This is a genomic window from Sphingobacterium sp. BN32, assembly GCF_030503615.1.
In the GTDB taxonomy this organism is placed as follows: Bacteria; Bacteroidota; Bacteroidia; order Sphingobacteriales; family Sphingobacteriaceae; genus Sphingobacterium.
Map to the genome: position 1 here is coordinate 3,921,661 of NZ_CP129963.1, position 57,671 is coordinate 3,979,331.

Here is a 57,671-nt window from a genome sequence, read left to right on the forward strand (position 1 = left end):
GTATAGCATCCATAAAGCATTATCCACGGCTACCAGTGCGTTGTAAATGAAATTGACATGCAGGTTGTCTCGCTTTGTTATTTTTTTGCCTTCCTCTAGCAGGTAGGGCACGAGCTGTTCAGTCGCCTCCAATGGACAGGGAAACGACTTATTCTCGAGCCATTGCAATGCAGCCTTACTGACGTCGAGCATCCATGAATTGCCGGTGGATTCATCAGTTGCTGCAAAAGTATCCGCATCGCCATATAATACGCTCTGAGTACCCAAGCCAATACCATAGTTGCCCGAAGGGCCCTTAACATAGGCTATGGCTTGCCATAACTCGGTTAGGAATGCCCCTTTAAATCCGAATGGGAATCGAAGCTTTTCTTTTTCTACGGCGGCGCGAGTATGGATAACCTTTAATTGATTCATCATGGTTTTCTTCAGATTATTTGATGCCTTTAGGCTGTTTGCTTGGGTTGCTGCTAACAGCAAGCTACAATTCCCAATAAACTGTCTTCTGTTCATAAAGTATTCGCTTTTCGTGTTCCGTTTACGTTCACGGTAACAGTTTGTACTTGAAGAAGCTTATTTAAATAAAAATTGTAAGTCTTCAGGTTTGCTGATGGTTAATTGAATACTAAGCTAAATGTATAAATTGTAAAAACCAAGAATAAGGAGGCAAAAGGATTAAAATTTTGGGGGGAGGTATAAAAAACCGAGGGAAAAATTGTATATTTGCGTGTGGAAAGGAGTAAAATTACAATCATGAAAGCAAAAACAACATTTCCCGTCAGTAGAGGAGCGAAAGTTGTTAGCCGCTCCAGGTTAGAACAAACCGAATTTTCACCATCATGGGTGGTGCAACACGTCAATGATGCGCCCGGATATAAGCTAGAACTAATTGACCGCATCCGTATCGGCGTCACCAAATTAGAGTGGAAAGAATTGATCAGCAGCATCGGCGAGAACGAGAAAGAATTTGAGCATGTATTACCAAGCTCGATAAGCAGTATGCAGAAGAAGCCTCGGTATGATAAAGAGACTTCGGAGCGCATTTACGAAATTTCCAGGCTTTTTGGCCTGGGTTATCAAGTCTTTGACAGCCCTGATTTGTTCAGAGAATGGCTCTGGACGCCATCTAAAGCCTTAGGCGGCAAAAAGCCATTCGACTTATTAGATAGCAGTTTTGGTTTTGAGTTGGTCGAGAATGAGATCATCAGGATTCAGCACAACGTATATAGCTAATGGTTGTTTTTCGGGTTGCCAATTTAAAGTTCAAAGATTCTACATTGAGTGGTATTGGTGCTGAAAAAGTTGGAGGTCGTTGGAATCAGGTCGGAACGCGGGCAGTCTACTGCTCAGAGAATATTTCGTTAGCCATATTGGAATACTATGTGCATTCGGAGAACATCGCATTACTCCCCAAACAAATATTAGTAGCGAAGATCGAATTCCCTGATGATTTTATCGTTGAAGAACTATCGGAGTTGCCGGCGCGTTGGAATCAATATCCGTATTCATCCAAGACTGCCGGGGTGTTCACGAAGTTGGCAAATAACAGGGATTTCTTTGCGTTGAAGGTCCCCTCGACTGTTGTTCCGATGGAATATAATTATATTCTAAATCCGCTTTATAAGGAGTTTGGCAAGGTTGAGATCGTCGAATTCATCAATCTGGATGTTGATAGCCGGCTGAAAGAAGATAAAAGATAATTTCTATTCCGGGAAATGATTATCACATTCATATTCCCGGAATAGAAATATTTATTTACTGATACTTTGTGTGCCTAGATACTTTACGTCTACCCGACGATTTTTGGCTCTGCCTTCTGGATTATCCTGTCCGTTCGCTAGGGTGTTTTCCGCAATAGGATCCTTCTCTCCTCTTCCGAGTGCTATAATATCATTTTCGATACCATTATTTTTAAGCCAATCCTTAACTGCATTAGCTCTATCTAGAGAAAGTTTTTCGTTGTATGCGTCGTTGCCTTTCGAATCGGTATGACCTGTAATCTGCACTTTCTCATTTCCACTTTTTCTAATTTGGTCTGCCAATTTCGATAGTTCTGCATCTGCTTCTGGTTTAAGCGTAGCCTTATCAAATTCGAAGATCTTATCTGCAGACAGCTGTATATCAATATTTAAATTACTTTGATTAGCGGTCAAACTGCTGCCGGTACTTTCGAGCGGCGCATTTGCAGTAGCTACCTCTTGTCTGGTCGCCGTGAATGTGTCGACTTCGGGAGTTAATCCATCAGTCGAATTTTTAGTACTACTCGACGTCTTATCAGCATGACTCTTCTCGTTGGTTCCCGTGGAATTACAAGCAAGCATCTTTTGACAAACACTTCAGTCTAACACTCAACATGTTAAGACTAAAACTGTTATAAAAATTTTTGGGGTAGTACAACCAAATTTCCTTTGAAGTGTTCATCTGCTACACAATAGGTATTTACGAATAATGTATTGACATGTTTAGAGACGGAGCACGCAAGAGTTTATGGCAATCGGAAGTAAAAAAGTATGAAGGATTCTTAGCAAGAGGTCACAGATACGACGTGGTAATCGTCGGCGCTGGAATAACAGGTATTTCAACGGCTTACCGGCTTCAAAATCAAGGGTTAAAATGCGTCATTTTGGAAGCGAGTAATATTGGTTTTGGTACTACCGGGGGCACCACGGCTCACCTAAATGACTTTTTCGACACGACTTTTGAGGAAACAATAAACAAGTTTGGATTAGAGAATGCACGGCTACTTGCTGAGGCGGGAAAAGAAGCTATGCAAATTTTTACGTCGAACGTCATGAAGAATACCATTGACTGTGATTTTGAGCATAAAGATGCAGTGCTGTTTGCAACAAGTGAAGAACAGGTTGAGGAATTAGAGAAAATCTTCGAAGGCGCTCAAAAGGTTGGTTATCAAATGGCATATACAGATAGTATCGAATACCCCATGGGGTTCCAAAAGGCATTGTTGATTCCTCGACAAGCACAATTTCATCCACTTAAATATATCAAAGCCTTAGCCGAGGCTTTTACAAATGCCGGGGGAACCATTATTGATAACTGTATCTACGAATCCCATGACGAGAGCGACCAGGAAGTTCTCGTTCATACGAGTCAGGGGACCGTTCGCGGTGGACATGCTGTGTTTGCAACCCATACTCCCCCTGGAGTTAACCTTTTACACTTTACCACTGCACCATATCGCAGCTATGCAATTGCCTTTACTCTAAACAGTGAAGACTATCCGAACACCTTAGGCTATGACCTTTGCAATCCCTATCATTATTATAGGACTCATATTATCCAGGGAAAGAAAATGATTATTGCGGGAGGAGAGGACCACAAAACAGGACATAGCGAAGATGAGGGTGCATGCTTTGCGCGCTTGGAGAATCACTGTCGAAACTACTTCGATATTAATCAAATTCAGTACGCGTGGTCGAGTCAGTACTTCGAGCCTGCAGATGGACTCCCCTCGATTGGCGTTTTACCATCGAGCCAGGGTCGTCTTTTCGTGGCCACAGGTTTCAGAGGCAACGGGATGACGTTTGGAACCTTGTCTTCGACCATCCTTACCGATTTGATTTTGCAACGCCCTAATCGTTTTGCTAAACTTTTCGATCCGAAGCGATTTAAACCGACTGCCGGCTTCAAGAGTTTCTTGAAGGAAAATGCTACTGTGCTGAAGGATATGATCGGTGATAAGATTAATATGGAGAGAATTAATTCGCTATTGGATATAGAACCCGGAAAGGCGAAAGTTGTTCGATACGGAGGACAGGCTTACGCTGTTTATTCGGAAAGCAATGGCCAACGGCACGTTTTAAAAAGCACATGTCCACACGCCAAGTGTGAAGTACGATGGAATAACGCAGAATTATCTTGGGATTGTCCCTGTCACGGCTCTCGGTTTAACGTGAATGGCAAAATGCTAAATGGTCCTTCAACCCAAGGACTGGAGCGCTTAGAATAGCGAAGGGTACAACTGCAGTGCGACCTTTAGTGCTGGCTAAGCGTCTTGGTCATCAAAGCTTGCAAACATGGGGGAAGGATATCAGTTCCGGTGAGACTGCTTCCTCAATAACGAAACCCTCTGCAACTTGGAGATAGGAGATTGGTTTGGTTTCTTCGTTATCGGCTATACGAGCGCAGCTTGACAGGGATAGGAAGCAGAAAACGAAGAGACAGGGTATCATTAATCGCACTCTCGATTTGAAAGCGGCAAACAATTGTGCATCAGCACATTCACTGACTAAGGTCATTATGAAAAGTTTAAGTTCTTTCTATATCTTGTCTACACAAGACAATCAAATATGGCAAAACTATCCTTATAAACAAGAAGCTAACAGGACATTAAAAATCTAGCGGTCAGATGCTAGAGAATTAGAGGTGGGGAATAGCATGAGTCGGGAAACTGGAAACGTTTTCCAATTTTGTTGAGGGAGTGATTGGTTTAAGAAGAAAGAAAATGCTGGTTGAGTTACGGCGAAACATACTGTTTCCGCGTAACTAAACCAGCATACCGATATTTTATTGTACTCGCATATTTAACTTATTGATCATATTTGCCATCCACACATCTTGAGCCTTGAAGGTCGACAGCTCATCATTATCTCCTGCTTCATCGAGACTTTCGATAATTTCTTCCGCATATTTGAGGTGCAACAACTCAGCGAGATGCATGATGCTGTCCTCATCGAATTCTAATTCATACCAGAAAACTACCTCTTCCAGAAATACGCCATCCCAATTTAAAACAATTGGATCTTCGATTTCCTCTTCCAATCCATAGGCAATAAAAACCCTTCCGCTCGGTATCATACGCGATAATATCAGAACTTCTTAGCTTGAGGATCGGCTTAAAGCGATCAACACGATACGTCTTCTGCTCCTCCGCAGATAAGTCTAAAATCCTTAATGGCTTCGAATATTCGTAACCTAATGCTTCCTCAAATACATCATCAGAAACATTCTCGTCATAGATATCTGTCACAATCTTAGGAAGCCCCAATTTATGAATCAGTTCCCTTAATTCTACTTCAGTTAGTTGATAAGCAGCTATATTTTTTGTTTTATGGATTTATGTTAATAACGACTAATACCTTGAAGTCGTATAACGTAAAAGTACTTTTGAACATACTTTTATCTTTGGCTTCAAATTAACGAATAAACAATTTGTGGCTAAATATTTTACCAAGTGGAATTATATAATTAAACAAGTGGAGCGTTGAAATAGCGGTAACTTCTAATACCATGCTACTTTCACAAGTCCAATTGGATTTGTGAAATGAATTTTACATAACTTTACCGTTTTAATCAGCACCATGATCTACTTCCATATTCCTTTTTGCAAGCAAGCGTGTTACTACTGCGATTTCCACTTTAGCACTTCTATGCAATACAAAGACGAAATGCTGCAGGCTATGCACAAGGAATTGAGCATGCGTTCTAACTATCTCGAAAACAAAACCATCCATTCCATTTACTTCGGCGGAGGCACCCCTTCCACACTTACGGCCGAGGAAATCGACCGCCTGATTGGAAAAGTTGCCGAGCATTACGAAATAGCACCCGATGCGGAAATCACCTTGGAAGCAAATCCTGACGACCTGGATAAAAACAAAGTCAATGCCTTAAGACAAACCGCCGTTAATCGCTTCTCGATCGGAATCCAATCCTTTTATGAGGAAGATTTGCGATGGATGAATAGGGCGCATAATGCTGAAGAGGCGAAATCTGCAATTATGCGCGTGCAAGACGCGGGCTTTGAAAATATAACCTGTGACCTGATCTATGGATACCCCCTATTGACCGATCTGAAGTGGAAAGCTAACATGCAGCAGCTCATTGATTTTCAGATACCGCACATCTCCTCTTATGCGATGACCGTAGAAAAGAAAACAGCGCTGGATCATTTGATAAAGAAAGGGAAAACTGCCCCAATCAACGAAGGTCAAAGTGCGGAGCAGATGCTTATGCTGATTTCCCACTTAACCGACAACGGTTATGAGCAGTATGAAATATCCAATTTCGCAAAGCCCGGAAAACATGCTATCCACAACAGTAATTATTGGAGGGGAAAACACTATTTAGGCATCGGCCCCTCTGCGCACTCCTTTAACGGCGTATCGCGCTCGTGGAATATCGCCAATAATGCACTGTACACCAAACAGCTTTTCCAAAACGAATTGGCATTAGAAACCGAAGAACTAAGCCTAGACGATCAGTTTAACGAGTATGTCATGACATCCCTCCGAACAAAATGGGGAGTAGACTACGAATACCTCAAAAGCAACTTTGATAGCGACTACCTATCCTACCTGAAAAAAGAAGCCGACATCTATCTGAAACAGGAAGATTTACTGCTGAAAGACGATCAATATCTTGTGTTAACCGCCTCAGGAAAGCTAATTGCAGATCAAATCGCCTCTGATTTGTTCATCGTTTCTTAACGTTGCAATTTAATATTTTGCTTTATGTCAACAATAACACGAATTCATTAGCAAATAAAATCCATTAACTAGCATTTGTTAGCAAATCCCTAATTTTTAAAAACCCGCCTGATTACCAGCATTATAATTCATATTTTTGCGCCAAAATAATCTATTATAATCGATATGGTACAATCTTCTACTTTTGAGAACCAAATCAAAAGTTACAAAGTCAAGCAGAACGCTTGCGTAAAGCTTATTCAAGTAGTAAGCGACCTATGGTTCAATCAATCCATTGAACTGGTTCTATTCCGCAATCAACTGATTGATCGTCGCGTAAGTTTCATCCTTAATTTACATCAAAGGACGAAAGAGTTAGCAGAGAAAGAAATTAGTATTGAGGAAACTCTTCAAATTGCTGAGATTATCCAAACGCTAGAATTAACTCCTTCACGCATTGACATTGGTAAATTAGCGTTGGAAGTACGCAAGCAGAACGTTCAACTCGAAGATTTAGAAGCTTTCCTTTCCAAGGAACTCGCGCCTGCACATCAGCATCAAACCTTCGAACCAAGGGACGTTGTTCTCTATGGATTTGGTCGAATTGGTCGCTTATTAGCAAGAGAATTGATCAGCAAAGCAGCTGCAGGTCGTCAATTACGTTTACGAGCAATTGTGACCAGAGATCAGTTGGATGAAAAAACACTCGAAAAAAGAGCGAGCTTATTACGTCAAGATTCTATCCACGGTGACTTCGAAGGCGAAGTAGATATCGATGTAGAAAAAGGTGCATTGATTATCAATGGCGTACCTGTTTACATCATCTCTGCCAAGAATCCTGAAGACATCGATTATACACAGTACGACATCAATAACGCCTTAGTAATCGATAATACAGGGGCTTTTAGAGATCAACAAGAGCTTAGTCGCCATTTAACTTCTAAGGGTGCAACACAAGTCTTATTGACTGCGCCGGGCAAAGGTGTTCCAAATATCGTTTACGGCGTAAATGAATATGACGCCGACAATAAAAAGGATAATACATTCTCTGCTGCTTCTTGTACCACCAATGCTATTTCACCAGTTTTAGCGGTATTAGAGAAACGTATCGGAATTGTGAAAGGCCATATCGAAACCATCCACTCCTACACCAACGACCAAAACTTAGTTGATAACTTCCATAAGAAGTCTAGAAGAGGACGTGCAGCGGCATTAAACATGGTAATCACGGAGACTGGCGCAGGAAGCGCAGTCGCGAAAGTATTACCTGTATTGGCTGGAAAGCTAACCTCCAATGCGATTCGCGTGCCTGTTCCTAATGGTTCCCTAGCGATCTTAAATCTAGAACTGAAGTCCATCACTACGGTTGAAGAGGTGAACGGCCTTTTAAAGAAAGCAGCGTTAGAAGGTGATCTAGTCGAACAAATTCAATACGCAAACAACGCAGAACTTGTATCATCTGATATCGTGGGCACTACGGCCGCTTCTGTGGTTGATGCTCCTGCAACAATCGTATCAGCAGATGGCAAAAACGTCGTAATTTACGTATGGTATGATAATGAATACGGCTATACACATCAAGTAATGCGCCTAGCCAGACATATCGCTGGAGTAAGAAGATATACTTATTATTAAGATTCTCTTGTACGGTCGCAAAAGTGCATTGTCTAGGAATCGAGCAAGTCATCTGACTCAAGAAAACAGCGAGCAACTCGCCGAGAAGCTTAAAAGTATATTTGGCACAAACTAAAAACCCATAGCGATTGCTATATAAATCGATGAATCGAACAATGGGGCTGTAGCAATACGGCTCCATTGATTTTTAGCCTCCTGTGGTAGATATCTTAACCAATCAGCCGCTCCGTTTCCAAATATTTCATAATGATCTGCGTAGCCCCAGCACGCGTATGCACATAATTCTTAGCTGATTCTCCCGCCATGTTCAACTTTGCAGGATCCTTCAAAGCCGCAAATATGTTGGAAAGCTCCTCCTTGCTGCTGACCGGAAAACCAGCACCCAGTTCCAGCAAATCCATCGCTTCCTTAAACTTCTCATACTTCGGACCGAATATCACCGGAATACCGTAAGTAGCAGCCTCCAACGTATTATGTATTCCCGCTCCAAAACCACCACCAATATAGGCGATATCGCCATAATAATAAAGCGATGACAGCATACCAATATTGTCAATAATCAATACCTGCTCTCGAGCAATTTCTTCAGCAGAATAACGCCCGAATTGCGAGAAACGTAAGGCCGAAGGAAAGAGCTTTAAAAGCTGTTCAATATGTTCATCATGAATTTCATGAGGCGCAATAATCGCTTTCCAATCCTGATATTCGGACAACAAGTCTTGGATCAGCGCTTCATCAGCTGGCCAGGTACTTCCCCCGACCAATACCCGCTTATTACCCACAAATTCTTTAACCGGCTCGATTGCCTTGTGCGTCCTCGGAAGCTCTACCACCCGATCAAACCGCGTATCTCCGGCTAGACCCGCTTTGGTGATCCCAATCCACTTCAACATATGCACACTCTCCATATTCTGAGTAAAGAAAAAGGATACCTTTTTCAAAATCTTACGATAAAACCCTCCACGTCGCTTAAAAAACAATTGTTCCTCCCGAAAGATCGCCGAGATCATCAGTAAACGAACTCCACGCTTTTCCAGCACATCGAAGTAGTGATACCAGTATTCGTACTTCGTGAAGATCGCTAATTTCGGTCGGATCGCGTCCAGAAACTTGCGCGCATTACCCGCTGTATCCTCCGGCAAATAGAACACATAATCGGCCAAGGCCGTGTTCTTCCGGATTTCGTAGCCCGATGGCGAAAAAAATGTTACAATTATTTTTTCAGTAGGATAACGTTGCTTAATCTGCTCCATAACAGATCGCCCCTGCTCAAATTCGCCCAGGGAAGCAAAGTGAAACCAGATGTGTTCCTGACTGGAATCAACCGTTTGACTGATCTGCTTCAACAAGCCCTTACGACCCGCAACCCATAGCTTCGCTTTTGCATAAAAAGGCGCAATCAGACGAAGTAATGTGCCGTAGAGGAATATGCCCAGATCGTAAAGTAAACGCATAATATTAAAAGTAATGTTTATCTTCGTCAAAGATATTAAACCTTTTCAAATTCACTATTGTGCAAAAGGAGAAGCCCAAACGAATATTGATTACTGGAGCGGCGGGATTCCTAGGCTCTCACCTCTGTGACCACTTTATCAAAGAGGAATTCCACGTAATTGGTATGGATAATTTGATAACCGGGGATATCAAAAACATCGAACATCTATTCCACCTCCCCAACTTTGAATTCTATCATCACGATGTAAGCAAATTCGTGCACGTACCGGGCGAGCTGCACTACATCTTACACTTTGCATCACCAGCAAGTCCCATCGACTACCTGAAGATACCCATACAAACCCTCAAAGTAGGATCCCTAGGTACGCACAACCTGCTGGGACTGGCAAAGAGCAAGAAAGCACGCATATTAGTCGCCTCCACATCGGAGGTATATGGCGACCCTTCGGTATCTCCGCAATCGGAAGAATACTGGGGAAATGTAAACCCCGTCGGACCCCGAGGGGTCTACGATGAAGCAAAACGCTTTCAGGAAGCCATGACCATGGCTTATCACAATGCGCACTCCTTAGAAACAAGAATAGCAAGGATATTCAACACCTTCGGACCACGCATGCGTCTCCACGACGGTAGAGCATTGCCAACCTTCATTTCGCAAGCTTTGCAAGGCAAAGATTTGACCGTCTTTGGAAACGGCATGCAAACGCGTTCTTTTTGCTACGTCACAGATCAAATTGAGGGCATCTGCAAGCTCCTCCTTAGCGATTACCCGCTACCGGTAAACATTGGAAATCCAGATGAGATGACACTCTTGGACATGGCCAAGGAGATCATCGACCTCACAAATAGCTCTTCAAAGATTGTTTTTGAAGAACTACCGATCGACGATCCTAAGCAGCGGAGACCCGACATTCGAAAAGCCAAAGAATTGCTCAACTGGGAACCCAAAGTGGGCAGACGAGAAGGGCTGGAGAAAACAATAGCCTATTACAAGACATTATTTAACGATCAACAGTATAAACTTAGCACATAATAAAGCATATGAGTAAAATATTAGTAACCGGAGGAACGGGATTCATTGGATCGCACACCGTAGTAGAATTGCACAACGCAGGCTATACCCCTGTTTTAATCGACAATCTGTCCAATTCGAATATCAGGATCTTAGATCAGATCGAGAAAATTATTGGCGTGAAACCCGAGTTTCACCAATTTGACCTATGCGATACGGCTAAAGTAAACGAATTTGTCGCTTCAAATCCGGATATCAAAGGTATCATTCATTTTGCCGCATCTAAAGCGGTAGGCGAGTCGGTACAAGATCCGTTGAAGTATTATCATAACAACTTCTACTCATTAATCAACTTGTTAGAAGCTTATCGTCAAAAACCGATCAACTTCGTATTTTCATCCAGCTGTACCGTCTATGGCGAGCCGGATGTATTACCGGTAAACGAAGCTGCACCGGTGAAACGCGCAACCTCTCCGTACGGAAACACCAAACAAATCGCCGAAGAAATTCTACAAGAGTCTGCAAGCGCATATGACAATTACCAAGTAATCGCTCTTCGCTACTTCAACCCGGTTGGAGCACATGAATCAGCACTGATCGGCGAATTGCCAATCGGAGTTCCACAGAACTTATTGCCGTTCATTACGCAGACAGCCATCGGAAAACGCGAAAAACTAACCGTATTTGGTGATGACTATGAAACGCCGGACGGTTCTGCAGTACGCGATTATATCCACGTGGTCGACCTAGCAAAAGCACACGTAGCAGCCATCAAATTATTGGAAAAAGGAAATCCAAACGGCAACTACGATGTATTTAATGTGGGTACAGGAAATGGCTATTCGGTATTAGAAGCTATCGCAGCTTTCGAAAAAGCCTCAGGCCAAAAACTAAACTACGTAATCGGTCCGCGTCGTGAAGGTGATATCATCAAAGTATGGGGCGATGTAACCAAATCAACCAATGAATTAGGCTGGAAAGCGGAGTTGGGAATCGAAGAAATGATGGCCTCAGCATGGGCATGGGAGAAATATCTATCGGAAAACACATTGTAGTAGTTAGTGCTTAGTAGTTAGTAATTAGTACTTAGTAGTTAGACCTATAGCGGGTTACATAAGGATATAAAAAAGGCTAGAACATTCGTTCTAGCCTTTTTGTTTACTCTTTTCTGGGCAATGGCAATTTCGATTTTTCATGGGGACTGCTTCGGCATAAACCCCTTGTAAAGCCCTTTCAAACCCAATGCATAACCCTTTTAAACCCGCCTGGAAAGGGCTATGTATTGGGTTTGATCTGGGTTAGAAAATTGATTGACTGCTTGGAGCTAGGATGTTCTCCATGCAAAGGGGCTTCCTATACGGAGAGCCCCTTTAAAAAATCTACTAATTAAGCTTATTACTTCTGATCGAAGTTTTTAACTTCTTGATATATTTTGGGGTTGAATTTGAATTGTGGAGTCATCCAATACAACAAGATAATCCTTGAATAGCGGTTGTTGAACGGCGCAAAAATCAGGGTTGCCGCCAATGCCACAATAACATATAACCAAGGACTCTCCATATTTCCTGTAATGAGGTATGTTGCTACGCAGGATGCGACCAGCTCGGCTACGCTCATGGCATAGCTAATGTACATCGCTACATAGAAATAGCCCGGCTCCTTTTCAAATTTCAAGTCGCAGGCAGGGCATTTCACATTCATTTTCGCCGATTTAAAGCTCAATAAGGAACCCTTAAACATATTACCGGTTCTGCATCGTGGGCATTTGCCGTCGATTGCACTTTTTATTTCTGAGGGGATTTGATAGTTAGTCTCCATTTTTGCATTTACTTCCATTGTGATTTCCTAAATTCTTCGGGGGTCATCCCAGCTACCTTCTTAAAAAATTTGGTGAAATAGGAGTTGTCGCTAAACTGTAACTCATAAGCCACCTGTGATATCGTCCAGTCAGGCAAAATTAGTAAGCGTTTTGCCTCTAAATGTATTCTATTGCGAATGACCTCGCCAGCTTGCAAGCCTAAATATTCTTTGCAGACACCGTTGAGGTGATTGGGTGTGACAAATAATAACTCAGCGTATTCCTTCGGCAGGTGCAAGTCCTTATAGCGCATATCGACCAGCGCAATAAAGTTCTTGATCAGCACCATTTGATAGTCCATCGTTTTCGTCGGAAAACTCGGCATGTAATCCTGCTCCAATTTCAATAAAATATAGAGCAATAAAGACTTCTTTAGATCGTCTTCTGCAGGTCCATTCTTCAAACCGACCAGCTGTTCAAATAAAGGTACAACCTGCCTTAAAGTTTCCTCCGTTAATGAAAAAACCGAGTTGTTCAGCGTCGAGAATATCGACAAGTTTTCGATATAGTCGGGACGAAGCAACAGCGATTTAAAATAGTCTATATCGAAGTTGATGATATAGCCCTGCATATTGCCGTCGAACATCCAGGAATGTACCTGCCCCGGTCCCATGCAATAGACCTGTCCTATAGAAACGGGATACGTTTTAAAGTCAATTTCATGCGAACCCGATCCTTCCAGGAAAAGTACCAGATGGTAAAAATTATGCCTATGTGGAAATACGAGGTTCCTATTGTTCAGCAAATATACGTCTAAGCGATCCGCAAGAAGGTGTTTATCCTCCTTGTAGGAAACCGTACATTGCTCTATAACAGGTATCTTTGCCATACGACACAAAGTTAGGCAATTACTACCATCAAGTGTGGTAATAAAACATTTCTTAATGGTGTTTTTTACTTATTCGATAAAATTGTCTAGCAAATAATACCATAAAAATCCCGATAGCTAATTGATACCGACCACTCATTAGCTAAGAAATGTCTATCATATTCGCGTAATAATAAACCGTCTATTACGGCTTTGAGTTATATTATTTTACTTTCGCGTTCAAATAGTCAGTAAGATGAGAATAAGACATTCCGTTTGGTTTCTCCTGTTAGGAGCCATACTAATCAGTGGTTGTGAGATGTTCGATGTGCACCCTTATGACGGCGATATCAAAGGCAAACGCGACATCAACCCCCGCAATATACAACGCATTGAAGAAGAGACGCAGGATAAAGATACCATTCGCTACGCGTTAATCAGCGATTCTCAACGTTGGTATGATGAGCTTGATGATTTTGTAGATTTTGCGAACAAGCGGAATGATTTAGATTTTATAATCCATGCGGGCGATCTAACTGACTTTGGCGTTACTAAGGAGTTTTTATTGCAGCGGGATATTCTTGAGGGTCTGCATAGACCCTATGTGGCGCTGATTGGTAATCACGATGTTCTTGCCAATGGTGATGATATCTTTCGTATTGTTTTCGGCCCCTTGAACTTCAGCTTTATCACTGGGCGAACGAAGTTCGTATGTTTAAATACAAACGCCCTAGAGTCTGATTACTCCAATCCGATCCCTGATTTTTCATTTATCCAAGCCGAACGCGATGCTGATCGGGACAAATTTGACAAAACCGTTTTTGTCATGCATGCGAAGCCTACTTCCGAGCAGTTTAACAACAATGTAAAGGATGTTTTCCAATACAGCATCAAGCTATACCCAAACCTGCTTTATGCAAATCATGGGCATGACCACCGTTATCAGAATGAGGACATCTTTCATGACGGCATCACTTATTATGGAACGCCGAATATAGGAAAACGCCAATTCTTACTTTTCACGATTACCAAGAACAGCTACAGCCATGAAATCATCTCTTTTTAACGGTAAATTCTTCGCTCCGATTTTCATTTTACTGTTCTGGTCAAGTTTCGCATCAGCCTCAGTAAAAGATACCGTTATCCACGACTCAACAGGTCGAGCCATTAAGAAAACACGTCAATTAAAAAAAACAGCCTTTACTTTGGTTCCTTCGACTTATATCACGCAGTTTGCTGGGTCAATTGGTTTGATATCTGTCGGTGCCGGCTGGGATTACGGACGTAGAGATCAATGGGCTACCGAGTTTATGGCAGGTATTGTTCCTCGTTATGATACTGATCGCGCAAAAGTTACTCTTACCCTTCGACAAACCTATACGCCTTGGAGCATCCCGATTAACAAGCATTTCAACTACCAGCCTTTACGTACCGGCCTGTACATCAACACCATGATCGGGAACCAATTCTGGTTCAATGCACCCGATCGTTACCCCGGCGACTATTACACCTTCTCGACAAAATTGCGCTTCAACGCATTTATAGGGCAGGAAATTACCTATAAGATCCCGTCGGACAACTTCTACTTTGAAGGCATCAAATTCTATTACGACCTGCATACCAATGATCTGATGCTGATCAGCAGGATACAAAATCGATATTTAAAAGGGCAGGACTACCTGGGTTTAGCACTCGGATTAAAACTTCAGATTAGAAGGCGTTAAAAATATTCTGTATTTTTAAAAATGTCATTATACAAAGATCAAACCCTGAAGGAAGCTGTCCTTAATCTTCCGCAGAAAGAGAAGGACAAATTGTTGATCCGACTGATCAACAAGGACAAGATGCTGGTCAAACAGCTTCATTATGAACTTTTGGAGGATGAGATGGATCTGGAAGACCGCATCAATGATCTGAAAAATCGGCTAGATCGACATTTTGAGCTAGCGCAAGCGTCTATCAAGAACCTGCCGATGTATAGTAATTACAAACAACTGCACGCTTATTTACGTCAAGCCTCGGGTCTGGTGAATGAGCATGAGAAAATTACAAAGGATAAATTTAGTGTGGTCGAGTGCAGGCTGATTATCCTGGAAGATGCGTTCGACCTTTTCCCCCGCCTCTTCGAACCCTCGGCATTAGCGCCCGCAATGAAGTTACATAAATACATACAGGGACGTATCAAAAATGCGATGACTTCCTTTGACAAACTGCATGAGGATCTGCAATTTGACCTACAAGATCAAATGACCCGCGTAATAGACTTTGCCCAGGAGCACCGCCTATAGCGTCGGTAGCAAAACATAAATTTTTGTAACTTTGCAAAAATATTCTCACACGTGAACATCCAAGACCTCTTAGAAAAATACAGTCAATCCGAACAAGTTCATTCCATCAAGGAAAATTTACAAGCTCGAAATCCTAAGATTCAGCTAAAAGGGCTTATCGGTTCTTCCGATGCCATGCTTGCTGCAGCCTTATATGCGGAAGAAAAAAGGATGAACGTCTTTGTTCTCCCCAATCATGAGGATGCTTCCTTCTTTTTGAGCGACCTGGAAAGTCTGTTTGATAAGCAGATCTTGTTTTTCCCCGCTTCCTACAAGAAAGCTTTCGATATCAGCATTATCGATAGTGCGCATGTTTTGCAACGTGCCGAGACGCTAAGCTCCTTGAACCATAACTCGGAATTACCGCGAATTGTGGTTACTTATCCGGAAGCGATTTCAGAGAAAGTGATCAACAGGCAGGACTTGGAAAAGAACACGCTGGAGATTACGCAGAATATAAAACTCAGCATTGATTTCATCAATGAGTTCCTTTATGAATACGATTTCGAACGAGTAGATTTCGTTTATGAACCTGGGCAGTTTGCCATTCGCGGTGGAATCGTGGATATCTTCTCCTTCTCCAATGACCTCCCCTATCGTATCGAGTTCTTTGGTGATGAGATTGAAAGTATCCGGACCTTTGATATCGAATCTCAACTTTCGGTCAGCAAAATACATACGGTTACTATCGTCCCGAATGTTCAGGCTAAGTTTCTCTCGGCCAACCATATTTCGTTGTTGGAATACATAGACAAGAACGCCATCCTATGGGTCAAGGATGTGCAGTATAGCTTAGACATCATTAAAGAAGGCTATCATGGTGCTTCCAAATTCTGGAAGGCGCTTTCAGAACAGGATATACAACGCAATCCTGACTGGATAGATCCACGTTTTACCTTTACCGATGAGAAGAATTTTGCAGCCATGCTGTTCGAATTTCCGATCATCGAATTCGGGAAGCAATTTTACTATAAAGCCGATCATACGATCAGCTTCGACATACATCCGCAGCCATCTTTCAATAAAGATTTCAATTTATTGATTCATAATTTTCATGAAAATGAGAAGAATGCGATCAAGAACCTGATCTTCTCCGATTCGACCAAGCAAATCGAACGTATCTATGCCATCCTGGACGATTTGGACAAGACCATTAGCTTTACGCCGGTTTACAAAGCTTTGCGCGAAGGATTCCGTGATGATGAGCAAAAGTTGGCATGTTATACTGATCATCAAATCTTTGATCGCTATTATAAATATAAACGCCGCAAAGGTTATGAGCGTTCGCAAGCGATTACCTTAAAAGAGCTGAGCGAACTGAAACCAGGCGATTACATTACCCATATTGACCATGGAGTCGGCAAATATGCAGGTTTGGAGAAGATTGATGTGAACGGCAAGACGCAAGAGATGATTCGCTTGATCTATGCAGACAATGACTTGCTTTATGTCAATATCAACTCCCTAAACCGCATTTCCAAGTACTCCGGAAAAGAGGGCACCGTTCCGAAGATGAATAAGCTAGGGACAGATGCTTGGGAAAAACTGAAGAAAACAACGAAGAGGAAGGTTAAGGACATTGCCCGCGACCTGATTCAATTATACGCCAAGCGTAAGGCCCAAACCGGGAATGCGTTTAGCCCCGACACCTACTTGCAGCGCGAGCTGGAGGCTTCCTTTATTTATGAAGACACTCCTGACCAGGAAAAGGCTACCAACGATGTGAAGAAGGATATGGAGTCTCCACATCCGATGGATAGATTGGTCTGTGGGGATGTTGGTTTCGGAAAGACGGAGGTGGCAATACGCGCCGCGTTTAAAGCGGTTGCCGATAGTAAGCAGGTTGCTGTATTGGTTCCGACGACCATTCTTGCCCTGCAACATTACAGGACCTTCTCTGAGCGCTTGAAAGGATTGCCGGCTAACATTGACTACATCAACCGTTTTAAGTCTTCAAAACAGATTAAAGACAGCTTAAAACGCCTGGAAGAAGGTAAGATCGATATCATCATCGGTACGCATCGATTGGTAAGCAAAGATGTGAAGTTTAAGGACTTGGGACTGATGATTATTGATGAGGAGCAGAAATTCGGCGTTTCGGTGAAAGAGAAGCTGAAGGTGATGCGCGCCAATGTGGATTCATTGACATTGACGGCTACTCCCATTCCTCGAACCTTGCACTTCTCACTGATGGGTGCTCGCGATTTGAGCATTATCTCCACGCCACCACCAAACAGGCAGCCCGTGCAAACGGAACTGCATGTTTTTAACGATGCTTTGATCAAGGAGGCTGTAAGTTATGAGTTAGATCGTGGCGGACAGGTCTTCTTTATCCACAACCGTGTTGCTGACCTTCCGCAACTAGGTATGCTTATTCGTAAGCTGGTACCCGGAGCAAGAGTAGGTATAGCACATGGACAGCTTGAAGGCGATGAACTGGAGGATGTAATGTTGAAATTCATCAACCATGACTACGATGTGCTGATTGCAACGACCATTATCGAAGCAGGCCTGGACATCCCGAATGCGAATACGATTATCATCAACCAGGCGCATATGTTCGGCTTGAGCGATCTGCACCAGATGCGCGGACGAGTGGGACGCTCCAACAAAAAGGCATTCTGTTATTTATTGAGCCCACCATTATCGACATTAACGAACGAGGCCTACAAACGCCTTTCGGCAATTGAAGAGTTTTCGGAACTGGGATCGGGCTTTAATGTGGCGATGCGCGACTTGGATATCCGTGGTTCCGGTAACCTATTGGGTGCGGAGCAGTCTGGATTTATTGCAGAGATCGGGTTCGAGATGTATAATAAGATATTGGACGAAGCCGTACAGGAGCTGAAAGACGATGAGTTCGGCGACCTCTTTGCAGACGATAAGGATAGAAAGTATGTGACTTTTACACAGATAGATACCGATTTGGAAGTACTGATCCCGGATGAGTATGTGACGAATATCTCCGAACGCTATAATCTATATAATGATATCGCCAAGTTAAAGAATGAGACTGAATTGCAGGCATTTGAACAGGAACTGGTTGATCGTTTCGGACCTATCCCGGCCCCTGTTTTTGAGCTTTTCAATACGTTGCGCTTGCAGTGGCTAGGTAAAGAGATCGGCTTAGAAAAGATTTCTTACAAGAAAGAAACATTGAAAGGATTCTTTGTGAGCAATACCAAGTCCAGCTATTATCAATCTGAGCAGTTTGGAAAGGTATTGGCCTTTGTTCAACGACATGCTAGCATCAGCAACCTCAAAGAGGTTAAAGGGCAGCTCCGCATTGCGATCAGCAATGTGAACAGCATAGAATATGCGATCAGCTTGTTGTCTGAAATGAAGTAATAAAAGTTATTTTCAAATACGATGTTCTATTGATTGGCTAATTTTGCGATCAATAGAACATCGTATCAATGCATTAAAAAGCCCCCTTTAGTCTGCAGTAAGAAATACCGCATTCGCCATAATTACTTTTCCATTTTCCCAGAAATTACGGAACAACACATTATCGGTTAAGTAGATAACCGAACCCTGCCCTACTTTCTGCTCGCCGAATACTAGCCCATTCTTTAGTTTCTTTGCGAGATTGTTTCCTACGAAACCGCTCATCTTTGCTCCTTCGTTGATATAGCCCACATTCCAGCCTTTGCCTGCTTCGAAGTATTGATATAGGTTTGCATCCTGTTTCAACGTGAAGTAATCTTTGACGCCGAACATTAATGGATGTGAGCTATCAAAAGTTACTTTATAGATGGCTCCGGCCGTGTATTCTTTTAGCGATTCGCGCTCGCGATCGCTATATTTCAGCAATGGACTCGCTTTGCTTTTAGCCACAGAGTCCTGCTTCAATGGCTTCAACGCACTCCACTCCTGCGATGCTAACTGTCCTACTGCTGATTCTAGCGCGATTACTTTTCCTCCCGCACTTAACCAGGAAGCGAACCTTGCTGCTTGCTCTTTATCCTTGAGAAAGGGATGTGTACCGTTCGCTAACACGACGACGTCGATTTCGTCCCATTTAACACGTGAAAAATCCAAGGGATTGACAAGGGCAATCGGATAATCTAATTGCTCATCAAAATAATGCCATACCTCGCCAACATTGGTCGCACGAAGCCCATCGCCCGCAAACATCATGATCTTCGGTGCTTTCACAGTTTTCACATCCGAGCTTCCTAAATCCTTGCCTCCTTCTACGATTCCTGAACTTAGGTTATGGACTTTCACTTGCAAACGGTCAGCATTTTCTTTCAGTAGTTGATCCAGCTTCACCGTCTGATTGGCATTCTTCATAATCAGGATAGAGCCTTTCGGAAACTCTTCATTGCCAATCTTGAAAGATTGTTCGGAGGATTTTAAACTGACTCTGTTCTTCAACAAGGCCGCGGTTAGCTGTGCTGCCGAGAAACCATCCCATTTTATGGCGTATCCAAATCCAGTGCTGCTCTCATTGCTGATCTTGGCAAGCTGATAGGGTTTTAAATTGCTAGCTTTCGTATGAGATGCAATCGCCGGGATGCCATAGACGTAAGGCAAGGACCAAGCGGTAATATCATAAGTAACAGAGTCTGTTAATTTAGCTTCCGGTTCAAATAGAACCCGTATCAAGGCAGCCTTCGCTTGATTGCCCGGGATTACGACGTCATTGACAGTTAAGCTATGCGACTGCTCTTTCTTACTGAAGTAATCCAAGCCCTTAACAGATCCTGTTGAACTGTAGTAGTTGATTTTATTCTTATCCAGCAGGTTCAACAAGGCTCTGATTCTTCCATCCCTAGCCTGATCATATTTGAGCACATAGGTATGATAAGAAGACAGTTTTCCAGCAACAGCATCATCACCAAACTTCTTGAATTCCTGAACTACCTTTTCCGCATGTGTCGATACGACGTCCACAACATTGAGTCCGGAGGCATGATGTTGAATGGCACGATCAACTAAAGTTAAAGTATCGCGATCGTCCATATAAACTCCTAAACCTGCGGAACCATTTCCCGCCTTCTCATAGGTCATACCAATAGAACCGGAATACAGGGGATAGGTATCTCCATAGGATGGATAGAACAAATCGAAGCGCTCTTTAGTGAAATAAAGCCATCCTTTTGAATCGAAGTAATTTGCATTATGCTTCCCAATGGTCGTTTGAAACTCACGTTGCCACGGCGTAATTACTTCATGGAAAGGCTCTGCAGCCGGTGGAAAATAATAAGGCGCATTAATTCCTTGTTCATGGAAATCCACGTGGATATGGGGAAGCCATTTGTTGTAAATAACGGCGCGCTGCGTGCTTTCCGCCTGTGTTTGCCATGCCCAATCTCTATTCAAATCAAAGTAATAATGGTTGTATCGACCACCTGGCCAGGGCTCGCGGTGCTCACGAGCATATAAATCAGGATTGTAGTTCTTGCCGACCACGCCATTATGAAAGTTCGCATATCGCTCGGTTCCATCCGGATTTAAACAGGGGTCGATAATGATTAAGGACTTATCCAACCAGGCTTTAGCTTTCGTATTTGCTGGGTTCACTAATTCGTACAGCGTCATCATAGATGCTTCAGCCGACGATGTTTCATTGCCATGCACATTGTTGCTCATCCAGATAATAGCGGGAATATTAGTTTGCCCTGTCCCTTCGACCGCATGTGCCAATCGAAGATTATTGTTTCGGATGTCTTCGAGCTTACTGATGTTGCTCGGGGATGATACGTAATATACACGCATCGGACGCCCTTCTACGGAAGTGCCATATGCTTCTGATTTTACCTGGTTAGGAACCTGCTCAGCAATATGATCGTAATAAGCCAATATTTTCCAATGGGGAGTCACCCGGGTCCCGACTTGATAGCCAAGAAAATCCGCCGGTGATTTTATTTGCGCATAGCTCAAAAAACTGCAAGCACATAGCAAGCAAAGTAAGAGATTTTTCATTCAAATAGGTTAATAAGCAATATTCAGTGAATATTTAGGACTTTAAATTAACGATTTGCGTGCAATTTTTGCTAATTTCCATCTCATTTATTTCAATCTACCGTTCATGGCACATTTAGAAACTGACCTTATACATCAAGGATGTGGCTTCAACGACAGTAAGGCTGTTGTCACGCCCATATATCAAACTTCCACTTACTATGCTGACGAAGACTTGCAGCAGTATATCGTCGCGGCGACAGAAACTAAACACCCGACGTTCTACCATCGTCATGGCAACCCCACAAATTCGCAGGCTGCTGCGATCTTGGCAAGTCTGGAGAAAACAGAAGATGCTTTGCTTTTGGCAACGGGAATGGCTGCGATCAGCACCGCGATCCTTGCAGTAGTAAAAGAAGGAGATCATATCGTTACACAAAACTCGCTTTATTCGGGCGCGATGTTATTCTTTAAAGAATTTCTGAACGACTACGGCATATCCGTTACGCATGTAGATCAAAAGGATAACACTGCGTTTGAGCGAGCGATTCAGCAGAACACCAAGTTGATTTATGTGGAAACACCTTCCAATCCGAATCTGGATGTGACCGACTTGGAATACATCGGACAGTTGGGTAAGAAACATGGAATCACCGCGATGGTAGACAATACTTTCGCTTCGCCCATCAATCAAACGCCTGCAGAGTTTGGCATTGACATCGTTGTGCACAGTGCAACGAAATATCTTGGCGGCCATAGTGATTTAACGGCAGGCGCAATATGCGGAAGCAAGGAATTTATACATAAGGCATGGCGCAGGTCGCTGGTTCTAGGTGCATCGCTTAGTCCATTTGACTCCTGGCTTCTGCTTCGTGGCATGAAGACCCTTGCTATGCGCGTAAAACAGATCAATAGCAATGCGCTTGCAATCGCGGAATGGTTTGAAAAACATCCTGCGATTAAGCATGTGGCTTATATTGGCTTGCAATCGCATCCTCAATATGAATTGGCGGCAAAGCAGATGCGTGGAGGAACAGGCATGCTGTGTATCGAAATTGTCGGCGATGAGGATCAGGCCTATCAACATGCTCAACAGGTACTTAATAAGTTACAAATCTTTGCCAATGCGGCAAGCTTGGGCGGTGTGGAATCTTTAGTAGTCCATCCTGCAAGCATGTGGGGCAGCCACCATGATAAATCGCAAAAGAAGACATCGGGAATTACGCCAGGAATGTTGCGGATATCGGTAGGGATTGAACATATCGATGACCTAATTGGCGATTTTGAAGCAGCGCTGGAAGGGATAAAATAAGTTGAAAAAAGATATTTAAGGGAGTTGGTTTCTACAGCCAACTCCTTTTGTGTTTTCTGAAAGGAATAATATTCTTTGCATTTTATTAAACTTGAATTAACAATTCATTTATCTTTAAAATGTTTCTTTGACCAAGAATTGCCTAGCCAAGAATGAAAGCACATGATTTAGATCTTACTGACTATCAGTTTCAACTTTTTCAAGATGGAGATGAAATCGTATTCAAGTTGGTTTTCGATCGATATCACAAAATTCTATTCCGTTACACCTATGCTACGCTAAACGACGTTTATAAAAGCGAGGAGATTGTCCAAACAGCCTTTATTCAATTGTTTAAGAACAAATCACGGATCAGTAGTCCTGATGCCCTATATCCCTATATTTTTGTTATCACCAAACGATTAGTAGCCAAAGCCTTCAAAGCACAAATCCTCAACCTTACTGATCAATTGGAACAAAACAATGCATTGGAAGTCCCTTGTGAAGAGACGGAACAAGAATTGAAGTCAAGAGATCTTAAGGGCATACTAAATAAATTGATCGATCAATTACCGCAGAAGCAAAGCGAAATCTACCGCTTGAGTAAACTCCAAGGCTATTCTTATGACGAGATTTCTTTGATCACCGGGAGTTCTCGGAACACCGTGAAGAATCAGCTCATTACAGCATCGAAAAAAATAAAAAGCAATCTCGAAAAGCTATATCTGCTTATTTTTTACTTTTTTTTCATGTAGACTAGTCCTCTTTCTTTTCGATTGCCTTTATAGTGTAAAAGCAAGACCAATTGAAAAAAGAGGAACTAAAAGACTTAATCCAAAAACACAAGGACCATCAATTAACTGCAGCTGAGTTGCAGCGGCTTAAGGAATTTTTCCATTCGGAAGAGTTTGACGCTGTTTTTGAACAGGCCAGCGAGGATCTATTTCTTGAAAATAGCAATTCTGTTGTGGACATGGAATCTGAGAAGATTTATCGTCGTATAGCGGAGGAAATCCTTCCTCAAGAAAAGCGCAGCATTAAATCAAGGAACTGGCTTTACATCACTACAGCATCTGTCGCCGCTGCCTTGCTACTATTCTTTTACTTGACTCCATCGATTCTTCCAAACTCAACAGATGATGTTGTCTCAGCGGAAAGAGAACAGATTGACATCCTTCCTGGAGGAGCAAAAGCAAAGCTGGTACTGGAAGATGGGAAGATAGTTGATCTTGCGAATTTACGCTCCGACACGACTTTACAACTTGCGGGCTATAAGATATACAAGAATGCTAAAGGTGAGCTCACTTATACTTTGACGGATGAAAATATCAGTTCTGCGGGTCTTTACAATACGATAGTCACGCCAAAGGGTGGCGAATATAACTTGCAGCTTCCCGACGGCAGCAAGATATTCGTGAATGCCTCCTCGACCATTCGTTACCCACTTCAATTCGATAAAGCCAAAAGAGAAGTCGAGCTTGATGGAGAAGCTTATTTTGAAGTAAGGCAAATGGTTCAAAACAATAATAAGATTCCCTTCATCGTAAAAACCCGGGAACAGACATTGAAGGTCCTCGGAACTTCATTCAACATCAACTCTTACAGCGACCGAATCGAAACGACCTTGGTAGAAGGAAAGGTTCAGTTAAGCTATCCAAACAAAAAAGGTGGCTTGCTAGCTCCTAACCAACAAAGCAGCTATCATTCCAAGCATCAGTCTTTTCACATTAAAGATGTTGATCCGTTTTATACGATCGCCTGGAAAGATGGGAATTTCGCATTCGAAAATACTTCGCTAAGCACGGTTATGAAAGATCTGGAGCGCTGGTATGATGTGGAAGTTGAGTATCGCTGTAATTTTTCGAAAATTAAATTTTCAGGAACAATTTCAAAATACGAGAAAATAGATAAAGTTTTAAAAGCCATAGAGCTGACAGGAAGTGTGAAGTTTAAGATTGAAGAAAGGAGGATAATCGTAATGAGTTAAACTTACTTTTTCACATTTATCGAAAAAACAGGAGCGTTAGGACCGCCCCTGAAAAATTGATAAATAGTTCGACTGATAGTACGCTAATTATTAACTAATCAACCGATTTACAAATGTATAAAAAAAACAAAATTATCTCCTCCATGGGAGATATTGTGCATCGAAAACCTAAATATCTATCGATGAAACTAGCTATTGCCCTTATGTTTGCCTCTGTGTTTCAAGCTAGCGCTTTCACATTCGGCCAAACGGTCACCCTAAAGAAGAAGAACGTTAGGATAACTAATGTTCTTAAAGACATTCAAAAGCAAAGTGGCTACAACATTTTCTACGACAGTTCTTTTTTCCCAAGCAACTTGTTAGTCAGTGTAGATTTTGATAAAAAGCCCTTTGACAAAGCGCTAGAAAGCCTATTAAAGGATTATGCAATTGATTATAATATCGTTGATAAGAATGTGATCTTACGTCGGAAGCCTACCGCTGCAAGAATGGTCAATAATATTTCAAAAGAGGCGGCTTCAGTACAGCAATCACAGATCCGAGGAACGGTTAAGAATGCGGAAGGCGAACCGCTTTCCAATGTTTCTATAACAGAGAAAGGCGGTACTGCTAGCACCATGACGAATGAGCAGGGGAATTTTGAGATTACCGTTTCGAAATCCGATGCCGTCCTTGTGATCAGCAATATTGGCTTCGAAAAACAAGAAATTGCTCTGGCAAATCGCAGTTCGGTACAAGTGACGCTTCAACCTGCTATGACAGAAGTTGACGAGGTCGTGGTTGTAGGCTATGGTGAACAAAAGAAAGTGAACTTGACGGGCGCCGTGAGTCAGATTTCTGGAGAAGAGTTTGAAGATCGGCCAGTGACACAGCTTACCCAAGCACTACAAGGGAATATTCCGAACCTGAATATAGTATTCGGATCCGGACAACCAGGAACTAGTGGCTCTGTAAATATCAGAGGAAATACATCCATCAATGGTGGTGACCCTTTAATCCTAATTGACGGAATCCTAGGAACATTGGATCGTGTCAATGTAAATGACGTAGAGTCTGTCACTGTCCTTAAAGATGCTTCAGCGGCGGCCGTATATGGCGCGAGAGGAGCATTTGGGGTAATCCTAGTCACTACGAAAACAGGAAAAGTAGACGGCAAAGCATCGATTGATTATTCTGCCAATTTTGGATTTACGACTCATGCAACAAATACAGATTTTATCACATCGGGATATTGGAACGCAAAGATCAATGATGATGCAATGTACAATGCCTTAGGTTATAGAACGACCCGTTATACCGATGAAGACTACGAAGAGCTTTTGGCCCGCGTGAATGATAAGACGGAAGATCCTTCAAGACCTTGGGTAGTCGTGAAGAAAGATGCCAGTGGAAATGACATCTATCGTTATTATGCAAATTTTGATTGGTTCAATTACCTTTACGATAATAACCGTCCGAAATCTGATCACAACCTATCGTTAAGCGGGAAGTCTGGAAAAACCAATTATGCACTATCTGGCGCTATCTCCAACGAGCAAGGTATTTTTAATATTCAACCGGATAAATTTAAGCGCTATAACTTAAGAGCGAACCTTTCAACAGAAATCAAACCTTGGTTAACTGTAAGCAATGGCACCCATTTCTTTAAATCATCGTACGATTGGGCCGGGCTTTCAACAAACTTCAATAAGGTTGCAAACAACGTGAGTAACAGTGCGACGTACCATTATCACGCGATGTATGTACCTAGAAACCCTGACGGGACATTGACTGGTTATTCAGGAATCAATAGTTATCCAATCGGTTATGGATTACACAACGCTTTAGAAAGCGGAACGATGAAGGGTTATGATAATGGCACCGAATTTACGAACAAGACCGAAGCCATTATTAATTTTGGAAAAGGCCTGACCCTAACAGGTAACTATTCATACCGCGAATTCAGAGGTGAAAACAGTTATCGCCAGACCAAGCAGTATTACTCGAAATACCCTGGTGTAATGGAATTGTCTTCGTTAGGAGCTTTAAATCAGGATAGATTGACCGAAGCTATGACGAAATATTCATGGCATTTTATCAACGTCTTTGCAAATTATCAAAAGAGCTTCGGCGATCATAACGTCGTTGCAATGGCAGGTTTCAACCAAGAAGACCGCAAGTATAAACGAATTGGTGGAGTGGGACAAGACCTGTTATCCGAGACTTTAAATGATTTGGATCTTGTTATCGGTGAAAAACAATTCAATGCGGGAGCTGATGAATGGGCAGTTCGCGGTGGATTCTATCGTTTGAACTACGATTATAAAGGCAAATATTTATTCGAAACCAGTGGTCGTTATGATGGCACCTCTCGTTTCCCTAAATCAAGTCGCTTTGGATTTTTCCCATCCTTCTCTGCTGGGTGGAGAGTTAGTGAAGAAGCATTCTTCCAGCCGATCAAGAATTCCATCAACAACTTGAAAGTTCGCTATTCATACGGTTCGCTAGGAAACCAGGAAGTCGACACCTACGCATATATCGCTTCTATGGGAACAGCGCAGATCAACTATTTAGTGGATGGTCAAAAATTAAACGTGACTTACAATCCTGCGCCAGTTGCACCAACCTTAACTTGGGAAAAAATCAGCACGAGCAATATAGGATTAGATTTCTCACTACTAAACAACCGCTTAAGCGTGGAATCGGACTATTATGTTCGTAATACGATAGGCATGTTAAGTATCGGAGAAACACTTCCTGAAGTATTTGGGGCTGGCGAACCAAAGGTTAATGCGGCCGATTTAAAAACAAAAGGCTTTGACCTCTCGCTAATGTGGCGCGATCAGTTGAACTTAGGCAGCAAGCCCTTCAATTACTCGGTTAGAGCAATTCTATCAGATTATACATCCGAAATCACCAAGTTTAGTAATCCAGCCGGCTTATTGAATACGTACTACGAGGGTCAGCAATTAGGTGAAATATGGGGTTATCGCTACGATGGATTCTTCAAAACAACCGAAGAGGCACAAGAATATGCGAAAATTGTTAACCAAGACCAGATCAACAGACGAAGAGTACAGGCACCTACCGAGGATTTACGGAGGTTACAAGCTGGTGATATCAAGATCAAAGATCTAAATGGCGATGGAATTATCAATGCCGGGAAAAGTACGCTTGCTGATCCGGGAGATAGAGAAATAATCGGTAATAGCCAACCGCGCTATTCTTATGGATTAACGCTTAGTGCAAACTGGAATGGGATCGATGCTTCTATATTTTTCCAAGGAATCGGTAAAAGACACTGGTATCCAAACTTGGAAGCACAAGCGTTCTGGTCGGTATATGCAAGACCATATGATTCGTTTATTCCTAGCGACTTCCCGGACAAAATCTGGTCGCCAGAAAACCCGAATGCGTACTTCCCATTCCTCCGTGGATACACGGCACAAAACTCCGAACTATCGGTTAATAACGACATGTATCTACAAGATCTATCCTACTTAAAGATTAGAAACTTAACCGTCGGATACACTTTCCCAACAAGTCTAACAAATAGGATTCACGTCAATAAATTCAGACTGTTCATGAGCGGTGAAAACTTGGTTACCTGGACGAAGTTAAAAACGGACTATATCGATCCTGAGCAAGTGATGACAGATAATACAGGTAGAAGCTATCCGATGGGTAAAGTTGTGTCTTTCGGTGCCCAATTATCCTTTTAACTATTAATAGATTTTGACCAGTATGAAAACCAGAAAAATATTACCTATTATAACATTATTCGGATTGCTGACGGCATGTAATGATGATTACTTAGAGCGTTATCCGTTATCCGAATTAGCACCTGAGAACTATTTCTTAACCGCTGCGGAGCTGCAGAACTATACCAATGCTTTCTACTCGGAACTTCCAGATGCGTTAGCCATTCACTATAACAATCCGACGCAAGCGGATGATGAAGCGCGCAATACGTTAGCCGCTGAGATACAAGGAACACGAGAAACCCCATCGAGCGGTGCGGGCTGGGATTGGGCGGAACTACGTCAGATCAACTTCTTCCTCGAAAATTCGCATAAATGTACCGACGAAGCTGCGCGTCTGAAATACGAAGGCGTAGCACGTTTCTTCCGTGCCTATTTTTACTATGAAAAAGTCGTTCGCTTTGGCGATGTGCCTTGGTATGATAGCGTACTTGAGTTAGACGATGAGGGACTTTTTAAGGCGAGAGATTCTAGAAAAGTAATCTTCGAAAAAATGTTAGAAGACATCGACTTTGCGATCGCACACTGTCAAACTGAAAAAAGCACCACATTAATCACCAAATGGACAGCCTTGGCTTTTAAATCGAGAATTTGTCTTTTTGAAGGAACATTCCGTAAATACCATGGATTAGGCGATTCAGACGCGATATTGGCAGCAGCAGCAGCAGCAGCAGAGGAACTCATGAACACAGGACCTTATACCATCTACAAAAGCACAACAGATAAAGCATATCATGAACTGTTTATAGCTGAGAATGCTATTCCTAGTGAGATGATTCTTGCAAGACAGTATGATGCATCCGTACCATTTGTACATTCTGCGAACTTCTATATTCTTTCAGCCTCTTACGGAAGACCTGGCATGCAAAAGTCTCTTGTCAACAGCTACTTAATGAAAGACGGCTCGCGCTTCACCGATCAAGCGAACTATCAAACGATGCAGTTCTATGATGAAATGCAGAACAGAGATCCTCGTTTAGCACAGACCATTCGCACACCTGGCTACAAAAGAATTGGAAGCAATAGCAGCACTGTTCCCGACTTTGCGACCTCGGTTACAGGATATCAGTACAGTAAGTATATATTGGCGCCTGCTTTCGATGCTGGACAATCAACCAACGATATGCCGATCTTTCGCTATGCGGAAGTGCTCTTAAATTTTGCAGAAGCCAAGGCGGAATTAGGGACTTTGACGCAAGCAGATATCGATAAGAGTATCAGGTTATTGCGCGATCGCGTGGGCATGCCGAATTTAAACCTTCAAGCTGCCAACGCTAATCCTGACCCTTATCTATTATCGGAGTATCCCAATGTTACGAAAAGCAGTTTCACTGGCGCAATCCTTGAGGTTCGCCGCGAAAGACGTATCGAACTCGTAAAAGAAGGTCAACGATATAATGACTTAATGCGCTGGAAAGAAGGCGCTCGTTTATCGAAGCGTTTTTATGGACAATACTTTCCAGGGGCAGGTGAGTATGATTTAGATAAGAATGGAACAATAGATTTAGTGATTTACGAAGGTACTGCACCAACGAGAAAACCAGGCGTTCAATACCAAAAACTGGGTGAATTAGTGCTTGAGAACGGCAATAAAGGTGGACGTATCGTCAATCTCCCAGATATTGTTAAGAAATGGGATGAAGGAAAAGATTATCTATATCCTATTCCAACGCAAGAACTCGAGTTAAACCCACAATTAAAACAAAACCCAGGATGGGCGTCATCAGGAACTTAATTCTAACACTATGAAAAACATCGTAAAATATTTAGCGATTATGGCTATTGCTTGTGTTTCCACACAAGCAATAGCACAAAAAAAGATCAAGATCTTATCTTATAATGTGCTATACGGATTACAAAAAGACTCTACAGCCAACATCGATCGCTACGTCGAACTAGTGAAAGAGCTAGACCCGGATATCGTTGCTACGCAAGAGATGAATGGTTGGAAACAAAAAACATTGGAAGAGTTAGCAAAACGCTACAACCATCCCTATGCTTTACAATCAAAAGAAGAGGGATTTCCGACTGCGCTGACATCAAAAAAGCCGATGGTGAACTTCAAAAAAGTGACCGAGAATATGTGGCACAGCTATATCTACGCAAAGATAGAAGGTATACATATCTTCGTCATTCACTTCTCGCCGTTTAGCTATAAGAAGCGCTTGGAAGAGGTGGAGAACATTATTGCACAAACCAAAGAGCTCAATCCAAAAGAACCTATTCTAATTACGGGTGATTTCAACTCTCTATCTGGATCGGATAGCAAGAACTATGACGCGTCGGTACTAGCATCTATGAAAGAACAGGAAATAAAGCGCGAACAAGTTCGCAACCTGAATAATGGAGCGATCGATTATTCCGTTCTTAAGAAGTTAGAAGATGCTGGATTCTATGATTCCTACAAAGTATTGAACAAAACTTTTGAAAGCTCCGTTCCTACCTTCAAAAGTGGCGAAGCACAGATCAAGAAATCTAACCCAGGAATTGGAAAGCGAATAGACTTTCTGTGGGCCAATGAGACAGCAAAAAAAATGCTAACGAAGAGTATTGTGCTCAAAAACGAGAAAACTCATATCATCTCCGACCATTACCCTGTATACGTCGAACTTGAGCTTCCTTAAAAGACAAATATCAATAAGCTCCCTTGGAATAAAACATTGCAAAGGGAGCTTATTCAAAATCTCCTTTCAGAGACTATTCTCGTCAATTAAAAGCAGTCCTTTTCACTACTGCTATACAAAATGACCAAAACTTTCTTGCACCAACTTCGCCAATTCCTCGACCGGAATTGAAGGCTGATATTCACCGCTCACAGACCAAGACCTTTCTGCTGGATTAAACCTAAGTTCATAGGAAATTTGATTATCCTCTGTAATATTAAAGCCGTGGCTCTGGAGGTCATATGTTGCCTGGAAAGTGATCGTCCGATCAGAAAGCTGCTTTTCAAATACTCTAGTTAAATCCATCTATGGTTTTATTTATATTAAACTTCTTATACAGTAAATTATCGACTCTATCCATATCATTTACAAACAATATGCCTTACTGCTACAAGCAACGCCATAAAGTTGAAATTGTATAAAACGACCGCACCTACAAATCCCCATTTACCAAAATATCGTATACAGAGCCGCCGTAATCCCCAAGACCAGCAGAGCGCCTACCGCAAAACCAGTCTTTGTCTTGAACATCGTTGTATCAACTTCCAATCCATTCGGAACCACACCGCGCTTATTCTCATAAATACTGATAAAGTACATCCCTATTACACAGAATAAGAACACAAAACCAACGCGATCAATAAACGGTATCTCATAAACACCATTCACCGGAACGGCGAAACCCGAAGATCCCAAGAAAGAAAGATCCATAAACTGAGGCAGGAACTTCAATACGATCGACATTAAGAACCCACCGATTGTCGCGAACAGCGCAGCATTGGATGTTGTTTTCTTCCAAAAGAATCCGAGTAAGAACATCGCAAATATACCCGGCGAAACAAAGCCCGTATATTCCTGAATATATTGGAATCCGCCTTTCTTATCAATTCCCAAATGCGGAGCGATAATAATTGCCAAGATCATGGAAACGATGATAGTGATCTTCCCAACATTCACCAACCTCCGCTCCGAGGCATTCTTATCAAATATCTTTTGGTAGATATCTAGGGAGAAAATTGTGGCAACGGAGTTTGCTTTGCCGGCAAGCGATGCCACCACTGCTGCCGTTAAAGCGGCAAACGACAAGCCTTTAAGACCCGTAGGCAATAAACTCAACAAGACCGGATAGGCTCTATCCGGATTTAACTCCCCACTCGCCATCATTTCCTGTTGGAACAAACCATCATTGTACAGCACAAATGCTGCAATTCCGGGTAATACCACAATAATCGGCATCAATAATTTCAACACGGCTGCAAATAGAAGTCCGTTCCTTGCCGTGCCTAGATCAGCCCCTAAGGCACGCTGCGTGATGTATTGGTTACAGCCCCAATAGCTTAGGTTGATAACCCACATACCACCAATCAGCACGCTTAAACCCGGAAGATCAATGTAATTCGGATTATCAGGTTTTAGGATCATATGAAAGTGATCGGAAGCCTTTTCATGCACGATATTGAATCCTTGCAAAATCCCTTCGCCACCAAAGTGGTCCGACACGAGATTTAACGCAAGGTAAGTCGTTGCAAGCCCACCCAGGATAAGGAAAAACACTTGTATAACATCTGTATACCCGATTACCTTCATCCCTCCCAGCGTGATAACGATCGCAAAAACCGCCAACCCGATCATACAGAGTTGAAAATCTAATCCCGATATACTCGATACCGCCAATGCACCTAGAAAGAGGATGGAAGTAAGATTGACGACAATATATAGCAATAACCAAAATACCGCCATAATCATGGAGACCGTACCGTTATACCGCACGTTCAGGAACTGCGGCATCGTAAAGATCTTGTTCTTGAGGTAGACCGGCAAGAAGAATACCGCAACGACAATTAAGGTCGCTGCCGCCATCCACTCATAAGTCGCAATCGCCAATCCGATCTTAAAACCCGAACCACTCATACCAATAAATTGCTCCGCCGATATATTGGAGGCAATGAGCGAGGCTCCGATTGCCCACCAGGTCAATGAGCCCTCGGCAAGGAAATAATCCTTAGAGTCGCCAGACGCAGATTTCTTCTTATAATAAATGTAGAGTCCATAGCCCGCAACAATGGCGAAATAGCACAGGAATACGATATAATCTTTAGTTTCCATGGATTATTGAACTGAGAATTTATAAACAGACTTGGTCGAATAGGTATCACCCGGATTAAGAATGGTCGACGGGAAATTAGGTTGGTTTGGTGAATCTGGGAAGTGCTGCGGCTCTAAGCAGAAGCCCGTTCTGAAACTGTCTTTATTGCCGTTCTTCAGCGTTACTTTTTCTGCCATGAAGTTGCCAGAATAAAACTGAATACCTGGTTCTTCCGTATAAATATCCATTACAATTCCAGACTGATCTCCAACAACCTTGGCCGCATGGTTGAGGCCTGCAACTTTTGTCCCATTCAACACGAAATTATGGTCATAGCCTTTGCCAAAGGTCAGTTGCTCATTGGCAACTTCAATGTCTTTGCCCATGCTTTTCGCAGTCGTAAAATCAAATGGCGTTCCTTTAACCGAACTCATTGCTCCCGTTGGAATCAGGGTGCTGTCCACTGGCGTAATCTGATCAGCAAATAGCGTCAGTTGATGATTCAAGATGGAACCACTACCCTCTCCATTTAAATTAAAATAAGCATGGTTAGTCAGGTTGATGACGGTCTTTTTATCCGTTGTCGCTTGGTAAGCAATCGTCAGTTCATCATCGTCCGAAAGACTGTAAGTCACTTCAATTTTGATGTTTCCGGGGAAGCCCTCATAACGATCGGGCAAGGTATAACTAAAAACCACGCTTTTGTCGTCGGTTTGTTTCGCATCCCAATTCGCAAAATGCAAGCCCTTAAACCCGCCGTGCAGGGTATTCTTGCCATTGTTCGCAGGCGTGGTATATTCTTCTCCGTCTATGCTGAACTTTCCGTTTGCAATTCGGTTGCCGAAAGGTCCAACGATTGGTCCGAAGTAAGGTTCCTCAGCATTGTTATAGAGCGACGCCTTGCTGAAACCCAGCACGACATCCGTCATTGCGCCATCTTTATTCGGAACTAAAAGTCCCACGAGGCGCGCGCCAAAATTTGTCAAATAAGCTGTAGCTCCCTTAGCATTCTTTAAAATAAATAATTTTGCCGCTTTGCCGTCTATATCTTCGTTAAACTGCGCGGAGTCGACTAGCTCTCTACTTGCCGTGGGTGATGGGCTGCTTTTATCTTGTTTTGTACCCTGCTGGCAAGATAATAGTACCAACAAAGCACAACCCAGGAATAGGTTGATTAGTTTCTTATTCATAATGTTGTTTATAATCGTGTATCTAATATACAACTTCCGTCCCATTATCGATGGCAACGAAAATAGCCGTTAGTTCCAAATCAAATCTCGAGCGGTACCCTTTGGAAAGGGCATCAACTAGTTGATTACCAAACCCCTTTTCTACGATGTTGATGGTGCAACCACCAAATCCGCCACCCATCATTCTTGCTCCTTTCACCTGTTCAAACTGCTTCGCCTGCTCAACAAGGTAGTCTAGCTCTGCGCAGCTCACCTCATAATCCTTGCTCAACCCTTCATGGGCCAGGAATAGCTGCTCACCAAGCGCAGTAATATCGCCAGTCTGCAAGGCTTCGCATGCTTTATTTAAGCGTTCATTTTCTTCCAAGACAAATCTAGCCTTCAAGTAAGCTGCCGGACTAACAGGCTTTACCAGCTCATCCAACTGCGACAAATTCACATCGCGCAGGCTCTTTACCTCCGGGTATTTCGCCTGCACCAGGCTTACCGCATGCTCGCAAGCATGGCGGCGGTCGTTGTATGCGGACGATGCCAAGGCATGCTTTACATTGGTATTGAGGAGCACAAGTTCATGATCCCCCAAGTCCAGGGGCACATAAGTATAGCTGAGGTCGCGACAGTCTAAACGGATCACATGGCCAGCCTTACTCAATACGGAAGCAAATTGATCCATTATGCCACACATAACGCCAGCATAGGTATGCTCTGCCAATTGCCCCATTTTAGCAATTTCCACGCGATGAAGACTCAGCCCATACAATTCGTTCAACGCATAGCCCGTTGCACATTCTACCGCCGCAGAGGATGATAGACCAGCCCCTACAGGAATGTCCCCGTCGATGTATAAGTCAAAACCAGATAGGCTAAGCTCCTTATCCTTTATTTGCTGCACTACACCCAAAATATAGTTGGGCCAACTTAGCTCCGTCGGCGCAATGCCTTTCAACGCTATCGCATAATGCGCTTTAAAATCTTCCGCATAGAGGTTGATGAGATTATCCTCGCGTTTCCCTACCGCAACATATATAGCTTTATCGATGGCAGCTGGCAATACAAATCCTTCATTATAATCCGTATGCTCACCAATAATATTGATTCGCCCGGGCGATTTCACAATAAGGTCAGGATTCTTTCCAAAAACTTCCTTAAAACGCGTTTCGAGTATATTCCTAGCGATCATCTATTGAGCCTTATAATGAGTAGTACTTTGTTCTTTAATGATTTCTGCAGCACGTTCTGCCGTTATATCTCGCTGCGGATTGGCCAACATCTCATAGCCAACCATAAACTTTTTAACCGATGCAGAACGCAATAAAGGCGGATAAAAGTGCATATGCCAATGCCAATGCTGCTGATCCTCGCTATTGACGGGAGCTTGATGCATCCCCGCAGAATATGGGAATGAGGTTTTAAAAATATTGTCATAACGAACAGTGAGTTCTTTTATCGTTTTGGCTAGGTCTTCCTTCTCTTGGTCAGTAAACTGACTAATATCTTGTACATGTCTTCTCGAAACAATCATCGTTTCGAAAGGCCATGATCCCCAATAGGGAACCAATGCCACAAAGTGCTCATTATCGATGATCAGGCGCTCATCTTTTCGCTCTTCTAGATCTATATAATCGGCAAGTAAACTCCTTTGATGATCTTCAAAGTATGCACGTAGCTGTATATCTTCTTTTATAATTTCTACAGGAAGGCTACTCTGTGCCCAGATCTGACCATGCGGATGCGGATTGCTGCAGCCCATGATCGCCCCTTTATTTTCGAAAATCTGTATGTACTTGATCCAATCATTGCGACGCAATTCCACAAACTCCTGCTGCCATAAATCCACGACCTTCTTAATATCCAGAACTTCCATTTCTGGCAAAGTAAGATCATGTCGAGGACTAAAAGCAATAACTTTACAGATTCCCCGCTCGGTCTCTGCAATCAATAGACCATCCTCATCGATGAATGTGCTTTCCGTATCGGGAAGCAAGGCAGAAAAATCATTTACAAAAACAAAACTATCCTTATAATCCGGATTTAAGGTACCATCAGCGCGTTGATTCCCAGGACATAAGTAACAGGTAGAATCATATTCAGGGCGCTGATCTGCAGAGGTTTCCTCCACTTGCCCTTGCCAAGGCCGTTTACTTCGATGCGGCGATACGAGGACAAATTCACCGGTAAGTAAGTTTAATCGTTTGTGTGGATTTTCGTTTATTGTTGGTTCAGGCATGGGTTTTTGCTCTTCTTTTATCTAAAATACAAAATACAATGATAAGTCGAAGAACTAAGTGTTTATTTTACACTTTAGTAGTAGTTAGAATTTACACAGCATATAACGCAGATGCTTTTGTATGGAACGCTGCACCCTGTTTTTAGGCGTATCATCAAAACAAATACTTCTTCGAAGGGAGAGCCAAATCTTTGCTTCAGCAAGAGGAATTTCTTGACAAATTATACGATAAACTTGAAACCCCTATTTTGGATCTCAAATAATTTGACTACGCGATGAATTGTTATGCATTTACGCAACATGAGTCACCTGAATTACAAGCATCACTAACTTGGAAAGGCAATCCCCAAGATTGGGTGAGTTTGTTATTGGTAAAATCTCGACGCGATTTTCAAGGGGGAGATGCTGGAGATTTGTTTTTGTAATCCACAAAAGCGATTTGGCTAAAGAAGACTTCAGCAAACATTTGTCACAATGGAAAGTAGTTAGCAACTAAATAACTTGTGGGGAACAACTAAAAAGCAACTACAGTCATGGTTTTCAATCGTTTCTGTTGAATGATTCAACGCTTTAATTGTTGAAGCGATGTTCCCGAGATAAACAATCCGATAAACTCTTTTCAGTTGGCATTTGCAAGTTCGTACACATCTTTTAGAACCTTGCCTAGAAGAAATCTGTGCTTTATTCCGCTATCATAATCATGAATTAAACCCAACTACCCCCCTACTACCTTATTGACTTTAGAGAATATTTTCCTATATTCAACTCAACTAAAAAGTGTTAGCAAAATAACAGCTAACGCTGCTAAACCTTAATTATCATATCATTCTTTATCTAATGAGTGCTTTTCAAATAAAAGAAAACCCAGAAGTTTATGATGCTATTGTTGTCGGCTCGGGTGCTGGTGGTGGCATGGCGGGCTATATTCTAGCGAATGCTGGTTTGAAGGTATTGATGCTGGAAGCCGGTCCTTTCTTTGACCCAGCCAAAGATGCCTTACAGATGCGCTGGCCTTGGGAGTCTCCACGTCGCGGCGCAGCGACTACTCGTCCCTTTGGCGACTTTGATGCTGCCTATGGCGGATGGCAACTCGATGGTGAACCCTATAGCACCGTCGCTGGAACCGAATTCGAATGGTTCAGAGCGCGGATGCTCGGCGGAAGAACAAACCATTGGGGCCGTATTTCCTTACGTATGGGTCCTGACGATTTCCAACCCACGGACGGCATCACCGATCCCTGGCCCATCAGCTATGAGGAAGTGAAACCATTTTACGACCGAGTAGACCGTATGATCGGCATCTATGGAACTGTTGAAGGCATTCATAACGAACCGGACGGAATCTTTATGAAACCGCCAAAACCGCGTTTAAATGAACTTTACATTGCGCGCGGAGCTCGCAAAGCAGGAGTTCCTGTTATTCCTGGCCGGGGCGCTGTCCTTACCGAAGCCTCCTCCGAGATCAAAGGCCGAGGAACCTGTTTCTACTGCGGACAATGCGGAAGGGCCTGTAAAGTCTATGGCGACTTCTCCTCATCCTCCTGTCTTGTTATACCGGCTATGAAAACCGGCAATCTAAAAGTCATCGACAATGCGATGGTTCGTGAGGTGTTGACCAATGATGAAGGACTAGCAACCGGAGTTTCCTATATGAATACCAAGGACTTACAAGAATATACAGCAAAGGGCAAAACAGTTATTTTAGGAGCCAGTGCCTGCGAAAGTGCGAGACTGATGCTCAACTCAAAGTCCGCAGCACATCCGGCCGGTGTTGGAAATAGTAGCGGACTGGTCGGCAAGTACTTGCACGATTCCACCGGAGCCAGCTTATCCGGCTTTCTACCACAGTTATTGGATAGAAAGCGCTATAACGAAGATGGCACGGGCAGTGTACATATTTACTCGCCATGGTGGGGTGACCATAGCAAACTCAACTTTCCGCGAGGCTATCATATCGAATATGGTGGCGGTATGCGCATGCCATCGTATGGCTCTTTCAACGGTGTACCGAGCATCAACGGAAAAGTGCCTGACAAAAATGGAGAACCAAAAGATGGCGGAGGTTATGGTGCTTCATTGAAGCAAGACTATCGCCGATTCTATGGTGCAAACGTGGGGATGGCAGGGCGTGGCACGGCTCTAGCCCGCAAGGATAACTATTGCGAGATTGATCCCAGCCGCGTCGATAAGTTTGGAATCCCGGTACTGCGCTTCCACTATAAATGGGCAAACGAAGAAATAGTGCAGGCGAAACATATGCAGGAGACTTTTCAGGCGATCATGCATGAAATGGGCGCTATCATCACCTCATCTATCCCTGGTGCAGATACCCTATATGGCTTAGAAGCTCCCGGAAAGATTATCCATGAAGGCGGCACGACCCGGATGGGGAATGACCCGAAAACATCGGTCTTGAATAAATGGGGCCAGGCACATGATTGCAACAATCTCTATGTAGTTGATGCGGGTCCTTTCGTGCAACAAGGCGATAAGAACCTGACCTGGACGATCCTAGCCTTATCCATGCGTACGGCAGAATACATCTTAGAACAAAAAAACAAATTAAACAGCTAATCGAGCGATGAACAGAAGAGATTCATTAAAAGCCTTAGGGCTTATTGCTGCAGGCTCTAGCGTAATGGCAGGAGCATGTAAAGACGATAAAACAAATGCGAAGAATGCTACGGTAAATGCAGGCGATAAACTTCCGGGTGTGCAAGACTTCGAACATGAGCGCACGCAGGAACTCTTGGACGAAACCTTCTTTACTCAACATGAAATGGCGACCATCACCGTGCTTGCCGATATTATCATTCCAAAGGATGAAATCTCCGGATCTGCCTCTGAGGCCGGTGTACCGGCTTTCATCGAATTTATGGTCAAAGATATTCCAAGCAATCAGGTACCGATGCGTGGCGGATTACGTTGGTTGGATATACAGTCGCAGAAGCGTTTTTCCAACCCATTTATCAAATGCAAAAAAGAAGAACAACTGGCCTTAGTCGATGATATCGCCTATCCGGAAAAAGCAAAACCGGAGATGATGCAGGGCGTGGCGTTTTTCACTTTGATGCGCAATTTCACATCCTCAGGCTTTTTCACCAGCGAAATGGGAATTAAGGACTTGGGTTATGTCGGGAATAAGCCCAACCTGTGGAACGGTGTACCGGACGATATCATGATCGCTCATGGTTTCGACCCTACAAAATTTCTGGGCTAGTCGTACAGTTTGCAAGAACGAACAGGGATACCCTGTTGGTTCTATTTTTCATGTTAACTATTTGATTCCTCCTGCTCGATTTATTATCTGAGGAGATTATTCAATTTAAATTTTGCTCCTCCTATGTTTGTATAATATAATCTAAGTGAAGAAGAGCGAGAGCAGATTTTGCTTTAAATAGCCTTATGGTATATTCAAGAAAAGAGACTGCCTCCTCTTCTTTAACCTTTTAGAATCTGAACAGAATGTAAGGAATTTGCTCATTATTATGAGTCTTATAGCCAGTATATCCAGTCTGGAGAAAAGATGAAGAAAGGTTATCACTAACCTAAACCATGTAAGATGAAGGTATTATTAAATCAGACAGTAGGAATTGATGTTGCACAAAATGAATTAGTTGTATCGCTTGGTAGAATGGATGAACAGATCAGCATAGAAGTCTATGCCTACAAAGTATTTCCCAATACTAAAAAAGGGTTTTCAAGTCTTGTCGCCTGGGTAAATAAACAGACATCAACTAGAACAGAAGTACGGTATGTAATGGAAGCAACAGGAGTTTACCATGAATCCTTAGCCTACTATCTTTACAGTATTCGAAAACAAGTCAGCATCGTTTTGCCAAACAAGATCAGTAATTATGCAAAAACACTTGACATAAAAACCATTATTGATAAGAGCGCTTCACAAGCGATTGCTAGATTTGGTTTAGAAAGGCAATTGGAAGTGTGGCAACCTCCTTTAAAAATATTTAATGATTTGAGACAGCTTTGTCGGGAACGTGAGCAGCTTGTACATGAGCGTACAATGTTGAAAAATCAACTGCACGCAGAACGTACTTCTGCAACTTCAAGTGAAAGCTCAGTTAATCGAACTAAAAAAGAATAGCTCTTATTGATTTGCAGGAAAAGGAGATTAGAGGCGAAATTGCTATCCTCATCAAAGGAGATAAAACTCTAGTAGAAAAGATGAAAATAGTATATTCAATTCCGGGAATAGGAAATCTGACTGCTGTAACAATTATCGCCGAAACTAACGGATTCGAGTTAATAAAGAATAAAAGACAGTTGGTTAGTTATGCAGGATTAGATGTAAGAGAAAAGATATCTGGAACTTCAGTGAAATCCAAACCCCGAATATCCAAGCGTGGTAATCGGAAGTTAAGGAAAGTAATGCACTTTCCTGCACTGGCTGCAATAAGAACCGATGAAAGGTTTAGAGATATTTTCTTAAGAATAGTTTCAAGGCATGGAATTAAAATGAAAGCTATAGTTGCCATCCAAAGAAAACTGCTGAAACTGACTTTTATCTTATGGAAAAATAATTCCTATTATAATTCAGAGCACGAGTATCAAATTATTCCATTTCAGGAAGTATCATTATAAAAAAGGGGAAGTTTATAAGTCACTCCCCCTATAATGTGTTTAAGAGGTTTAGCTTTTAGCTCAAGCCCTCAACTCTTTTTACATTTTATTTATTTGTAATATTTCTTTTTAAGCCACAAGCTTATCTTTACTAATAATATCAGAACGGGAACTTCTACCAATGGCCCAATTACGCCTACAAATGCCTGAGGTGACTGGATTCCGAATACAGCTATGGACACTGCAATAGCTAGTTCAAAATTGTTTCCTGTGGCTGTAAATGCAATTGCTGCATTTTTGTCGTACGGAACATTCAAAGATTTATTGATAAAGAAGCTTACGAAAAACATTAGTACAAAATAGATGACTAACGGTATAGCGACCGTAATGACATCCATTGGCAACTCTATTATTTTATCACCTTTAAGACTGAACATTAATACTATGGTAAACAATAATGCGTATAATGTAATCGGCGATATTTTGGGCACAAATTTACGGTTATACCATTCAATGCCTTTGGATTTAACAAGTAAGTAACGGCTAAGAAAACCAGTCAAGAAAGGGATCCCTAAATAAATCATTACACTTTCAGTCACGTCTTTTATAGATACGCTTACATTGAAACTTGCCAAGCCTAATCTGTTTGGCAGTACATGGATAAACAGCCAAACTAAGAAACTATAAGAAAATACCTGAAAGATGCTGTTTAATGCAATTAATAAGGCTGCATATTCTCTGTTACCTTTTGCAAGGTCATTCCATACTATGACCATTGCAATACATCTTGCCAAGCCTATCAATATCAAGCCAATCATATAATCAGGCTCATTTCTTAGAAAAAGAATGGCTAATCCGAACATTAAAATAGGCCCGATAATCCAGTTCAATAATAAAGAAATACTAACAACTTTTGTATCCTTCAATACTATAGGCAGTAACGAATAATCCACCTTTGCCAGTGGCGGGTACATCATCAATATCAAACCTATTGCCAACGGAATATTTGTAGTGCCGACAGATAGTGTATTTGTAATATTTGAAATACCCGGAAAGAAATATCCTAAGCCTAGGCCAAGAGCCATAGCTAGAAATATCCATAAAGTTAGATATCTGTCTAAGAATTTTAGTTTTGGTTGCATCGGCTATGTAGTAATTTTTGAAAAAACATAAAACATTTCCGATGCTATCTGTAAGCTTCTTTTTGAATATATCTTTGTCTGTTCGGAAGTGTTATCTGAAATTTTAGGATCTTCAAATGTGATGGGAATTCTTTTTTCCGCCCCAGCGATAAATGGACATCCACCATCTGCTTGTGAACAGGTCATTATAGCTACAAAAGCAGAGACTGGATTAAAAGGATTGTCATACTTTTTAGAAAATCCAATTATCGGTTGGGAATTATCACTATATTTTATAGCATAAACAGGATTGGAGCCATCATTTATTTTGAAAATATTAAATCCCTGATCGGATAATGTTTCTGCTACTTTTGGAAATAATGCGGTTTCTTCAGTACCTCCTGAATAGCAAATCACATTCTCAATACCGAAATGAGAGGCTGCTACTTGTGCCCAAACCTGTGATAAATGACTCCTTCGCGAATTATGGGTACAAATGAAATTTATATTTATTTGCTGCTTGCTATTTATTTTTAATTGAATAAAATCAATCAACGGCTGCAAGGTACTTTTACGCTCATCGTTATTGATTTTCTCCCATTCTAACTGTTGAATTGTCTCTGATAATGTTGGATACATAGATATTCGATTTAGGGTTTAACAGCATCCTGAATTTGGAGTGCATGAATTTGATTGATTTGCTGTTAATTCGGAAAGGCTTTTGTTTTGTTTTTCAGAAGGAATTCCGCAAGCATCCTGAGCCAAGCAGGCAGTCGCTTTGTTTTTCAGTACAAATGTATTTCCATTGAAATCCAAATCGTATTTACCAATAGTATCGCTTTGATATTCCACTTCTATCTCCGCATCTTCAATTTCTAATTTATCTTCTGAAAGTTTAATTATACTTAATAGCTTTCCAGGTTTCAACCTATGCTCATAATCATCAGCATTCCACAATTGAAAGTTGACTACTTTTTCCTTACGGATTACGCCGCCACAATCAATAAAATTTTTGATTATTTGCCCCACTTCAGTAACGTGAAAGTGTTCAGGAACAAATGTTCCATTTTCTAATTGAAATTCAACATTTTCTAATGCTGGTAAAATTTCTTTGATTTCCGATAATTTCATAATACTAACTTTTAAAATGATAATTAAATAACGATATATAGCAATATAACGATGTTAAAGTGTAAAAAAATGCCTTAGCAGCACTGCTTTACGTTTACATCCTGATTGAAAAAGCCATTAAATTCCTCTTGAAATTGTTTCCATACCAGTTCGTCGATACAATAACATACAGATTTACCTTCAATTGAACCTTGGATAATTCCTATGGTTTTTAATTCTTTTAAATGTTGTGAAATAGTTGCCTGTGCTAAACCTAATTCCTCAACCAGATCATTACAAATACATGCTTTTTGGTTGATAATATATTGCAGGATTGCTATTCTGGCTGGATGCCCTAAAACTTTAAGAAGCGATGCAAGTTTATTTTGCTCGTCTTTATATATTTCTGTTTTTGTTAATCCCATTTCTAAATTTATTTACATCGCAATATTACGATATTAAATTTAAATACAAAAGATTTTTATTTTTTTTGAAAGCTCACTATTATTCCCTTTACAAAAACTTGGATCATAACACAGAATCTTTTCTTATAACTGATGAGCTTATAGAGAACGGTAGCTTGAAGAGTGCATAAATTTGAAAAAAAATATTTTTGCAAAATCAGCGTCAGTTTTCTAAATTCGGACCTGCAGACTCTGTATTTAACAGCCTTTGTCGCAAAATTTGAAACTATCATTGTGATCGCCATATATTTTAGTTCTGAATTCTGTTATGAAAACTATTATTTACAAAACCAAAAACCAAAAAAATCAATTTATTGTTGCTGTTTTCCTTTTCATAGCTTTTTGCACCGGCGTAATGCCTGCCGTCGCACAAAAAGGGAGCTTATCAGCGAATCTAATCAACTTAGAAGCAAGTGCTGCGGAAGTGTTCCGCTATCAATTGGAGCTCCGACAGGCGTATGAAAACCCGACGACTTATGAACTGAGCGCAGTCCTGCCGGATGGCTGGCAGGCAAATTTTACGGCGCAAGGAAGTGCGGTCCGCGCTATCCAAGTTAATAATAAGGATCCTTATCCAATTAGCGTGGAGATCTACCCCTCGCATTCCGTCAAAGCAGGCACCTATCCTATTCGGATCATTGCAAGGGCAGCTGCAGACACACTCTCGGTGGAACTCCAGGCAGTGATCAAGGGCAATTATAAGGTCTCCCTCAGCACGCCAGATTCGCGCCTTAATGAGACTGTGGTCGCCGGAGGCACGAAAACCATCAAACTCCTGTTAAAAAATGAAGGATCGTTGGATCTTAAAGACATCGATCTGAGTTCTAAAGTTCCTTCCAACTGGGAAGCACAGATTAATCCTGCCAAAGTCGAAACGCTTGTGTCTGGAGCCATGCAGGAAGTCACGGTGAGTCTCAAAACGCCGGAGAGAACGATTGTCGGCGACTATATAGTGACTGTCGAGGCAAAGAACACGCACGGCAATGACTATAAGGATATTCGAATAACTGTCAAGGCTTCCCTTTTATCGGGATGGTTGGGGATATTGGCCATTCTGATTGCCGTGAGCTTAGTCTATCTGCTGATTAAAAAGTATGGTCGCCGCTAACGATGGTTGATCTGGGACTCTGTTAAACCTTAAACATCAGAAATGCAAGAGACGATCATTGAATTCCAATCCGTGAGCAAACGTTACGGCAATCACCACGCAGTGCAAGACTTGAATCTGCAGATTACCAAAGGTGAAATTTTTGGTCTACTTGGACCCAACGGAGCAGGTAAAACGACGACCATGTTCATGATCCTAGGACTGATAGAACCTACCCAAGGCCAAATCAATGTGATGGGCCGTTCTCCTTATCGCTCTGCCATCCATGTCAAGCGCGAGATCGGTTATCTGGCCGATACTATAGGATTTTATGAGCAAATGAGCGCAAAGGACAACCTTTCTTTCATTGCTAGGCTCAATCAGGTTCCTAGCCAACATTTGGCCAGACGTGTGGACGATCTGTTGGATTTAGTGGGGCTATCAAATGTTGCAAATAATAAAACTGGCACATATTCCAGGGGAATGAAACAACGTTTAGGAATTGCGCAAGCACTAATCAAGCGTCCCCAAATTTTGATTCTGGACGAACCTACATTGGGCTTGGATCCGCGGGGAGTTGAAGAGTTGCTAAATCTAGTGCAGCAATTGAACCGACAGTATGGTATGACAGTAATCATTTCCTCGCACCAACTTGATCAAGTGCAAAAAATCTGTCATCGAGTTGGCATTTTTATGCATGGAAAACTCCAGGCCATTGGAAGTATCAAAGAGCTTTCTGAGCAGCTCTCACTACAACTGGGGCATAACTGCATTATCAAGTGGCATAAAGAAGCGACAGTGGACACCAAAGCGCTTGATGGTTTGCTCAGATCGCGTTTTACATGTTCGCAGATAAGTTGGGAACAGAACAGCCTAAGCATTACCACAACCGAATATTTGACTCCACAGTTGGTAGCCTGGTGTTCAAGTCAAGGCTTACCTATCATGCAAGTACAAAGTAATGAATTGACATTACAAGAAATCTACGGCAAGTATTTTGAAAATGAAAAAAGCAGAACAAAAAGCACCGCTATTTGATGTCGGCACGTTATTTATGACGCGTAACATCTGGCGCGGTTCAGATTCAGATCCACGTACAAAAGCGCCTATCTTTACTCTAGTGAGCAAAGAAATCCGCACGGCCATCCGGAGCTGGAAGTTTATTATATTAGTCGCACTGATCACACTGATTTTTATAGGTTCAACCTATGTATCGCTGTTAGCGATCGCAAAATTTAGGGAGGCGACAAGCAACGAAAACTTCCACCTATATCTTAAGCTATTCACCGCCAGCGAACAGTCGATCCCCCCTTTTTATGTATTTCTTAATTTCTTAGCACCACTGCTTGGCATTGCTTTAGGTTTCGATGCAATCAATGCAGAGCGCAACAACGGAACCTTGATACCTTTACTCTCTCAACCGATCTATCGTGACAATGTACTACTGAGCAAATTTGGACCGTTAAGCGTAATTACTGTGCTATTCCTTTCGATTACCTTATTGATGTTAGGGACCGTGATGCTACTGACCGGTGTTGCGGTCAGCCCTGCGGAATTCATTCGTATCCTACTCTTCGTGTTGGTAAGTATAGTGTATGTTGGGTTTTGGTTAAGCCTGTCCATCTTATGCTCCATTATTTTTTCCCAACCATCTACCTCAGCAATGGCAGGGATTGGATTTTGGTTGTTTTTTTCGGTATTCTACCCGATGCTGGTCAGTTTGCTGATGAGCTTTCTAGTTGGCAATCCGGCTAATTTTTCCGAGCAGCAGTATTTCCATTATGCAGATATCGCATTAAACTTATCGAGGATCTCTCCGAGTCAGCTCTATAATGATGCTACAGCAGCCCTGTTAACTCCCTCCATCAGAAGTCTAGGGCCAATGAGCCTACAGCAAAGTTTCGGCGCCTTGCCCACGGATCTCACAATCGGCAATTCGCTAGCGGTCATCTTTCCACAGCTCAGCGGGCTAATGGCGAGCACAGTCGTCTTATTCGCAGGATGCTACTTCTTATTTATGCGCAAAGAGGTCCGAGTTTAGCCTTGCGGCATAAGATTTGTCGCTAAGAGAAATCAGAAAGGTAGCCAAAAGTTGGCTACCTTTCTGATCGCATACAACCAATGATTTCTCGACAGTTCACTCCAGATTCACTCATAAGGATCACCTAATTAACTTAATGAGTTTTTTTAAATCTGTAGGATATTCCTTTAGCGTCTCTAGAATGAAGTCTTCTGCTTTTTCTTGAGAGTAGTTCTCTTTTAGGTATTGCGCATGTTTCAGAATAAACGCGTTCAAGTTTAATTTCTTTGAGTGGTGCATGTGAATTTTAAAGAAAAACAATTCAAAACGTTAATCGTGCATTTTCTTTGAAAATCTAGTAGTTATACGTTCAGGCCCGAATTAATCTCAAGCGTTCAAGTAGAACTCCATGGAAAATATGCTTAAGGTATCGTACCGTTAAAGTAGTGAACAAGTTTTAATGAACCTTCTCAACACCTCTAATGCTGAAATGTGATTGAGGAGAAACTATTTAACTCTTCCATTCGCTTTTGGAGCATGTGCAAATTGTCTTTTGTCTATCGACTAAAAGCGAAAATAAACTTCTCCATTTGCACACTCTTATTAAGTTTAACTTAAGAACCTAACGTTCAGGAATCGCGTTTTAGCCGCCATGCATATTCCCTATCTTTAGCTTAATTTGATCAATAACCCTAGATTCCAAAACAATTGCAAAAACCATTGTTATTCGAATTCATCCCCATATCCATATTTCCCTTGGGAAGTTTGAAATGTAATATTTCAATTTACATCAACAATCAAATATGATTTAAAAACATTGTACTAATTCGACAAAGAACCCGCTACCAACGGCGGAATAGATCCGTTCAATGCAGTGTGCGATAATCAGTAGAAAAAAAACTTCAATTCGCTCAATTATGTGCAATTACACTGTTCAGTACACCCATGTATGGTTGAACGAAAAAAAAGGGATATGAAGAATAATAATTAGGCGACAGTTTTCCCAACCTGTCGTCGTTTTGTTTTCATAGTTTGCACCAAACTACTTTTTCTGCCTTAGCTTAATTAAGTAGTTCGTGAATGTAATCTAATCGCCTAGCAACCCAAATGCAGTACAAATTATGAAAAACGTGTTCATATTTCAACTATACTAATTATTTTGGGATTTATATTCAACAGGTTATGAATCGAACAAACAAAGCCGCTTTAAAACTTCTTGGGAAAGCAAAAGAAGATTTTCATAAATGGGCAATCGAAGAGTTCGGCAATGATCTGTATGATTTAGATTATTGGCACTATAGTGATAAGTTAAAGTACTATTCCAAGTTTTTTAAAACGCCAATTGATAATTTTAAGGACCTACATACGGAACTAAAAAAATACAATGCAAAAGAAAGTAGTCTATAAAATTACTTACCCCAATGGGAAAATTTATATAGGTAAAGACCTCACCAATACATTGAATTACTTCGGAGGTGCCAACAGCCGATTGATTGCTGCTGATTTCACCCAAGAGCAAATGGTGGACTTCACTATACGCAAACAGATTCTTTGGGAATCCTTTACAGCGGATATAAAGGAGGTAAATAATGTAGAGGTTGAATTGATTAGGAAACACCAATCGAATAATCCGGAGATCGGATCTAACATTTGGTCTAAATTTAGTCTAAGCACACCGATTAGTCTTTACTCTACAACCGCCAACAAGCCACCGAGAAAGCTATTGAAAGCACTCTTGAGTTGTTTAATGGAAAATAGTATATTTGAGTAAATCACTAAAACAAATAATTATGACGAGAATGGCTCTTATTCATTATTTTAAGCAAGACGAATTTAGTGAACAACCTTTTGATGAAATCGCAGAGGAACTAGCTGGTGTTTTTAGGAATACCGATGGAATTAATACTTATCGTTATTTAGGAATTGACCCCCATCCACAATCAGACGGAACCGTTAGAGTGTATTTTGAATACGAAATTGAAATTACAGACCAAGCCTAACCCACGAGTTAGGCTTTCTTAATCCTATCCAGCTCCCCATCACTCCAAGTCAACAAGTCCGACGGCACTAGTACTCCCGAATCGTCGTCTAAATTATTAAGGTATTCCCACAGATCGCCTTTCACCACGGCAGGCACTCCCCTACGGATGATATGATACCCTTCGTCAATAAGCCGTTGTATTTCTTCTTTTTTCATATCAAGTAAACCGCGCTATTGAAAAATAGTTTGCAGCCGGCACGCGGAATGTTACTAATATTTTTAGTAAATCAACAAAGATGAAACCATTAGAGATCCATTGTCGAAATAGAGTGATGGAGTCAAAATATCGTGCGCGTTAGATAAAAGGATCACGGTGCTCAAATGAGGATTGTAATTGTTCGGGTTCAATGCCTAACCACCAAAGGAAAAATGGAACATCAAAATTTAAAATACTTTCTAACTTATGGTATTAAAAAAAACGACATCTGATAGTTCGCATAAATCCTTAACTATAGAAAATTAACAAAACCTTCTGGCAAATTTTCGTAAAGAAATATCTACAATAAATATTAATCATATGACTATTTTTTTTAACCAATAAATATGATGGTATTTTTGCACTAAATCACAACTATTTATTAACGCATTAGCGTACTATTGAACATGATAAAAAAGAAATATACCCGTCCTACAATCAGCAAATTAATAATTGAACTTGAATCTGGCATTTGTGCTGGATCTGCAATAGTTCGTCCTCAAAATTCCAACCAACAAATATTGGAGGAGTGGGATGAAATTGACGAGCCCGTAAAAAACATTGATTGGTAATATAATTTTAGAAAAATGAATAATTTCAACTCTATTAATATAATCATATTTTTATTGACAAGCTTTGTTTTATTGTCTTGTAATAAAGAAATAGTGAATGAAAATTCAAATGGGAATGCTATGATTGCAATTAGCATATCGTCGTCGGAAGATGTGGATGACGAATCTAGTTCATCGAAAGTGGATCAGAAAGCTTCGTCCCTTATCTCCAGTAATATTAACGGGAACTTGCCGTTCTCTGATTACACACAAATAGAATATTCTTTTAAAGAAGATAGTAAGCAATTGCGTTCTAAAGTCCACGACATAAGTGGCGAATCAAAGGCGGTTATTAACAGAAAACCTTTAGGAGGCAATATATTATATAAGGTTTTGGTCTATGACCAAAACGGAGATTTTGTTACAGAACGAAACTACAATTACGGATCGGAATCTACTGTAAGTCCGTTATTATTAGATAGTGATAAAACATATACATTCTTATCATTCTCTTCGAATTCTAGTTCTATTCTTCCCAATATATTAGAGAAAGAAAAGTTATCTACCGTAAAGTTGTCAAATGTATCAGAAGATTTGATGACATTTAGCAAGACTATGAAGCTAACATTTGGGACTAATTTATTAAGTATCGTATTAAAACATAGATATAATAGAATTATTACTCAATTGACCGCTGATCCAAGCACCGTCGGAACTTTTAATAACATTTCAAACGCGTCTATTAGGCCTGCCTTTGATAATGCTACGTATAGCTTTGCTAACGATACATTTCAATATGGAACTCAAAAACAAAATGGATGCCCAGTAATTTTCGCTACCGATCAGCTTGGAACTAGAAACGTTATTAGTAACCCTACATTGGTGATTTCTCCACTCAATCTTAATGGATCAATAAATTTCGGAACGATTTCAATCGATGATGAAACAAAAACAAATTTTTCCATTCCGAACGTTAAATTAACTCCTGGAGTGAGTTACACATTAAAATTGAATTTTAGGACGTGTACAGAAAATGTTGGAAGCGTCCAGGGTATGAACTGGAATTATCAAGAAGCTTCAAATTGGGGAATAAAAGGTATTTGGAAAGATGGAATTTTTTATCGTAATGGAGAGACAATTTCAAAATCGATAATCGCACCTGGAGCAGATTACGGGTTCGTTTTTGATATAACAGATCTTGACAATGGATTCAATATGGAGCTTAATGGGGTAAGACTAGCAGCAAAAGAGATTCAATTTCAAAGGGTTGGTGGGTCATCTGCTCAAAATATTCGGTTTAAAGACAAATCACTTTATGAAGGCATCAATAGTGAAGGTGGAAATAATATTGCAGAAGTATATAATATGAAAGGGACTGTTGCCAACCCTTTGGTCAAAGTTGTGATTGGAAAAAATGGTGAAGTAACGTTGTATGGTAGTAAGATATCTGGCGGACCCTTATACGAACTGGAACTTTTCAATGGCAACTATTTCAACACTTTTAAATGGAATACAGCTTCTCAAGGGAATAATGTGATTAAGGTCACTCAATTGGTAGACGGTCGAACCATATTAATCGGAAACGGAAGCGGGAAAAAGAAAATTGCCTGTAGTTAAATAAAGCTTGACCCAATTATTGAATGGTGACAATATGCTGGATTTATAAAATCATGTAGGGTTATGATCGATTTCAATATTTTGAATACCTATAATTTGAAGGTGTGAGAACCTTATTGATTTGTAATTGTATAGTTTATAACATTCAACCCTCCCAAGGTTGATTCATAAATAGTGTGTATTGGATGATGCAATCTGCATCATCCATTTTTTATGAATACCTTAAAATTTTAATCATAGCATTCTATTTTAATAGTTAAAAAGAAAGCCCCAATAAAGGGGCTTTTTCGTTAATCATGTCCTTCTGTCTTTACAATCTTGTTGTAAATACCTAGAAGTAAAAACGGTGCTGCCCATTGCCCGATAAAAAGCGCATCTTTATCGTCTTTCCATCTGCTACATTTCAGAGCTGCTGATACGCCCATAGATAAAAGCGCAGCTCCTAAAAATACCACCGAAGGTATTTTCGCTGTCTGACTTTCTATAGCCTTGCTTACTTGGTCTTCGTTTGCTGTGTTTAGTGCCATAAGTTTATAATTTAATTGTGATTTTATTTTACAACAAGCTGGACGTTAATCAGTTTTAAAAAATGTCAAATTATATTTTATCAACTTCCAAACCTTTATATAATCGGTTTGTAGTACTTATTATTACAACCATCCTCAAAACATTGATGCTCGTAACATACAATGCTTATAGCTCCGCAATCGTGGGGCTTTTTTATGCAGTTCACTAAGCAACGTAGTTCATATAACAGAAAGCCCCTTTGTTGGGGTTTGTACTATCCAGTATAGTGATGATTGGTATAACCTAGCTTAATGTCCTGCTCTATATTAATTATTACTTGGACAATCTCTACTTTATCGGTTATGCTATTTATTTCGAGTATTTTATCTATTCTGTCAAAAATATCTGTGGTTTTCTGTCCTCTAAAATAGTTTACAAGATCCATTCTTAATTGAGTGAGTATATCATGCCGTGTGTTGCCTCCGAATACCACTTTACCAGTAGTTATTACTCTTACCTTTGACCTCCCCTTGAAATAATCTGCGTAATTATTTAATTTCTCCAAAATATCAACATCTGAACTAATATCCAATCTTTTTAAAAACCTCTCTGAGCTTATAATCATAATATTTCCGTTTGATTTACACAAAGTTACCCGCTTTGAACCAGATACACAAGGCACCTAAAATTGTGCGATTTAGTATAATTTTATTGCTCAAAATACTCTGTAAACGCTCGTGTCCTTTCTAATGTGAAATTTATTTTACAAAAAATATTTGAGATTATTAACATTTAGTAATATGCTTGTAATGCAAATTATTTTAAGAAAACATTTCGATTCCTAAAAAATCAAATCAAGTGAACGGGAAAAGATGTGGAAAAAATTGCCTCGACACCTCGAGAGACGGTCGGGGCTTTTTTATAGGTCATACCCTCGAGTAATCCCCTCCTTATGGGAGAAACAAGTAGGGAGTGAGCCTGCCAAAGGGCGGCCTGACAAAAAATAATTTCGAAATGTCGAAAAAAACAATTTGCAACCAAAAGACGACGAGATGGTTATTTTTAGAATGACGATTACATTACCAGATGGACGCGTTATTCGTAGTAGAAGTGGGAGACCATTACCTATTACCGTTAAAAAATCGTAACATTTAGTTACTGTTTATAGAAGCCAAAAGTTATGACCTTAAATGAGTAGGCTTCTTTTTTATAGCTTCTCTATTACTTTAATGTAGAATCCGTCGTTAATTTCAAATGTAGTATCTAGCCACACAAATAAATCAATCATCTTCCGATTAAACCAAGTAGTTCAAGTAACTTCACCCGTTTCGTCATTGTACCAACAACGAAAACCGTAGCTTTCTGCTAAGTGGGTATATCCTTCCATTTGTGCAAACTTAGTAAGGATTAAACAAATTACACACCAAAAGGTTTAAATAGGATTTTCGTATTACTCGCGAAATAACTGTTTTCCGCTTCTTACCGGCCTCTCGCCCCCTTAAAAAACCACCATAAAACACCAACAACCACTATAAGGAAAGCAATACCCCAGTCAATCTTGCAGAAGAATACTGCCTACACATTGGGTTTGCTTTCGCTGCTGTTAGATGACGGGGCCTGACTTCGGTGCTGTTCCTCAACAGGCGCAACTTGCTTATCGGTCGAATCCTGGTTTTCCTCCTGTCGTTCCTTTGTAGCATCCTTTCGTTCGGTGATCTTTTCCTTTTCTACCTTTTCCACTCAATCCGGTTTAGTTTCTATTTCGATTGTCAGCGTTTTATTAAGTGTATCGAGAATAGCTTTTACTTGCTGACCTGCAGAATCTCTAAGGAAGTTTTCCCCAGGTTTTAAATCCTCCTTTTGGGCGGTAACCCGGATCCTACTACCCTCTCGAATTGTCGTGGTAGTCGTTTCCCTTTCCGTTACGACAGTTCCTTTGTCGACTTCCTTTTCCGTGATCTCGGTTTTCGCGCCGGTGGATTCGGTTAAAGTCTGCTCAACCTTTGCCCCCTCAACAATCTTCAAAGAGGACGATTTCTTTTGTTTGTTGCGAAGCGTACCACATGATGCAGCGGCCATCACCCTGGCAGCGATTGCTAATAATTTAACCCCTTTCATCTATCGCTATTTTTAGCCTGTCTAATGAATTATTTAAACTGTCTAATGACTTTATAAGTGTTGGTTGCTTACGTTGCTCTATCGGCTTGCTTTGCCTAGATGAGGTAATGATACCCCACCATATCAACATCAGTAATATTAATGTCTTTCTCATTACTTACCTCGAATCTTTTGAACGATGGTATCGACTCTGTTTAATGCTTTGTCCACTCCTTCGCGGACTCCTTCCTGCTTATTTTCTACGACCGCAGGAACGCTTTCCTCAACTACCCTAGGAACTTGCCTGCGTACTTCTTCTACGATCTTCGCAACTAGGTCCTCATTCATGGTTATGGATCTTATACATCAAGTAGATATTGAGCAATATGGATAATGTTGCAACCAGAGCTACGACATCCTTATACGTTAGTCCAAATATCTTTACAACCCCGTCGACCTTTCTGTCGATCATATCTTGCTTAACCTCGCTCATTCTCTTACTTACTGAAATATAAATCTGCTTCCGCTTTTGTTCTTCTTCGCAATCCAGCGAAACCTTTTCCCCCTGCCTTGTTCTACTTCGCAAATTCTTCACGTGTGTTCGGATCGCTTGGGTTGATGTTGAACTTCTTCAATAGCCTCGATTTGCTGAGATTTGCCCCGCCCAAATTAAATATGAAACTTACTAGAGCATCAAATTGGTTTTGTGTCAGCTTGAACTTAACCAACCGCAATAAATCCCCCTCATAACCTTTCAAAATCTCCTTCAGCATACAAGCAGCCTGATGTTCTGCCTACGATCGGTCCTGCATCGTTACCTTTCGCCTGTTAGGCAGGCAATACGTAAACCCGTATCCGATCGTCGAGATATCAATCGGGTCTTTGTATGGTTTACCGTAGAACCCCTCAAAGCTCTTAATGAGCGCTAATCCCTTTTCCCCCGTTTTCATTTCTCTTTCTCCTTTATGATATTTCAACTTTTACTTATATTGTACCTTTATCATTAGTTTAGTGTGAAGAGTCCAAGAGCCTCCCAGCTCATTGGGCTTATTTTAACCTAGCGGAATAGTGGCCGCTAGGCTTTTTTTTATTATCTTTGAAATAACATTTCAATGATAAGTTAATTAGTGAGCCTAGCGGAGCCAGAAACCGCTGGGCTTATTTTTTTAAAAGATTTTCCAGTACATTTATATAGACATTGTTTTCGAAGAGCAATGTTTCCATTGAGCCTGACGTTTCACAATTCGTCGGGCTCTACCTTTTTGACCCTCTCTTCAAAAGCGAATCTTTTTAAAATTGGCCCGGTGTTTGTCAAATACTAATCGCTGTGTAACCCTCCCGAAAAGTCGGACTGTTTGAAATGCGAAAATTCGTAACTTAGAACAGTACAATGAAAAAGACAAGAATCAGCGAGAGCCAGATCGTTTCGGCGATCAAGCAACATGAATCAGGTAAATCCACTTCTGATATCTGCCGGGAGTTGGGTGTCCACCAAGCCACATTTTACAACTGGAAGAAGAAGTATTCCGGGATGGACAGCCAAGAGCTGCGACGTATGAAGGAACTTGAGGAAGAGAACCGCCGTCTCAAACAGATGTATGCGGACCTTGCCCTAGATCATAAGATCCTCAAGGACGTACTATCAAAAAAGTTCTGAGGCCCTGCCAGCGCAAGGATATGGCTGCTTATGTGATTTCGACGCACCGGATCAGCATCAGCAGGGCCTGCAAGATTGTCAATCTTCCCAAGTCAATGTATTATTACAGGAACAAGAAGGATGACAGCGAAACGATAGCGAAGCTCCGAGAGCTGGCCGATCGGTATCCAACCGAAGGACAGGACCTTTACTATTCACGGATCCGACACGAAGGACTGAAGTGGAATTACAAACGAATACGCAGGGTGTATCAACTCTTGGGGATGAACCGTCGCAGAAAGACCAGAAGACGACTTCCGGCCCGGGTAAAGCAACCATTGTCGATTCCAGAAAAGCCGCTTAGAACATGGTCTTTGGACTTCATGAGCGATGTACTGACCAATAAGCGCAAGTTCAGGACACTGAACATCATTGATGACTTTAACAGGCGGGCAATAGCTATTGAGGTTGCACATAGTATGCCAGCAAGCAAAGTAACCTATCTATTGGAGCGCATCATAAAAGAGCAGGGAAAACCTTCATGTTTCCGTACGGATAATGGTCCAGAATTTATCAGCAGGGAATTTCGAGATTGGTGTGCTGGCAAAGAAATAGAGATACAGTATATCCAACCAGGCAGGCCTATGCAAAACGCTTACATTGAACGTTTCAACCGCACATTTCGGGAAAGTATCCTCGATGCCTACCTCTTTGAAGACACTCTACAAGTACAGATACTTGCAGAAGAATGGATACAAGATTACAACTACAAAAGACCACACGAGTCATTGGGAGGGAAAACCCCAATGGAATACGATGCCCTGCCGGCGGCATGTTATCAATAGGTCAACTTTAAAAAAGATTGACCTATTGATAACAACTATATTTAAATTTGAAAACTCGCCTGGATGCCAGTCCGAAAATAGGGAGGGTTACAGCTGCACGTTCTAAATATTTATTTTAAAGCCTTAGAATTTTCACTAACTTTAAATATCCGTTTCCATTATTGGAAGTATATTTTATATTAGAGAGCCTAACAATAAGCAGCTGTTAGGCTTTCTTTTTTGGCGAACCATTTTTTTCAGTATATTTGAAATAGGATTTATATTCATATGTTTATTTATTAGCCTAGCGTTACATTCATGCTAGGCTTTTTTGATTAGAAATATTTTTCTACATTTACGCTCACACTAGTTTCATAGGGTTAGTGTAAATATTGCAAAGCGTGGGGCTTGTGCGTGGCTACAAACAAGCTCCCTTTTTTTAACCTTCAGTAAAGCCGTATTAAAGATTCCTTCTAAATTTCCATCGGTTTAGCTTTTTTCCTTAATTTATTTCACTACATTTATATATTAAAATTTTGTTAATAGGGCAAATGTTTTGGTTTTATTAGCCTAGCGCTGTCGTTTGCGCTAGGTTTTTTGTTTTAAAATTTTATACCTTTGTTTTACCGATTTACATAAACGATGTTAATTGGTATGTTTTACAGCCCTGACGTCTCGCAGATCGTCAGGCTTAATTATATAAATATTTTCTTATATTTATATATTGACATTGCTTAACATAAGGCAACGTTAATGCTAAGTGTAAGCCTGACGTGGGGAAGACGTCGGGCATTTTTATTAAACCCCTACCGAGATAGGGGCTGATTGATTTAGCCAATAATTAACTCTACAAACCCATTCGATTGTGACGAAGGGGGAAACAATTATACCGATCTCTGATGTAGTTACTTCCCCTGCTACCTTAACGTTGTTCGATTTGTTATATACCGCAATAGGCCTATCATTCCATTTGCTATCCAACTTAAGTGTATCTACCCCTGCGGATGCGTAGTCGATAAATACATATAGTTTCTCTCCAACTTCGTATTGAAAATAAACGGACCTAATCCCTGATGGTTGTGTAAATCCTCGGTAATTCACCCCTTAAATTCCATCCCCTACAGGATAAGTTCGCTTAGCCTTATCGTCCATAACGATAGGGTATGTTTTGCGTGTTGAAGCTAGATAAAAAGCCCTGCCAACATCTT

Annotated in this window: 52 protein-coding genes and 1 pseudogene (1 of these 53 running past the window's edge); 30 read left to right on the plus strand and 23 right to left on the minus strand. The window is 41.3% G+C overall.

What is annotated here, in order from left to right:
• Positions 1 to 510, minus strand: the beginning of a protein-coding gene (locus QYC40_RS16625; RefSeq protein ID WP_301991321.1) for a mandelate racemase/muconate lactonizing enzyme family protein. 876 nt of this gene lie to the left of the window's left edge; the window shows 510 of its 1,386 coding nt (coding positions 1–510); the start codon lies at positions 508 to 510; its stop codon lies off the left edge, out of view.
• Between the two features lie 240 nt (positions 511 to 750).
• Here QYC40_RS16625 and QYC40_RS16630 point away from each other — a divergent pair, with 240 nt between their 5' ends.
• Both QYC40_RS16630 and QYC40_RS16635 read left to right on the plus strand, forming a co-directional pair.
• A complete protein-coding gene (locus tag QYC40_RS16630; protein WP_301991322.1) occupies positions 751 to 1,230 on the plus strand; it encodes an antitoxin Xre/MbcA/ParS toxin-binding domain-containing protein in 480 nt (159 codons plus the stop codon).
• Positions 1,230 to 1,697, plus strand: coding sequence for an RES family NAD+ phosphorylase (locus tag QYC40_RS16635; RefSeq protein WP_301991323.1), 468 nt, complete (start codon positions 1,230 to 1,232; stop codon positions 1,695 to 1,697). Before QYC40_RS16630 ends, QYC40_RS16635 begins: the two co-directional genes overlap by 1 nt.
• Positions 1,698 to 1,748: 51 nt before the next feature.
• On the opposite strand, the gene QYC40_RS16640 is transcribed toward QYC40_RS16635, so the two are convergent.
• Positions 1,749 to 2,318 carry an OmpA family protein gene (locus tag QYC40_RS16640; protein WP_301991324.1) on the minus strand — a complete coding sequence of 190 codons (570 nt, stop codon included), beginning with the start codon at positions 2,316 to 2,318 and terminating at the stop codon, positions 1,749 to 1,751.
• A 137-nt stretch (positions 2,319 to 2,455) separates the two neighbouring features.
• On the opposite strand from QYC40_RS16640, the gene QYC40_RS16645 reads away from it, so the two are divergent.
• Complete coding sequence (locus QYC40_RS16645) at positions 2,456 to 3,964, plus strand: FAD-dependent oxidoreductase (protein WP_301991325.1); 1,509 nt, start codon at positions 2,456 to 2,458, stop codon at positions 3,962 to 3,964.
• A gap of 557 nt (positions 3,965 to 4,521) precedes the next feature.
• On the opposite strand, the gene QYC40_RS16650 is transcribed toward QYC40_RS16645, so the two are convergent.
• Positions 4,522 to 4,812 (minus strand): hypothetical protein, encoded by a 291-nt coding sequence (locus QYC40_RS16650; RefSeq protein ID WP_301991326.1) that lies wholly within the window; start codon positions 4,810 to 4,812, stop codon positions 4,522 to 4,524.
• A 503-nt stretch (positions 4,813 to 5,315) separates the two neighbouring features.
• Between QYC40_RS16650 and hemW the strand changes: the two genes are divergently transcribed.
• Positions 5,316 to 6,443: a radical SAM family heme chaperone HemW gene (hemW, locus tag QYC40_RS16655; RefSeq protein ID WP_301991328.1), complete on the plus strand. Its 1,128-nt coding sequence runs from the start codon at positions 5,316 to 5,318 to the stop codon at positions 6,441 to 6,443.
• A gap of 165 nt (positions 6,444 to 6,608) precedes the next feature.
• The gene (locus tag QYC40_RS16660) at positions 6,609 to 8,057 is read left to right on the plus strand and encodes a glyceraldehyde-3-phosphate dehydrogenase (protein WP_301991329.1); all 1,449 of its coding nucleotides are present in this window, start codon (positions 6,609 to 6,611) and stop codon (positions 8,055 to 8,057) included.
• A gap of 209 nt (positions 8,058 to 8,266) precedes the next feature.
• Here QYC40_RS16660 and QYC40_RS16665 read toward each other — a convergent pair whose 3' ends face one another.
• Positions 8,267 to 9,511 carry a 3-deoxy-D-manno-octulosonic acid transferase gene (locus tag QYC40_RS16665; protein WP_301991330.1) on the minus strand — a complete coding sequence of 415 codons (1,245 nt, stop codon included), beginning with the start codon at positions 9,509 to 9,511 and terminating at the stop codon, positions 8,267 to 8,269.
• 59 nt (positions 9,512 to 9,570) lie between these two features.
• Here QYC40_RS16665 and QYC40_RS16670 point away from each other — a divergent pair, with 59 nt between their 5' ends.
• Both QYC40_RS16670 and galE read left to right on the plus strand, forming a co-directional pair.
• Positions 9,571 to 10,545, plus strand: coding sequence for a UDP-glucuronic acid decarboxylase family protein (locus tag QYC40_RS16670; RefSeq protein ID WP_301991331.1), 975 nt, complete (start codon positions 9,571 to 9,573; stop codon positions 10,543 to 10,545).
• 8 nt (positions 10,546 to 10,553) lie between these two features.
• Positions 10,554 to 11,579, plus strand: coding sequence for a UDP-glucose 4-epimerase GalE (gene galE / locus QYC40_RS16675; RefSeq protein WP_301991332.1), 1,026 nt, complete (start codon positions 10,554 to 10,556; stop codon positions 11,577 to 11,579).
• Positions 11,580 to 11,919: 340 nt separating this feature from the next.
• Here the strand turns inward: galE and QYC40_RS16680 are convergent, their stop codons facing one another.
• Both QYC40_RS16680 and QYC40_RS16685 read right to left on the minus strand, forming a co-directional pair.
• Positions 11,920 to 12,360, minus strand: coding sequence for a DUF983 domain-containing protein (locus QYC40_RS16680; RefSeq protein WP_301991333.1), 441 nt, complete (start codon positions 12,358 to 12,360; stop codon positions 11,920 to 11,922).
• Complete coding sequence (locus QYC40_RS16685; protein WP_301991334.1) at positions 12,351 to 13,211, minus strand: helix-turn-helix transcriptional regulator; 861 nt, start codon at positions 13,209 to 13,211, stop codon at positions 12,351 to 12,353. The genes QYC40_RS16680 and QYC40_RS16685 overlap by 10 nt, the downstream gene beginning before the upstream one ends.
• 235 nt (positions 13,212 to 13,446) lie before the next feature.
• On the opposite strand from QYC40_RS16685, the gene QYC40_RS16690 reads away from it, so the two are divergent.
• The 4 genes from QYC40_RS16690 to mfd are packed head-to-tail and all read left to right on the plus strand — an operon-like array spanning position 13,447 to position 18,865.
• Positions 13,447 to 14,256, plus strand: a complete 810-nt coding sequence (locus QYC40_RS16690) for a metallophosphoesterase (protein ID WP_301991335.1) — start codon at positions 13,447 to 13,449, stop codon at positions 14,254 to 14,256.
• Positions 14,237 to 14,914 carry a hypothetical protein gene (locus tag QYC40_RS16695; protein ID WP_301991336.1) on the plus strand — a complete coding sequence of 226 codons (678 nt, stop codon included), beginning with the start codon at positions 14,237 to 14,239 and terminating at the stop codon, positions 14,912 to 14,914. The genes QYC40_RS16690 and QYC40_RS16695 overlap by 20 nt, the downstream gene beginning before the upstream one ends.
• 21 nt (positions 14,915 to 14,935) lie before the next feature.
• Positions 14,936 to 15,478, plus strand: coding sequence for a hypothetical protein (locus QYC40_RS16700; RefSeq protein ID WP_301991338.1), 543 nt, complete (start codon positions 14,936 to 14,938; stop codon positions 15,476 to 15,478).
• 51 nt (positions 15,479 to 15,529) lie between these two features.
• Positions 15,530 to 18,865 (plus strand): transcription-repair coupling factor, encoded by a 3,336-nt coding sequence (gene mfd / locus QYC40_RS16705; RefSeq protein WP_301991339.1) that lies wholly within the window; start codon positions 15,530 to 15,532, stop codon positions 18,863 to 18,865.
• Positions 18,866 to 18,952: 87 nt separating this feature from the next.
• Here the strand turns inward: mfd and QYC40_RS16710 are convergent, their stop codons facing one another.
• Entirely contained in the window at positions 18,953 to 21,448 is a 2,496-nt protein-coding gene (locus QYC40_RS16710; protein WP_301991340.1) for a M14 family metallopeptidase, read from the minus strand.
• A gap of 106 nt (positions 21,449 to 21,554) precedes the next feature.
• Here QYC40_RS16710 and QYC40_RS16715 point away from each other — a divergent pair, with 106 nt between their 5' ends.
• From QYC40_RS16715 to QYC40_RS16740, 6 genes are all read left to right on the plus strand, one after another.
• On the plus strand, positions 21,555 to 22,739 hold the full coding sequence (locus QYC40_RS16715; RefSeq protein ID WP_301991341.1) for a PLP-dependent aspartate aminotransferase family protein: 1,185 nt from the start codon (positions 21,555 to 21,557) through the stop codon (positions 22,737 to 22,739).
• A gap of 152 nt (positions 22,740 to 22,891) precedes the next feature.
• Complete coding sequence (locus QYC40_RS16720) at positions 22,892 to 23,473, plus strand: RNA polymerase sigma factor (RefSeq protein ID WP_301991342.1); 582 nt, start codon at positions 22,892 to 22,894, stop codon at positions 23,471 to 23,473.
• 50 nt (positions 23,474 to 23,523) lie between these two features.
• Positions 23,524 to 24,705 (plus strand): FecR family protein, encoded by a 1,182-nt coding sequence (locus tag QYC40_RS16725; RefSeq protein WP_301991343.1) that lies wholly within the window; start codon positions 23,524 to 23,526, stop codon positions 24,703 to 24,705.
• Between the two features lie 182 nt (positions 24,706 to 24,887).
• Positions 24,888 to 28,406, plus strand: a complete 3,519-nt coding sequence (locus QYC40_RS16730; RefSeq protein ID WP_301991344.1) for a TonB-dependent receptor — start codon at positions 24,888 to 24,890, stop codon at positions 28,404 to 28,406.
• A gap of 22 nt (positions 28,407 to 28,428) precedes the next feature.
• Positions 28,429 to 30,180, plus strand: coding sequence for a RagB/SusD family nutrient uptake outer membrane protein (locus tag QYC40_RS16735; protein WP_301991346.1), 1,752 nt, complete (start codon positions 28,429 to 28,431; stop codon positions 30,178 to 30,180).
• A gap of 10 nt (positions 30,181 to 30,190) precedes the next feature.
• Complete coding sequence (locus tag QYC40_RS16740) at positions 30,191 to 31,069, plus strand: endonuclease/exonuclease/phosphatase family protein (RefSeq protein ID WP_301991347.1); 879 nt, start codon at positions 30,191 to 30,193, stop codon at positions 31,067 to 31,069.
• Positions 31,070 to 31,180: 111 nt separating this feature from the next.
• Here QYC40_RS16740 and QYC40_RS16745 read toward each other — a convergent pair whose 3' ends face one another.
• The 5 genes from QYC40_RS16745 to QYC40_RS16765 all read right to left on the minus strand — a co-directional run bounded on the left by QYC40_RS16745 (position 31,181) and on the right by QYC40_RS16765 (position 36,611).
• Positions 31,181 to 31,414, minus strand: a complete 234-nt coding sequence (locus QYC40_RS16745) for a hypothetical protein (RefSeq protein WP_301991348.1) — start codon at positions 31,412 to 31,414, stop codon at positions 31,181 to 31,183.
• A 141-nt stretch (positions 31,415 to 31,555) separates the two neighbouring features.
• Entirely contained in the window at positions 31,556 to 33,214 is a 1,659-nt protein-coding gene (locus QYC40_RS16750; RefSeq protein WP_301991349.1) for a sodium/sugar symporter, read from the minus strand.
• Positions 33,215 to 33,217: 3 nt separating this feature from the next.
• The gene (locus QYC40_RS16755) at positions 33,218 to 34,384 is read right to left on the minus strand and encodes an aldose epimerase family protein (RefSeq protein ID WP_301991350.1); all 1,167 of its coding nucleotides are present in this window, start codon (positions 34,382 to 34,384) and stop codon (positions 33,218 to 33,220) included.
• A 22-nt stretch (positions 34,385 to 34,406) separates the two neighbouring features.
• Positions 34,407 to 35,564, minus strand: coding sequence for a galactokinase (gene galK, locus QYC40_RS16760; RefSeq protein ID WP_301991352.1), 1,158 nt, complete (start codon positions 35,562 to 35,564; stop codon positions 34,407 to 34,409).
• A complete protein-coding gene (locus tag QYC40_RS16765) occupies positions 35,565 to 36,611 on the minus strand; it encodes a UDP-glucose--hexose-1-phosphate uridylyltransferase (protein ID WP_301991353.1) in 1,047 nt (348 codons plus the stop codon).
• 837 nt (positions 36,612 to 37,448) lie between these two features.
• Between QYC40_RS16765 and QYC40_RS16770 the strand changes: the two genes are divergently transcribed.
• The 4 genes from QYC40_RS16770 (at position 37,449) to QYC40_RS16785 (ending at position 41,213) form a co-directional block, all read left to right on the plus strand.
• Entirely contained in the window at positions 37,449 to 39,185 is a 1,737-nt protein-coding gene (locus QYC40_RS16770) for a GMC oxidoreductase (protein ID WP_301991355.1), read from the plus strand.
• 7 nt (positions 39,186 to 39,192) lie between these two features.
• Complete coding sequence (locus QYC40_RS16775) at positions 39,193 to 39,831, plus strand: gluconate 2-dehydrogenase subunit 3 family protein (RefSeq protein WP_301991356.1); 639 nt, start codon at positions 39,193 to 39,195, stop codon at positions 39,829 to 39,831.
• 342 nt (positions 39,832 to 40,173) lie between these two features.
• Positions 40,174 to 40,716, plus strand: a complete 543-nt coding sequence (locus tag QYC40_RS16780; RefSeq protein WP_301991357.1) for a transposase — start codon at positions 40,174 to 40,176, stop codon at positions 40,714 to 40,716.
• An 11-nt stretch (positions 40,717 to 40,727) separates the two neighbouring features.
• Positions 40,728 to 41,213 carry an IS110 family transposase gene (locus QYC40_RS16785; RefSeq protein WP_301991358.1) on the plus strand — a complete coding sequence of 162 codons (486 nt, stop codon included), beginning with the start codon at positions 40,728 to 40,730 and terminating at the stop codon, positions 41,211 to 41,213.
• 89 nt (positions 41,214 to 41,302) lie between these two features.
• Here the strand turns inward: QYC40_RS16785 and arsB are convergent, their stop codons facing one another.
• From arsB to QYC40_RS16805, 4 genes are all read right to left on the minus strand, one after another.
• Positions 41,303 to 42,334, minus strand: a complete 1,032-nt coding sequence (arsB, locus tag QYC40_RS16790) for an ACR3 family arsenite efflux transporter (RefSeq protein ID WP_301991359.1) — start codon at positions 42,332 to 42,334, stop codon at positions 41,303 to 41,305.
• A 3-nt stretch (positions 42,335 to 42,337) separates the two neighbouring features.
• Entirely contained in the window at positions 42,338 to 42,952 is a 615-nt protein-coding gene (locus QYC40_RS16795; RefSeq protein WP_301991360.1) for a low molecular weight phosphatase family protein, read from the minus strand.
• Between the two features lie 18 nt (positions 42,953 to 42,970).
• Entirely contained in the window at positions 42,971 to 43,444 is a 474-nt protein-coding gene (locus QYC40_RS16800) for a DUF6428 family protein (protein ID WP_260040930.1), read from the minus strand.
• 74 nt (positions 43,445 to 43,518) lie between these two features.
• Entirely contained in the window at positions 43,519 to 43,848 is a 330-nt protein-coding gene (locus tag QYC40_RS16805; protein WP_301991361.1) for a helix-turn-helix transcriptional regulator, read from the minus strand.
• A 307-nt stretch (positions 43,849 to 44,155) separates the two neighbouring features.
• Between QYC40_RS16805 and QYC40_RS16810 the strand changes: the two genes are divergently transcribed.
• The 6 genes from QYC40_RS16810 (at position 44,156) to QYC40_RS16835 (ending at position 48,994) form a co-directional block, all read left to right on the plus strand.
• A complete protein-coding gene (locus QYC40_RS16810; protein WP_301991362.1) occupies positions 44,156 to 44,995 on the plus strand; it encodes an NEW3 domain-containing protein in 840 nt (279 codons plus the stop codon).
• Between the two features lie 42 nt (positions 44,996 to 45,037).
• A complete protein-coding gene (locus QYC40_RS16815; RefSeq protein WP_301991364.1) occupies positions 45,038 to 46,012 on the plus strand; it encodes an ABC transporter ATP-binding protein in 975 nt (324 codons plus the stop codon).
• Positions 45,978 to 47,015, plus strand: a complete 1,038-nt coding sequence (locus tag QYC40_RS16820; protein ID WP_301991365.1) for an ABC transporter permease — start codon at positions 45,978 to 45,980, stop codon at positions 47,013 to 47,015. The genes QYC40_RS16815 and QYC40_RS16820 overlap by 35 nt, the downstream gene beginning before the upstream one ends.
• A 1,161-nt stretch (positions 47,016 to 48,176) precedes the next feature.
• Positions 48,177 to 48,401: a hypothetical protein gene (locus tag QYC40_RS16825; protein ID WP_301991366.1), complete on the plus strand. Its 225-nt coding sequence runs from the start codon at positions 48,177 to 48,179 to the stop codon at positions 48,399 to 48,401.
• Complete coding sequence (locus QYC40_RS16830; protein ID WP_301991367.1) at positions 48,379 to 48,765, plus strand: hypothetical protein; 387 nt, start codon at positions 48,379 to 48,381, stop codon at positions 48,763 to 48,765. The genes QYC40_RS16825 and QYC40_RS16830 overlap by 23 nt, the downstream gene beginning before the upstream one ends.
• Positions 48,766 to 48,784: 19 nt before the next feature.
• Positions 48,785 to 48,994: a hypothetical protein gene (locus QYC40_RS16835; protein ID WP_301991368.1), complete on the plus strand. Its 210-nt coding sequence runs from the start codon at positions 48,785 to 48,787 to the stop codon at positions 48,992 to 48,994.
• Positions 48,995 to 49,002: 8 nt separating this feature from the next.
• On the opposite strand, the gene QYC40_RS16840 is transcribed toward QYC40_RS16835, so the two are convergent.
• A complete protein-coding gene (locus tag QYC40_RS16840; protein ID WP_301991369.1) occupies positions 49,003 to 49,191 on the minus strand; it encodes a hypothetical protein in 189 nt (62 codons plus the stop codon).
• Positions 49,192 to 49,818: 627 nt separating this feature from the next.
• Between QYC40_RS16840 and QYC40_RS16845 the strand changes: the two genes are divergently transcribed.
• Entirely contained in the window at positions 49,819 to 51,399 is a 1,581-nt protein-coding gene (locus QYC40_RS16845) for a hypothetical protein (RefSeq protein ID WP_301991370.1), read from the plus strand.
• 290 nt (positions 51,400 to 51,689) lie between these two features.
• On the opposite strand, the gene QYC40_RS16850 is transcribed toward QYC40_RS16845, so the two are convergent.
• From QYC40_RS16850 to QYC40_RS16875, 6 genes and pseudogenes are all read right to left on the minus strand, one after another.
• Positions 51,690 to 51,926, minus strand: coding sequence for a hypothetical protein (locus QYC40_RS16850; protein ID WP_301991372.1), 237 nt, complete (start codon positions 51,924 to 51,926; stop codon positions 51,690 to 51,692).
• Between the two features lie 254 nt (positions 51,927 to 52,180).
• A complete protein-coding gene (locus tag QYC40_RS16855) occupies positions 52,181 to 52,531 on the minus strand; it encodes a hypothetical protein (RefSeq protein WP_301991373.1) in 351 nt (116 codons plus the stop codon).
• 1,115 nt (positions 52,532 to 53,646) lie between these two features.
• Positions 53,647 to 54,024 carry a hypothetical protein gene (locus QYC40_RS16860; RefSeq protein ID WP_301991375.1) on the minus strand — a complete coding sequence of 126 codons (378 nt, stop codon included), beginning with the start codon at positions 54,022 to 54,024 and terminating at the stop codon, positions 53,647 to 53,649.
• Positions 54,025 to 54,177: 153 nt separating this feature from the next.
• Entirely contained in the window at positions 54,178 to 54,351 is a 174-nt protein-coding gene (locus QYC40_RS16865; protein ID WP_301991376.1) for a hypothetical protein, read from the minus strand.
• Positions 54,344 to 54,496, minus strand: a complete 153-nt coding sequence (locus QYC40_RS16870; RefSeq protein WP_301991378.1) for a hypothetical protein — start codon at positions 54,494 to 54,496, stop codon at positions 54,344 to 54,346. The genes QYC40_RS16865 and QYC40_RS16870 overlap by 8 nt, the downstream gene beginning before the upstream one ends.
• Before the next feature lie 82 nt (positions 54,497 to 54,578).
• A pseudogene (locus QYC40_RS16875) lies at positions 54,579 to 54,779 on the minus strand (glycoside hydrolase family protein); the annotation flags it as partial.
• 614 nt (positions 54,780 to 55,393) lie between these two features.
• Here QYC40_RS16875 and QYC40_RS16880 point away from each other — a divergent pair.
• Positions 55,394 to 55,660 carry a transposase gene (locus QYC40_RS16880; RefSeq protein WP_206366949.1) on the plus strand — a complete coding sequence of 89 codons (267 nt, stop codon included), beginning with the start codon at positions 55,394 to 55,396 and terminating at the stop codon, positions 55,658 to 55,660.
• A 20-nt stretch (positions 55,661 to 55,680) separates the two neighbouring features.
• Positions 55,681 to 56,484, plus strand: coding sequence for an IS3 family transposase (locus QYC40_RS16885; RefSeq protein ID WP_301991380.1), 804 nt, complete (start codon positions 55,681 to 55,683; stop codon positions 56,482 to 56,484).
• Positions 56,485 to 57,671: the final 1,187 nt, after the last annotated feature.

Bases quoted from the DNA above. Each gene is read 5' to 3' on its own strand.
- QYC40_RS16865 (WP_301991376.1), bottom strand. From the start codon at position 54,351: ATGAATGAGGACCTAGTTGCGAAGATCGTAGAAGAAGTACGCAGGCAA.
- QYC40_RS16680 (WP_301991333.1), bottom strand. From the start codon at position 12,360: ATGGAAGTAAATGCAAAAATGGAGACTAACTATCAAATCCCCTCAGAA.
- QYC40_RS16750 (WP_301991349.1), bottom strand. From the start codon at position 33,214: ATGGAAACTAAAGATTATATCGTATTCCTGTGCTATTTCGCCATTGTT.
- QYC40_RS16640 (WP_301991324.1), bottom strand. From the start codon at position 2,318: ATGCTTGCTTGTAATTCCACGGGAACCAACGAGAAGAGTCATGCTGAT.
- QYC40_RS16820 (WP_301991365.1), top strand. From the start codon at position 45,978: ATGAAAAAAGCAGAACAAAAAGCACCGCTATTTGATGTCGGCACGTTA.
- QYC40_RS16795 (WP_301991360.1), bottom strand. From the start codon at position 42,952: ATGTATCCAACATTATCAGAGACAATTCAACAGTTAGAATGGGAGAAA.
- QYC40_RS16635 (WP_301991323.1), top strand. From the start codon at position 1,230: ATGGTTGTTTTTCGGGTTGCCAATTTAAAGTTCAAAGATTCTACATTG.
- QYC40_RS16740 (WP_301991347.1), top strand. From the start codon at position 30,191: ATGAAAAACATCGTAAAATATTTAGCGATTATGGCTATTGCTTGTGTT.
- QYC40_RS16650 (WP_301991326.1), bottom strand. From the start codon at position 4,812: ATGATACCGAGCGGAAGGGTTTTTATTGCCTATGGATTGGAAGAGGAA.
- QYC40_RS16825 (WP_301991366.1), top strand. From the start codon at position 48,177: ATGAATCGAACAAACAAAGCCGCTTTAAAACTTCTTGGGAAAGCAAAA.
- QYC40_RS16780 (WP_301991357.1), top strand. From the start codon at position 40,174: ATGAAGGTATTATTAAATCAGACAGTAGGAATTGATGTTGCACAAAAT.
- QYC40_RS16660 (WP_301991329.1), top strand. From the start codon at position 6,609: ATGGTACAATCTTCTACTTTTGAGAACCAAATCAAAAGTTACAAAGTC.
- QYC40_RS16810 (WP_301991362.1), top strand. From the start codon at position 44,156: ATGAAAACTATTATTTACAAAACCAAAAACCAAAAAAATCAATTTATT.
- QYC40_RS16805 (WP_301991361.1), bottom strand. From the start codon at position 43,848: ATGGGATTAACAAAAACAGAAATATATAAAGACGAGCAAAATAAACTT.
- QYC40_RS16700 (WP_301991338.1), top strand. From the start codon at position 14,936: ATGTCATTATACAAAGATCAAACCCTGAAGGAAGCTGTCCTTAATCTT.
- QYC40_RS16710 (WP_301991340.1), bottom strand. From the start codon at position 21,448: ATGAAAAATCTCTTACTTTGCTTGCTATGTGCTTGCAGTTTTTTGAGC.
- QYC40_RS16850 (WP_301991372.1), bottom strand. From the start codon at position 51,926: ATGGCACTAAACACAGCAAACGAAGACCAAGTAAGCAAGGCTATAGAA.
- QYC40_RS16630 (WP_301991322.1), top strand. From the start codon at position 751: ATGAAAGCAAAAACAACATTTCCCGTCAGTAGAGGAGCGAAAGTTGTT.
- QYC40_RS16720 (WP_301991342.1), top strand. From the start codon at position 22,892: ATGAAAGCACATGATTTAGATCTTACTGACTATCAGTTTCAACTTTTT.
- QYC40_RS16835 (WP_301991368.1), top strand. From the start codon at position 48,785: ATGACGAGAATGGCTCTTATTCATTATTTTAAGCAAGACGAATTTAGT.
- QYC40_RS16830 (WP_301991367.1), top strand. From the start codon at position 48,379: ATGCAAAAGAAAGTAGTCTATAAAATTACTTACCCCAATGGGAAAATT.
- QYC40_RS16735 (WP_301991346.1), top strand. From the start codon at position 28,429: ATGAAAACCAGAAAAATATTACCTATTATAACATTATTCGGATTGCTG.
- QYC40_RS16665 (WP_301991330.1), bottom strand. From the start codon at position 9,511: ATGCGTTTACTTTACGATCTGGGCATATTCCTCTACGGCACATTACTT.
- QYC40_RS16765 (WP_301991353.1), bottom strand. From the start codon at position 36,611: ATGCCTGAACCAACAATAAACGAAAATCCACACAAACGATTAAACTTA.
- QYC40_RS16730 (WP_301991344.1), top strand. From the start codon at position 24,888: ATGAAACTAGCTATTGCCCTTATGTTTGCCTCTGTGTTTCAAGCTAGC.
- QYC40_RS16745 (WP_301991348.1), bottom strand. From the start codon at position 31,414: ATGGATTTAACTAGAGTATTTGAAAAGCAGCTTTCTGATCGGACGATC.
- QYC40_RS16840 (WP_301991369.1), bottom strand. From the start codon at position 49,191: ATGAAAAAAGAAGAAATACAACGGCTTATTGACGAAGGGTATCATATC.
- QYC40_RS16885 (WP_301991380.1), top strand. From the start codon at position 55,681: ATGGCTGCTTATGTGATTTCGACGCACCGGATCAGCATCAGCAGGGCC.
- galK (WP_301991352.1), bottom strand. From the start codon at position 35,564: ATGATCGCTAGGAATATACTCGAAACGCGTTTTAAGGAAGTTTTTGGA.
- QYC40_RS16860 (WP_301991375.1), bottom strand. From the start codon at position 54,024: ATGAAAGGGGTTAAATTATTAGCAATCGCTGCCAGGGTGATGGCCGCT.
- QYC40_RS16815 (WP_301991364.1), top strand. From the start codon at position 45,038: ATGCAAGAGACGATCATTGAATTCCAATCCGTGAGCAAACGTTACGGC.
- QYC40_RS16800 (WP_260040930.1), bottom strand. From the start codon at position 43,444: ATGAAATTATCGGAAATCAAAGAAATTTTACCAGCATTAGAAAATGTT.
- arsB (WP_301991359.1), bottom strand. From the start codon at position 42,334: ATGCAACCAAAACTAAAATTCTTAGACAGATATCTAACTTTATGGATA.
- QYC40_RS16770 (WP_301991355.1), top strand. From the start codon at position 37,449: ATGAGTGCTTTTCAAATAAAAGAAAACCCAGAAGTTTATGATGCTATT.
- galE (WP_301991332.1), top strand. From the start codon at position 10,554: ATGAGTAAAATATTAGTAACCGGAGGAACGGGATTCATTGGATCGCAC.
- QYC40_RS16685 (WP_301991334.1), bottom strand. From the start codon at position 13,211: ATGGCAAAGATACCTGTTATAGAGCAATGTACGGTTTCCTACAAGGAG.
- QYC40_RS16695 (WP_301991336.1), top strand. From the start codon at position 14,237: ATGAAATCATCTCTTTTTAACGGTAAATTCTTCGCTCCGATTTTCATT.
- QYC40_RS16690 (WP_301991335.1), top strand. From the start codon at position 13,447: ATGAGAATAAGACATTCCGTTTGGTTTCTCCTGTTAGGAGCCATACTA.
- QYC40_RS16755 (WP_301991350.1), bottom strand. From the start codon at position 34,384: ATGAATAAGAAACTAATCAACCTATTCCTGGGTTGTGCTTTGTTGGTA.
- QYC40_RS16775 (WP_301991356.1), top strand. From the start codon at position 39,193: ATGAACAGAAGAGATTCATTAAAAGCCTTAGGGCTTATTGCTGCAGGC.
- hemW (WP_301991328.1), top strand. From the start codon at position 5,316: ATGATCTACTTCCATATTCCTTTTTGCAAGCAAGCGTGTTACTACTGC.
- QYC40_RS16715 (WP_301991341.1), top strand. From the start codon at position 21,555: ATGGCACATTTAGAAACTGACCTTATACATCAAGGATGTGGCTTCAAC.
- QYC40_RS16645 (WP_301991325.1), top strand. From the start codon at position 2,456: ATGTTTAGAGACGGAGCACGCAAGAGTTTATGGCAATCGGAAGTAAAA.
- QYC40_RS16880 (WP_206366949.1), top strand. From the start codon at position 55,394: ATGAAAAAGACAAGAATCAGCGAGAGCCAGATCGTTTCGGCGATCAAG.
- QYC40_RS16845 (WP_301991370.1), top strand. From the start codon at position 49,819: ATGAATAATTTCAACTCTATTAATATAATCATATTTTTATTGACAAGC.
- QYC40_RS16870 (WP_301991378.1), bottom strand. From the start codon at position 54,496: ATGAGCGAGGTTAAGCAAGATATGATCGACAGAAAGGTCGACGGGGTT.
- QYC40_RS16855 (WP_301991373.1), bottom strand. From the start codon at position 52,531: ATGATTATAAGCTCAGAGAGGTTTTTAAAAAGATTGGATATTAGTTCA.